The sequence below is a fragment of the Jiella soli genome, assembly GCF_020615385.1.
GTDB lineage: Bacteria > Pseudomonadota > Alphaproteobacteria > Rhizobiales > Rhizobiaceae > VKMB-3413.
Map to the genome: position 1 here is coordinate 141,542 of NZ_JAJAVB010000025.1, position 56,218 is coordinate 197,759.

General features: G+C 67.8%; 53 protein-coding genes and 2 riboswitches (2 of these 55 cut by a window edge). Of the genes, 28 read left to right on the forward strand and 25 right to left on the reverse strand.

The features are described 5' to 3' along the window. The 8 genes from LH400_RS15140 to LH400_RS15175 form a co-directional block, all read left to right on the forward strand. Positions 1 to 129, forward strand: partial view of a tRNA1(Val) (adenine(37)-N6)-methyltransferase gene (locus LH400_RS15140; RefSeq protein ID WP_229153575.1) — the 3' end only. It extends 651 nt beyond the left edge of the window; only the last 129 of its 780 coding nucleotides appear in the window; its start codon lies beyond the left edge, outside the window; it ends in the stop codon at positions 127 to 129. Between the two features lie 88 nt (positions 130 to 217). After that, positions 218 to 1,090: a S49 family peptidase gene (locus LH400_RS15145; RefSeq protein ID WP_370638418.1), complete on the forward strand. Its 873-nt coding sequence runs from the start codon at positions 218 to 220 to the stop codon at positions 1,088 to 1,090. Positions 1,091 to 1,217: 127 nt separating this feature from the next. Continuing rightward, a complete protein-coding gene (locus LH400_RS15150; RefSeq protein ID WP_229153577.1) occupies positions 1,218 to 1,412 on the forward strand; it encodes a hypothetical protein in 195 nt (64 codons plus the stop codon). Positions 1,413 to 1,680: 268 nt separating this feature from the next. Beyond that, positions 1,681 to 2,850, forward strand: a complete 1,170-nt coding sequence (locus tag LH400_RS15155; RefSeq protein ID WP_229153578.1) for a zinc-dependent alcohol dehydrogenase — start codon at positions 1,681 to 1,683, stop codon at positions 2,848 to 2,850. Positions 2,851 to 3,122: 272 nt separating this feature from the next. After that, positions 3,123 to 3,809: a DUF998 domain-containing protein gene (locus LH400_RS15160; protein WP_229153579.1), complete on the forward strand. Its 687-nt coding sequence runs from the start codon at positions 3,123 to 3,125 to the stop codon at positions 3,807 to 3,809. Between the two features lie 101 nt (positions 3,810 to 3,910). Next, positions 3,911 to 4,837: a class I SAM-dependent methyltransferase gene (locus LH400_RS15165; protein WP_229153580.1), complete on the forward strand. Its 927-nt coding sequence runs from the start codon at positions 3,911 to 3,913 to the stop codon at positions 4,835 to 4,837. Further along, entirely contained in the window at positions 4,834 to 5,589 is a 756-nt protein-coding gene (locus tag LH400_RS15170) for a pseudouridine synthase (RefSeq protein WP_229153581.1), read from the forward strand. The genes LH400_RS15165 and LH400_RS15170 overlap by 4 nt, the downstream gene beginning before the upstream one ends. Positions 5,590 to 5,944: 355 nt before the next feature. Further along, positions 5,945 to 7,021, forward strand: a complete 1,077-nt coding sequence (locus LH400_RS15175) for an HWE histidine kinase domain-containing protein (RefSeq protein WP_229153582.1) — start codon at positions 5,945 to 5,947, stop codon at positions 7,019 to 7,021. A 36-nt stretch (positions 7,022 to 7,057) separates the two neighbouring features. Here LH400_RS15175 and LH400_RS15180 read toward each other — a convergent pair whose 3' ends face one another. Beyond that, positions 7,058 to 7,405: a response regulator gene (locus tag LH400_RS15180; RefSeq protein WP_370638419.1), complete on the reverse strand. Its 348-nt coding sequence runs from the start codon at positions 7,403 to 7,405 to the stop codon at positions 7,058 to 7,060. Between the two features lie 384 nt (positions 7,406 to 7,789). Here LH400_RS15180 and LH400_RS15185 point away from each other — a divergent pair, with 384 nt between their 5' ends. From LH400_RS15185 to LH400_RS15200, 4 genes are all read left to right on the forward strand, one after another. Next, positions 7,790 to 8,737 (forward strand): glycine--tRNA ligase subunit alpha, encoded by a 948-nt coding sequence (locus tag LH400_RS15185; RefSeq protein ID WP_229153583.1) that lies wholly within the window; start codon positions 7,790 to 7,792, stop codon positions 8,735 to 8,737. 265 nt (positions 8,738 to 9,002) lie between these two features. Then, a complete protein-coding gene (locus LH400_RS15190) occupies positions 9,003 to 9,692 on the forward strand; it encodes a glutathione S-transferase family protein (protein ID WP_229153584.1) in 690 nt (229 codons plus the stop codon). A 167-nt stretch (positions 9,693 to 9,859) separates the two neighbouring features. Next, the gene (ypfJ, locus tag LH400_RS15195) at positions 9,860 to 10,738 is read left to right on the forward strand and encodes a KPN_02809 family neutral zinc metallopeptidase (RefSeq protein ID WP_229153585.1); all 879 of its coding nucleotides are present in this window, start codon (positions 9,860 to 9,862) and stop codon (positions 10,736 to 10,738) included. A 115-nt stretch (positions 10,739 to 10,853) separates the two neighbouring features. Continuing rightward, positions 10,854 to 11,402 carry a P-loop NTPase family protein gene (locus tag LH400_RS15200; RefSeq protein WP_229153586.1) on the forward strand — a complete coding sequence of 183 codons (549 nt, stop codon included), beginning with the start codon at positions 10,854 to 10,856 and terminating at the stop codon, positions 11,400 to 11,402. Between the two features lie 81 nt (positions 11,403 to 11,483). Here LH400_RS15200 and LH400_RS15205 read toward each other — a convergent pair whose 3' ends face one another. Then, positions 11,484 to 12,893, reverse strand: a complete 1,410-nt coding sequence (locus LH400_RS15205; protein ID WP_229154405.1) for an MATE family efflux transporter — start codon at positions 12,891 to 12,893, stop codon at positions 11,484 to 11,486. Positions 12,894 to 13,108: 215 nt separating this feature from the next. Here LH400_RS15205 and LH400_RS15210 point away from each other — a divergent pair, with 215 nt between their 5' ends. From LH400_RS15210 to LH400_RS15220, 3 genes are all read left to right on the forward strand, one after another. After that, positions 13,109 to 13,429 carry a GIY-YIG nuclease family protein gene (locus LH400_RS15210; protein ID WP_370638420.1) on the forward strand — a complete coding sequence of 107 codons (321 nt, stop codon included), beginning with the start codon at positions 13,109 to 13,111 and terminating at the stop codon, positions 13,427 to 13,429. 286 nt (positions 13,430 to 13,715) lie between these two features. Beyond that, the gene (betC, locus tag LH400_RS15215; protein WP_229153588.1) at positions 13,716 to 15,230 is read left to right on the forward strand and encodes a choline-sulfatase; all 1,515 of its coding nucleotides are present in this window, start codon (positions 13,716 to 13,718) and stop codon (positions 15,228 to 15,230) included. Between the two features lie 2 nt (positions 15,231 to 15,232). Then, on the forward strand, positions 15,233 to 15,874 hold the full coding sequence (locus tag LH400_RS15220; RefSeq protein ID WP_229153589.1) for a glutathione S-transferase family protein: 642 nt from the start codon (positions 15,233 to 15,235) through the stop codon (positions 15,872 to 15,874). 46 nt (positions 15,875 to 15,920) lie between these two features. Here LH400_RS15220 and LH400_RS15225 read toward each other — a convergent pair whose 3' ends face one another. Beyond that, a complete protein-coding gene (locus tag LH400_RS15225; RefSeq protein ID WP_229153590.1) occupies positions 15,921 to 18,242 on the reverse strand; it encodes a methyl-accepting chemotaxis protein in 2,322 nt (773 codons plus the stop codon). A gap of 237 nt (positions 18,243 to 18,479) precedes the next feature. Further along, positions 18,480 to 18,569: riboswitch (glycine riboswitch) on the forward strand. Between the two features lies 1 nt (position 18,570). Next, a riboswitch (glycine riboswitch) is annotated at positions 18,571 to 18,680 on the forward strand. 40 nt (positions 18,681 to 18,720) lie between these two features. Between LH400_RS15225 and LH400_RS15230 the strand changes: the two genes are divergently transcribed. From LH400_RS15230 to LH400_RS15245, 4 genes are all read left to right on the forward strand, one after another. Beyond that, positions 18,721 to 20,010: a D-amino acid dehydrogenase gene (locus tag LH400_RS15230; protein WP_229153591.1), complete on the forward strand. Its 1,290-nt coding sequence runs from the start codon at positions 18,721 to 18,723 to the stop codon at positions 20,008 to 20,010. Positions 20,011 to 20,109: 99 nt separating this feature from the next. Continuing rightward, positions 20,110 to 20,925, forward strand: a complete 816-nt coding sequence (locus tag LH400_RS15235) for an N-acetylmuramidase domain-containing protein (protein WP_229153592.1) — start codon at positions 20,110 to 20,112, stop codon at positions 20,923 to 20,925. A 74-nt stretch (positions 20,926 to 20,999) separates the two neighbouring features. Beyond that, positions 21,000 to 21,725, forward strand: a complete 726-nt coding sequence (otsB, locus tag LH400_RS15240; RefSeq protein ID WP_229153593.1) for a trehalose-phosphatase — start codon at positions 21,000 to 21,002, stop codon at positions 21,723 to 21,725. A gap of 81 nt (positions 21,726 to 21,806) precedes the next feature. Continuing rightward, a complete protein-coding gene (locus LH400_RS15245) occupies positions 21,807 to 23,216 on the forward strand; it encodes an alpha,alpha-trehalose-phosphate synthase (UDP-forming) (protein WP_370638421.1) in 1,410 nt (469 codons plus the stop codon). A 24-nt stretch (positions 23,217 to 23,240) separates the two neighbouring features. Here LH400_RS15245 and LH400_RS15250 read toward each other — a convergent pair whose 3' ends face one another. After that, entirely contained in the window at positions 23,241 to 24,401 is a 1,161-nt protein-coding gene (locus tag LH400_RS15250) for a YbfB/YjiJ family MFS transporter (protein ID WP_229153595.1), read from the reverse strand. A gap of 298 nt (positions 24,402 to 24,699) precedes the next feature. Between LH400_RS15250 and LH400_RS15255 the strand changes: the two genes are divergently transcribed. After that, positions 24,700 to 25,494 (forward strand): polyphosphate kinase 2 family protein, encoded by a 795-nt coding sequence (locus LH400_RS15255; RefSeq protein ID WP_229153596.1) that lies wholly within the window; start codon positions 24,700 to 24,702, stop codon positions 25,492 to 25,494. A gap of 126 nt (positions 25,495 to 25,620) precedes the next feature. Then, a complete protein-coding gene (locus LH400_RS15260; protein WP_229153597.1) occupies positions 25,621 to 26,418 on the forward strand; it encodes a hypothetical protein in 798 nt (265 codons plus the stop codon). 37 nt (positions 26,419 to 26,455) lie between these two features. Here LH400_RS15260 and LH400_RS15265 read toward each other — a convergent pair whose 3' ends face one another. The 3 genes from LH400_RS15265 to LH400_RS15275 form a co-directional block, all read right to left on the reverse strand. Next, positions 26,456 to 27,178, reverse strand: coding sequence for an intradiol ring-cleavage dioxygenase (locus tag LH400_RS15265; RefSeq protein ID WP_229153598.1), 723 nt, complete (start codon positions 27,176 to 27,178; stop codon positions 26,456 to 26,458). A gap of 122 nt (positions 27,179 to 27,300) precedes the next feature. Beyond that, entirely contained in the window at positions 27,301 to 28,563 is a 1,263-nt protein-coding gene (locus tag LH400_RS15270) for an ATP-binding protein (RefSeq protein WP_229153599.1), read from the reverse strand. Further along, a complete protein-coding gene (locus tag LH400_RS15275; RefSeq protein ID WP_229153600.1) occupies positions 28,560 to 29,294 on the reverse strand; it encodes a response regulator in 735 nt (244 codons plus the stop codon). The genes LH400_RS15270 and LH400_RS15275 overlap by 4 nt, the downstream gene beginning before the upstream one ends. Before the next feature lie 221 nt (positions 29,295 to 29,515). On the opposite strand from LH400_RS15275, the gene LH400_RS15280 reads away from it, so the two are divergent. Then, the gene (locus LH400_RS15280; protein ID WP_229153601.1) at positions 29,516 to 30,484 is read left to right on the forward strand and encodes a hypothetical protein; all 969 of its coding nucleotides are present in this window, start codon (positions 29,516 to 29,518) and stop codon (positions 30,482 to 30,484) included. A 198-nt stretch (positions 30,485 to 30,682) separates the two neighbouring features. Here the strand turns inward: LH400_RS15280 and LH400_RS15285 are convergent, their stop codons facing one another. Together LH400_RS15285 and purU are read right to left on the reverse strand one after the other, a co-directional pair. After that, complete coding sequence (locus LH400_RS15285; RefSeq protein ID WP_229153602.1) at positions 30,683 to 31,438, reverse strand: DUF1045 domain-containing protein; 756 nt, start codon at positions 31,436 to 31,438, stop codon at positions 30,683 to 30,685. Positions 31,439 to 31,519: 81 nt separating this feature from the next. Beyond that, complete coding sequence (purU, locus tag LH400_RS15290; protein WP_229153603.1) at positions 31,520 to 32,374, reverse strand: formyltetrahydrofolate deformylase; 855 nt, start codon at positions 32,372 to 32,374, stop codon at positions 31,520 to 31,522. A gap of 247 nt (positions 32,375 to 32,621) precedes the next feature. On the opposite strand from purU, the gene LH400_RS15295 reads away from it, so the two are divergent. Next, positions 32,622 to 33,605 carry a D-alanyl-D-alanine carboxypeptidase family protein gene (locus LH400_RS15295; RefSeq protein WP_229153604.1) on the forward strand — a complete coding sequence of 328 codons (984 nt, stop codon included), beginning with the start codon at positions 32,622 to 32,624 and terminating at the stop codon, positions 33,603 to 33,605. Positions 33,606 to 33,669: 64 nt separating this feature from the next. On the opposite strand, the gene LH400_RS15300 is transcribed toward LH400_RS15295, so the two are convergent. The 10 genes from LH400_RS15300 to LH400_RS15345 form a co-directional block, all read right to left on the reverse strand. After that, entirely contained in the window at positions 33,670 to 34,920 is a 1,251-nt protein-coding gene (locus tag LH400_RS15300; RefSeq protein ID WP_229153605.1) for an MFS transporter, read from the reverse strand. Between the two features lie 111 nt (positions 34,921 to 35,031). Further along, entirely contained in the window at positions 35,032 to 37,047 is a 2,016-nt protein-coding gene (locus tag LH400_RS15305) for an alpha-glucosidase (protein ID WP_229153606.1), read from the reverse strand. A 10-nt stretch (positions 37,048 to 37,057) separates the two neighbouring features. Beyond that, a complete protein-coding gene (locus LH400_RS15310; RefSeq protein ID WP_229153607.1) occupies positions 37,058 to 37,825 on the reverse strand; it encodes an SDR family NAD(P)-dependent oxidoreductase in 768 nt (255 codons plus the stop codon). 4 nt (positions 37,826 to 37,829) lie between these two features. Beyond that, positions 37,830 to 38,720 carry an SMP-30/gluconolactonase/LRE family protein gene (locus tag LH400_RS15315; RefSeq protein ID WP_229153608.1) on the reverse strand — a complete coding sequence of 297 codons (891 nt, stop codon included), beginning with the start codon at positions 38,718 to 38,720 and terminating at the stop codon, positions 37,830 to 37,832. Next, entirely contained in the window at positions 38,717 to 39,619 is a 903-nt protein-coding gene (locus tag LH400_RS15320) for an aldose 1-epimerase (RefSeq protein WP_229153609.1), read from the reverse strand. The genes LH400_RS15315 and LH400_RS15320 overlap by 4 nt, the downstream gene beginning before the upstream one ends. 103 nt (positions 39,620 to 39,722) lie before the next feature. Continuing rightward, a complete protein-coding gene (locus LH400_RS15325; RefSeq protein WP_229153610.1) occupies positions 39,723 to 42,068 on the reverse strand; it encodes a glycoside hydrolase family 31 protein in 2,346 nt (781 codons plus the stop codon). Positions 42,069 to 42,405: 337 nt separating this feature from the next. Further along, entirely contained in the window at positions 42,406 to 43,506 is a 1,101-nt protein-coding gene (locus LH400_RS15330; RefSeq protein WP_229153611.1) for an ABC transporter ATP-binding protein, read from the reverse strand. Positions 43,507 to 43,516: 10 nt separating this feature from the next. Next, the gene (locus LH400_RS15335) at positions 43,517 to 44,563 is read right to left on the reverse strand and encodes a carbohydrate ABC transporter permease (RefSeq protein ID WP_229153612.1); all 1,047 of its coding nucleotides are present in this window, start codon (positions 44,561 to 44,563) and stop codon (positions 43,517 to 43,519) included. Between the two features lie 4 nt (positions 44,564 to 44,567). After that, the gene (locus LH400_RS15340; RefSeq protein ID WP_229153613.1) at positions 44,568 to 45,560 is read right to left on the reverse strand and encodes a carbohydrate ABC transporter permease; all 993 of its coding nucleotides are present in this window, start codon (positions 45,558 to 45,560) and stop codon (positions 44,568 to 44,570) included. 110 nt (positions 45,561 to 45,670) lie between these two features. Next, positions 45,671 to 46,957 (reverse strand): ABC transporter substrate-binding protein, encoded by a 1,287-nt coding sequence (locus tag LH400_RS15345; RefSeq protein ID WP_229153614.1) that lies wholly within the window; start codon positions 46,955 to 46,957, stop codon positions 45,671 to 45,673. A 418-nt stretch (positions 46,958 to 47,375) separates the two neighbouring features. Between LH400_RS15345 and LH400_RS15350 the strand changes: the two genes are divergently transcribed. Together LH400_RS15350 and LH400_RS15355 are read left to right on the forward strand one after the other, a co-directional pair. Then, the gene (locus LH400_RS15350) at positions 47,376 to 47,816 is read left to right on the forward strand and encodes an RbsD/FucU family protein (protein ID WP_229153615.1); all 441 of its coding nucleotides are present in this window, start codon (positions 47,376 to 47,378) and stop codon (positions 47,814 to 47,816) included. 140 nt (positions 47,817 to 47,956) lie between these two features. Then, positions 47,957 to 48,844: an amidohydrolase family protein gene (locus tag LH400_RS15355; RefSeq protein WP_229153616.1), complete on the forward strand. Its 888-nt coding sequence runs from the start codon at positions 47,957 to 47,959 to the stop codon at positions 48,842 to 48,844. A 41-nt stretch (positions 48,845 to 48,885) separates the two neighbouring features. Here the strand turns inward: LH400_RS15355 and LH400_RS15360 are convergent, their stop codons facing one another. Together LH400_RS15360 and LH400_RS15365 are read right to left on the reverse strand one after the other, a co-directional pair. Beyond that, positions 48,886 to 49,350: a BLUF domain-containing protein gene (locus tag LH400_RS15360; protein WP_229153617.1), complete on the reverse strand. Its 465-nt coding sequence runs from the start codon at positions 49,348 to 49,350 to the stop codon at positions 48,886 to 48,888. After that, positions 49,347 to 50,987, reverse strand: coding sequence for a putative bifunctional diguanylate cyclase/phosphodiesterase (locus tag LH400_RS15365; RefSeq protein WP_229153618.1), 1,641 nt, complete (start codon positions 50,985 to 50,987; stop codon positions 49,347 to 49,349). The genes LH400_RS15360 and LH400_RS15365 overlap by 4 nt, the downstream gene beginning before the upstream one ends. Before the next feature lie 345 nt (positions 50,988 to 51,332). Here LH400_RS15365 and LH400_RS15370 point away from each other — a divergent pair, with 345 nt between their 5' ends. After that, complete coding sequence (locus LH400_RS15370) at positions 51,333 to 51,476, forward strand: hypothetical protein (protein WP_229153619.1); 144 nt, start codon at positions 51,333 to 51,335, stop codon at positions 51,474 to 51,476. Between the two features lie 31 nt (positions 51,477 to 51,507). On the opposite strand, the gene LH400_RS15375 is transcribed toward LH400_RS15370, so the two are convergent. Then, entirely contained in the window at positions 51,508 to 52,248 is a 741-nt protein-coding gene (locus LH400_RS15375) for a sulfite exporter TauE/SafE family protein (protein WP_229153620.1), read from the reverse strand. A gap of 173 nt (positions 52,249 to 52,421) precedes the next feature. Between LH400_RS15375 and LH400_RS15380 the strand changes: the two genes are divergently transcribed. After that, the gene (locus LH400_RS15380; RefSeq protein WP_229153621.1) at positions 52,422 to 52,958 is read left to right on the forward strand and encodes a metallophosphoesterase family protein; all 537 of its coding nucleotides are present in this window, start codon (positions 52,422 to 52,424) and stop codon (positions 52,956 to 52,958) included. 7 nt (positions 52,959 to 52,965) lie between these two features. Here the strand turns inward: LH400_RS15380 and LH400_RS15385 are convergent, their stop codons facing one another. Further along, entirely contained in the window at positions 52,966 to 53,712 is a 747-nt protein-coding gene (locus LH400_RS15385) for a DUF3750 domain-containing protein (protein ID WP_229153622.1), read from the reverse strand. Between the two features lie 82 nt (positions 53,713 to 53,794). Here LH400_RS15385 and LH400_RS15390 point away from each other — a divergent pair, with 82 nt between their 5' ends. Next, a complete protein-coding gene (locus LH400_RS15390) occupies positions 53,795 to 54,799 on the forward strand; it encodes an asparaginase (protein WP_229153623.1) in 1,005 nt (334 codons plus the stop codon). Between the two features lie 351 nt (positions 54,800 to 55,150). On the opposite strand, the gene LH400_RS15395 is transcribed toward LH400_RS15390, so the two are convergent. Both LH400_RS15395 and LH400_RS15400 read right to left on the reverse strand, forming a co-directional pair. After that, the gene (locus LH400_RS15395) at positions 55,151 to 55,948 is read right to left on the reverse strand and encodes an NYN domain-containing protein (protein WP_229153624.1); all 798 of its coding nucleotides are present in this window, start codon (positions 55,946 to 55,948) and stop codon (positions 55,151 to 55,153) included. Between the two features lie 192 nt (positions 55,949 to 56,140). After that, positions 56,141 to 56,218: the 3' portion of a pyridoxamine 5'-phosphate oxidase family protein gene (locus tag LH400_RS15400; protein ID WP_229153625.1), read on the reverse strand. Its footprint extends 555 nt past the window's final position; the window shows 78 of its 633 coding nt (coding positions 556-633); the start codon falls outside the window, past its right edge; its stop codon occupies positions 56,141 to 56,143.

Sequence of the window (56,218 nt, forward strand, 5' to 3'; positions counted from 1 at the left end):
GGCCGCAAGGGTTCGCGCGCGCCGCTCGAGCTCCTGCCGGGACGCTGCCTTCACCGCGAGGACGGAAGCCTCGATCCCTTCGCCGAGAAGGTTGCGGCGGGGGAAGAGACGATCGACCTCGACCGCTGAGGCTGACGCAATTTCCCACGCGCTTTGCGAAACGCAGGCGGGCACTTACATGCCCGCCACCAGAGTTCCGATCCATAGAGGCGACACGGTGGCCAACTCCCTGACCCGATTCATTCCCCGGCGCTTTCGCTCCGATGCCCCGGTCATCCCGGTCGTGCGACTGTCGGGCGCGATCATGAACGCCTCGTCCGTCATGCGTCAGACGCTCTCCCTCGCCAGCGCCGCGCCGCTCCTGAAGAAGGCGTTCGAGCAGAAGAAGTCGCCGGCCGTCGCCATTGTCGTCAACTCGCCGGGCGGTTCGCCCGTCCAGTCCCGGCTGATCTATCAGCGCATCCGCGATCTCGCCGAGGAGAAGGAGAAGACCGTCCTCGTCTTCGTCGAGGACGTCGCGGCCTCCGGCGGCTACATGATCGCCTGCGCCGGCGACGAGATCATCGCCGATCCCTCCTCGATCGTCGGCTCGATCGGCGTCGTCTCCGGTTCGTTCGGCTTCGTCGAGGCGATCCAGAAGCTCGGCATCGAGCGCCGCGTCCACACCGCCGGCCGCAACAAGGCGACGCTCGACCCGTTCCGGCCGGAGCGCCCGGAGGACGTCGAGCATCTGAAGACGCTGCAGCTCGAAGTGCACGACACCTTCATCGACCTCGTGAAGAACAGCCGCGGCGCGAAGCTCGTCCCGGACGACGATCTCTTCACCGGCCTGTTCTGGTCCGGCAAGCGCGGACTGTCGCTCGGCCTCGTCGACGCGCTCGGTGATCTCCGCGGCACGCTGAGGGCCCGCTATGGCGAAAAGGTGAAGCTGGAACTCGTGCAGGCCGGTCGCAGCTTCTTCGGCCGCCGGCCGAGCGGGGTCTTCGCCTCGGGGCTCGGCGGCGGGATCGAGGCGGCGGGCGCGGGCTTTGCCCGCGAGCTGATCGGCGCGGCGGAAGAGCGCGCGCTCTGGGCGCGGTTCGGGCTGTAACCGGACCGTCGCTGCCAAGGGCTCCCGCGCTCCCGGGGCTGCAGGGCCGGGGCGCGGAAATCCGGCGCATCTGTCCAGTTGCCGCCGCAAAGTTCGAGGAGCATAGTCGCGAAGGATAGCTGGAACGATGGTCGAGCACATGCCGCAGTTTTTTCTCCTCAGCCTTGTCGGGGCGGCGGCCTGGTATGGCTATAAGCAGATGACGCGCGATGCCGAGCGCGTCGCCGAGCGCAGCCGCGAATCGGAGGCGGAGATGCGCACCGGCGCGCAGGGCACGCTCGTGCGGGGTCCGGACGGGATCTATCGCATCCGCAAGGACTGACGCATCGATCGTCACGCCTGCCCGCTGACGCGCGAGCCAGTGCGGCAATGGAGCGCACCTCGGCCATCGCTGGATTGTCCGGTGCCGCTGCGCAGCAGGGAAATAGGCGCTGACGATACAGGATTGCGGACCTGGCGCGAGCGACGTCTCGCCCGACCGCTTTCGATAGGCGCCTGCCTATTCGGGCGGATGGCCGCAGGAACGATGACTTTCAACTGCGGTTACCGGCGCATCCACTAGCGACGATGCGAACTTCCGGAGCACCGCCATGAAGGCCATCACCTGGCACGGCAAGCACGACATGCGCTGCGAGAGCGTTCCCGATCCGAAGATCGAGGAAGGCCGCGATGCGATCATCAAGACCACGGCCTGCGCGATCTGCGGCTCTGACCTGCACTTCTACGACGGCTTCATGCCGGGCATGGAATCCGGCGACATCGTCGGCCACGAATTCATGGGCGAGGTGGTCGAGGTCGGCAAGGACAACAAGAAGCTCAAGGTCGGCGACCGGGTCGTCGTCCCCTTCACCATCGTCTGCGGCGAATGCGACCAGTGCAAGCGCGGCAATTTCTCCGTCTGCGAGCGCTCGAACCGCAACGCCGACCTCGCCGCCAAGATGTTCGGCCACACGACGGCCGGGCTCTACGGCTACTCGCACCTGACCGGCGGCTATTCTGGCGGCCAGGCCGAGTATGTCCGACTGCCCTTCGCCGATGTCGGGCCGGTGAAGGTGCCGAGCAGCCTTACCGACGAGCAGGTCCTCTTCCTCGGCGACATTCTGCCGACCGGCTGGCAGGGCGCCAAGAACTGCGACATCAAGCCCACCGACACGGTGGCGATCTGGGGCGCCGGTCCGGTCGGCCTGTTCGCGCTGCAGAGCGCGATCATCCAGGGCGCAAAACAGGTCATCGTCATCGACGAAGTTCCCGAGCGGCTGGCGATCGCCCAGCGCATGGGCGCGATCACCATCGACTTCAAGAACGAGAGCACGGTCGAGCGGCTGAACGAGCTGACCGACAACAAGGGACCGGACTGCTGCATCGACTGCGTCGGCATGGAGGCGCATGCGCCCTACGGCATCGAACATGCCTATGACCGGGCCAAGCAGGCGGTCATGGCCGAGACCGGGCGCCCGCACGTGCTGCGCGAGATGATGTATGTCTGCCGTCCCGCCGGCACGATCTCGATCCCCGGCGTCTATGGCGGGCTTCTCGACAAGCTGCCGCTGGGCGCGGCGATGAACAAGGCACTGACCTTCAAGATGGGCCAGACCCATGTGAACAAATGGGCCGACGACCTCCTGAAGCGCATCGAGGAGGGCCAGTTCGACACGACCTCCTTCATCTCGCATCGCGGCAGCCTCGAAGACGGGCCGGAACTTTACAAGACCTTCCGGGACAAGAAGGACGGCTGCACCAAAGTGGTGCTGACGCCGTAAACCGGTCGGCCCGAGAAGGGCGTAGATCCCGAGTTGGTGGCCGCGGCGGCAAACGCCGCGGCCTCGTCACGTCTCGTCCCATGGCGTTTCCGGATCGAGGCTGCCAGGCGCGGCCAGACCCGCCGGAATTATCGGGGCGACGATGAGCTTGCCACCGTCGACGCACTGCCCGACCATCCCTTCCAGTGGGGCGGATGGCTCCTCCGACACTCTGGGCGGGCATGGGGAGCCTGCGCGGACGACAGGCAACGGCCGAAGATAAGGGCGCGATCATGTTCGATATCGATGCCAGCGCCGGCAAGGAAACCGATGGCGAGGCGAGCCACCCGAAGCTCTTCTTCTTTTGCGGCGTCGTCGGCGTTCTCGGCTGCGTCGTCGTCGTCCTCGCCAATGTCGTCGGCGTCATCGTCCAGCCGAAGGACGGGCTCGTCGCCGATACGATCAGCGACCTCGCGGCCGGGGACTACGCCATCATCATGGATGTCGGCCTCTATGCCTTCGCGGCGGGCATCCTCGCCGCGGCGGCGGGGTTGCGCCGGCTGCATTGGGGCAATTGGAGCTGGACCGTCGGCTCCTGGCTGCTGACCCTCGTGGCGATCATGATCGTCGTCATCGGCGCCTATGGCGAATATGGCGACAACGACGTCGGGGGCCTCGTCATCCATCTGCCCCTGGTCCTCGCCATGGCGCTGACCTTCACCGCCTCGGCGCTCCTGACCGCCGCCGGCTTCTACCGCCATCGCCGCCGCTGGTTCTGGTTCAACATCGTTTGTGCGGTGCTCTGGGTCGCCGGCGCGGCGGCCTTCTGGTTCTCTCCCACCGCGATCGACGGTCTGGTCGAACGCCTGGTCGGCGGGGTGATGGTCGTCTGGCTGTTCGCGCTTTCCAAGCTTTTGATCGACCGGTCGAAGGGACGGACGACGCCGCTTCCGCGGGTGTGGGAATCGGATAAGGCCTGAGGTCTCGGGTCTCGTTCCCGCGCGGCGGGGCGCGGCCGATTGCGGCCCGAGAGTTCTTGAGGCGCTGTTTGCATCCCGGTCAAAGCTGCTATGGCACCGATGTGACCGATATCGACACCACTTCCATTCGCCGCAGCGCCGTCTATGGCGCGCCCCCCGCCGACCTCGTGGAGGTGCCCGCAGGCGCCGTCCAGCTGTCGCCGCTGCGTCCCGGCGCCGAAGCGGTTGAGAGCCTGCCCGACGCCGTTTTCGACGAGATCGTCGTCGCAGCGCCCCCCGGTTCGATCGAGCGCCGTTTCGTGCTCGCCCATGCGCTGCGGATCCTCCTGCCCGACGGCCTGCTGACGGTGTCGGCGGCCAAGGACAAGGGCGGGCAACGCCTGCGCGGCGAACTGGAAGCCTTCGGATGCGACGTCGCCGAGCGCTTCAAGTCGCGCCAGCGCATCTGCAGCGTCCGGCGGCCGGATGCGCCGCACGGGCTGGCCGACGCCATCGAAGCAGGCGCGCCCGTCACGCTCGAGGTCAGCGGCCTTCGCTCGCAGCCCGGAATCTTCTCGTGGAACCGGGTGGATCCGGGAACGTCGATGCTGTGCCGCCATCTCCCGAAACTTGCCGGGAAGGGCGCCGATCTCGGCGCCGGGCTCGGCATCCTGTCGATCGCGGCCCTCGCGTCGCCATCCGTCGAGGCCCTGACGCTCGTCGAAATCGATCGCCGCGCGATCGAGGCCGCACGGGTGAACGTCGCAGATCCTCGGGCGCATTTCCTGTGGGCCGACGCGCGTCAGACGGCGCTGAGCGATCTCGACTTCGTCGTGTCGAATCCGCCCTTCCACGCGGAGGGCATCGAGGATCGCGGGCTCGGCCAGGCGTTCATCCTTGCGGCAGGACGGATGCTGCGCCGGTCCGGCTTGCTGTGCCTCGTCGCCAACCGCCACATGCCTTATGAGGATGAGCTGCGCGCGACGTTCCGGAGCGTGACGACGGTGGCGGACGAGGCCGGCTACAAGATCTTCGAGGCGCGCAAATGACGAAGACGCCGACCTCCCGCCTCGACAAGCTCCTCGCCAATCTCGGCTACGCGTCGCGGCGCGAGATCCAGTCGCTTGCCGCAAACGGGCGCATCCGGCTCGACGGCGTCCCTGTTCCCAAAGCCGATACGCGGATCGCACTGACGCCCGACCTCGAGGAACGGCTGGTGGTCGATGATGAGGCGCTCGATCCGCTGCCCGGCTTCGCCCTGATGCTCAACAAGCCGCTCGGCGTCACCTGCTCGCGCAAGGAGGCGGGGCCGCTGGTCTACGATCTCCTGCCAGCGCGCTGGCGGCGGCGCGACCCGGCCCTCTCGACGGTCGGCCGGCTCGACAAGGAGACCTCGGGCCTCCTGCTGATGACGGACGACGGCGCGCTGCTCCATCGCATCATCTCGCCGAAGCGCCATGTCGCCAAGCGCTACAGGGCCAAGCTCGCGCGGCCGATGACCGGCGGCGAGGCCGAGCTCTTCGCCTCGGGCACGCTGATGCTGGAGGGAGAGGAAAAGCCGCTCGCCCCGGCGGAGCTGGAGATCGTCGGGCCGCAGGAAGCGATCCTCAAGGTCCACGAGGGCCGCTACCATCAGGTGCGCCGGATGTTCGCGGCGGCCGGCAACCATGTCGAGGCGCTGCATCGCGAATCCATCGGCGGCCTCGCTTTGCCGGCCGACCTTCCGCCGGGCGAAATCCGCCGCCTCACCGACGCCGATCTAGCCGCGATCTTCGAAGCGGGGAACGGGCACGGTGGCTGATGGCCGTCCCGGAAAGCGGGGCCGCCGGAGAGACATTGAGAGCGGATAGGATTCTCGACCGCCGCAGCCCCGGAAAGCAGGCGTGATCCGGCGCCTCGTTCAAGTCGTCGCGGAATGCGCGCGGCCGAGGATCTCTGCCGGATGACCCACCGCCTGCAAGGGAGGGTGCCTACCCCGTCAGCCGAGCCCGCGCATAAATCGACAGGGCGCTTCGTTGCGGTTAGATTGACGGGTGCGAGTTTCGATAGAAGGCATCACTGTGCGGTCGACGGAAGCGACGGATCAAGGCGGCGAGCGTCGCGGTCGTCATCAGGACAAAACGGATGTCGAGTTCCTGCAGGAGGAGAACTCGGCATTGAAGGCCGAGCTCGCGGCCCTGCGGAGTTCAAACGATTCGGTCACATCCGGCGCGCAGCGTGACGAGGCCGTCCGGCGAGCCGTGGCCGACGAGGTGGAACGACGGGAGCGGGATCTCGCCAAGCTGACCGCCCAGCTCGATGCGCTCGTGCGCTCGTCCTCGGAAGTCCGCTACCTGATCAATGCGGACTGGAGCGAGCTTGCCCAGCTTTCGGGCGGCGGTTTCATACCGGACACCTCCGAGGGCAACGCGAACTGGCTCGACGAATACATCCCGCAAGAGCATCGGGACCTGGTCCGGGCGGAGATCGCCCGTGCGATCGGGGAGAAGGACACCTATCACATCGAGCACAAGGTGAACCGCGTGAACGGGACGGTGGGTTGGGCGCTGTCGCGCGCGGTGCCGCTCTTCGACGAGAGCGGCGAGATCATGAGCTGGATGGGCGCGGCATCCGACATCACCGATCGCAAGTCCGCCGAGGAGGCGCAGCGTATCCTCAACGAGGAGCTTGCGCATCGCATGAAGAATATGCTCGCCCTGGTTCAGGCGATCACCACGCAAACGCTTCGGCAGGCTTCCAGCCTTGAAGAGGGACGCGTGGCGATAAGCGAACGCCTCGGCGCTCTGGCCCGGGCGCAGGACATACTGACCCAGGCGAACTTCGCCGAGACAGGAATCCGGACCGTGGTCGCCGCGGCGCTCGCGCCGCATCAGGATGTGGGGGAGCGCATCGTGGCGGAGGGTCCCTCCATCAACCTGGCCTCACAACGGGCCCTCGGCCTGTCCCTCGCGATCCACGAACTGGCGACCAACGCCGTCAAATACGGGTCATTGTCGAACGAGGAGGGCCGGGTCTCTGTCAGGTGGGATGTGGTCGACGGCGTCTTTTCCTTCGACTGGATCGAAACGGGCGGACCGGTCGTCGTCGACCCCCCGCGTCGCGGATTCGGCTCTCGCCTGATCGAGCAGATCGTCGGATCCTATTTCGACGGTAACGGACGGATCGACTTCGACGCCAGCGGTATCCAATTCCATCTGACGGGCACGGCGAGCAGCCTGGAACTGCAGGCTTGACGCGGCACTCTCATCGCCCGGGCTGGATCGGACGCTTCAACTCTCCGTTTTCTCCATCGTATCGCGAAGTGCGGTAAGGACTGCTTCGCGGACATAGGGCTTGGGAACGAACCCACCGTCCTTCGGCATCTCCGCCCGCATCGGCGTCTTCTGTCCGGACACGACGACGATGGCGATATGAGGAAAGCGATTGCGGACCGTCCGTGCGAGGCACAGCCCATCCATCGAGCCGGGCATATCGATATCCGTGAACAGGACGCCGATCTCGGTATGGGTCTCTAGAACCTGAAGCGCCGTATCGGCATCTTTGGCCTCGTAGGCCGTGAAGCCGGCATCCTCCATCATGTCGACGGCATCCAGGCGAAGTAGCGGCTCGTCCTCCACGACAAGTATGGTATTTTGGGAGATCGGTTCGGTCCTTATTGGGGCGCTGCCAGGACAAGGGCTCGGGGACCATGTTCGTTGCCTGGAAACCGCCGTCATGGGCGAATGTCCCGGCGGGGCCCTCCGCCCCCGGATGATCGCCATCCATGGCCTGTGATCGAGGCCGGCGGGCGCGATCCCCTGCCGGTTCCGGTCGCCGCAACCAGCCCGAGGCCTCCGCGGCGCGCGTAATGTGGGACCGCCACCTGGCCCTCGGCCCTCGGCCCTCGGCCCCGGGCCGCGGCCTTGGCCTTGACCGCGCTCCTGCCCGCGTGGCAACTCGCGGCCGACCCTTCCGCCCCGCAGGCGCGTTCGCGCCGGGGCCCATGCCGGACAGCTCTTCTCATGTCAGACATCGCCCCTCACATGGATCCGCGCCGCTCCTTCCAGGCACTGATCCTGACGCTGCACCGCTATTGGGCCGACTATGGCTGCGTCGTCCTCCAGCCCTACGACATGGAGGTCGGCGCGGGCACCTTCCATCCGGCGACGACGCTGCGGGCGCTCGGGCCCCGGCCGTGGAATGCGGCCTATGTCCAGCCGTCGCGCCGGCCGAAGGATGGGCGCTACGGCGAGAACCCCAATCGGCTGCAGCATTACTACCAATATCAGGTGATCCTGAAGCCGAACCCGTCCAACCTGCAGGAGCTCTATCTCGGCTCGCTGGAAGCGATCGGCATCGATCCGCTCCTCCACGACATCCGCTTCGTCGAGGACGACTGGGAGAGCCCGACGCTCGGCGCCTGGGGCCTTGGCTGGGAATGCTGGTGCGACGGGATGGAGGTCTCGCAGTTCACCTATTTCCAGCAGGTCTGCGGCATCGAATGCGCGCCGGTGGCGGGCGAGCTGACCTACGGGCTGGAACGCCTGGCGATGTACGTCCAGAACGTCGACAATGTCTACGACCTCAACTTCAACGGCCGCGAGGGCGACGAAAAGGTCACCTATGGCGACGTCTTCCTGCAGGCCGAGCAGGAATATTCCCGCTACAATTTCGAATTCGCCGATACGGCGATCCTGCACCGGCATTTCGACGAGGCGGAAAAGCAGTGCGCCGACATCCTGGCCGCCGGCGCTCCCGGCGGGTCCGCGAACCAGGCCCTGCACAAATGCGTGCTGCCCGCCTATGACCAGTGCATCAAGGCGAGCCACGCCTTCAACCTGCTCGACGCGCGCGGCGTCATCTCGGTCACCGAGCGCCAGAGCTATATCCTGCGCGTGCGCAACCTCGCCAAGGCCTGCGGCGAGGCATTTCTCATGACGGACGCCGGCGGGGCGCGGGCTCTCGGCTAGCCTGGTATTGCGCGGCATCGCCGCGCTGCGTTGAGATGAAGCCCGGCATCGTCGGCGAAGGCGACGGGGCATCGCCGAATTCTGGCAAAGATCAAGCGGAAACCGTCGCTCGAAGAGTGCCGGACCGTCGCCGCTTGCCGTTTGGCCGACGCTGCCGATAACCCGGCTGCCCGAGCCGGCATCCGTTGGAAGTCCGGCAGATCGACCCGCTGCGATGCGCCCGCCGATCCAGGCCGACATGCACCCGAAAACATAGGACTGCTCCATGATCAAGTTCTACTACCATCCGTCGCCGAACCCGGCGAAGGTCGCGCTCTTCCTCGAAGAGGCCGGCCTCGAATACGAGGTCGTGCCTGTCGACACCCGCAAGGGCGAGCAGCACGAACCGGCATTTCTGGCCATCAACCCCAATGCCAAGACGCCGGCGCTGACCGACGGCGACGCGGTGTTGTTCGATTCGACCGCGATCCTGATGTATCTTGCCCGCAAGACCGGCAAGTTCGGCTTCGAGGGAACCGCTCCGACCGACGCCGAGGCGCTGTCCTGGCTGATGTTCGTCGCGACCGGAATCGGCCCCTATTCCGGCCAGGCCGTGCATTTCAAGCATTTTGCGCCTGAGCCCAAGGACTACGCGGTCAACCGCTACCTGTTCGAGGCCGAGCGCCACTGGAAGCTGATCGATACGAAGCTCTCCGAGGGTCAGTACATGGCGGGAGACCGCTATTCGATCGTCGACATGTCGGTCTGGGGCTGGGCCCGTGCCGTGCCGTTCATTCTCGGCGAGGACGCGTGGAACACGCTGCCGAACCTCAAGCGGTTCATGGACGAAATCAACGCACGCCCGGCGGCGGCTGCGGTCAACGCCCTGGCGAAGCGGTTCACGTTCAAGCAGGACATGGACGACCAGGCCCGTGACAGCCTCTTTCCGCAGAACCGGCGCCTCGCGGCCGGCTGACCCGAGCGCGGCTTCGCCGAGGCAATAACGGGGGCGGCGGCCGAAAGATCGGCCGCCCTCCATCCCTCGCCGGACGTAACGGCCCGCATTCTTTGCTTGCGCGAGAGGGCACGAAAGCCCCTCTGGCGCGTTAGTTGTGCGACCAAATGTCGAGGGAGGGCAGGCCGATGGAATGGCGTGGGCGCAGGCAGTCGAACAATGTCGAATATTCCAGCGGTAGCGGTGGCTCTCGCGGCGGCGGCATGCGGATCCCGATCCGCGCCGGCGGAGGCGGGATCGGCGTCATCGTCATTGCCCTCGTCCTCTGGCTGGTCTTCGGCGTCAACCCGCTGCAACTGCTCGGCATGGTCGACACCGGCGACTACCAGACGACGCAGTCGCAGACGACGACGCGGCCCAAGGGCGCCCGCAGCGAGACCGAACAGTTCGTCGCCACCGTCCTCGCCGACACCGAGGACGCCTGGGGCAAGCGATTCCAGACGGCCGGAGAGAGCTACGCCAAGCCGACGCTGGTCTTCTTCGATGGGCGGGTGGGCTCGGCCTGCGGTTCGGCGAGCGCCGCCATGGGGCCGTTCTACTGCCCGAACGACCAGAAGGTCTATCTCGACACCAGCTTCTTCGACCAGCTGCGCCAGCAGCTGAACGCGCCGGGCGATTTCGCCGAGGCCTATGTGGTGGCGCATGAGGTCGGCCATCACGTCCAGAACCTTCTCGGCATCCTGCCGCGCTACCACGAGGCGATCCGGGGCATGAGCCGGGCCGATGCCAATGCCCTGTCGGTGCGGATCGAGCTGCAGGCGGACTGCTTTGCCGGCATCTTCGCCCATGACGAAAGCTCCGCCGGCTATCTCCAGTCCGGCGACATCGGCGAGGCGACCAACGCCGCCGAGCAGATCGGCGACGACACGCTGCAGCGGCGCGGCCAGGGCACGGTCGTCCCGGATAGCTTCACCCACGGCACTTCGGCGCAGCGCCAGCAATGGTTCGAAGCCGGCTATCGCAGCGGCGACGTTGAAGCCTGCGATACGCTGAAGGGCGCGATCTGAGGGAGATCTCGCAGCTCCGCACGGACCTTTGGCGGCACGGTTGACCAGTCGCTAACCCTGCCGGTTGATTCCCGGCCGGCTTTGGCCTTCGATCGGACGAGAAGTTCTCAGCCGGATGCGGGAGGCGCCGCTGACAAGGCCCGTCATCGGCCGCAACGTTATGGTGATCGGCTCGCCCGGCAGCGGCAAGTCGACGCTGACGCGCGCGCTGGCCTCGCGCTACCAGCTGCGGCCGATCCATATGGACCAGCTCTACTGGATGCCCGGCTGGCGGGTGCGGCATGGCGAGCAGCTGCTGGCGCTGGTGGAGGAGGCGATCCTCGCCGATGGCTGGGTGTTCGACGGCAATTATTCGCGCAGCTTCGCGATCCGGGGCGAAAGAGCCGACACGCTGATCTGGCTCGACATGTCCCGCAGCCTCTGCCTCGCCCGGGTGGTCCGGCGGATCGCCACCGGCTACGGCAGCGTGCGACCGGACATGGCGCATGGCTGCCCGGAGCGCTTCGACCTCGGCTTCCTGCGCTATGTCTGGACCTTCCCGCGGCATTCCGCACCGGGCCTGGCCCGGTTCTACGACGGCTTCTCGCGTTCGAAATACCGCCTCACGAGCCCGGCGGAAGTTGCCGGGTTTCTCGACCATGCCGGCATGGCGGCTCTCCGTTGATCTTTCGGTCCTCCGCGGCTTTGCTCTTGATGGCAAAGATGCCGCCCTTCGCCGGGGGGAGTTCCGGCAAGCCGAGGGATGTCAGCGGGCGGCGACGAGACCGTGCCGCTCGCGCCGGATATACCGCCAGTTCAACAGGACGGCCGCGACGGCCAGGCCGGAGGCGAGGCCCCACCAGATGCCCGGCCCGCCCCATCCGGCGAAAAAGGCGAGGAGATAGGCGACCGGCATGCCGACCGCCCAGTAGCTGATCAGCGCGATCAGCATCGGCATGCGCGTGTCCTTCAGCCCGCGCAGGATGCCCGAGGCGACCGCCTGCAGGGAATCGGCGATCTGGAACATCGCCGCCACGAGGACCAGGGGAATGGCGGTCGCCAGCACCTCGACCGCGTTGGGATTGGCGTCGTCGAGATAAAGCGAGATCAGCCGCTCGGGAACGAGCCAGAAGATCGTGGCGGCGAGGAGCGCGATCGTCCCGCCGATGAGGACGGCGATCGTGCCGGCCCGGCCGATGGCGATCCGGTCGTTCTGACCATGGGCGTAGCCGACCCTGACCGTCGCGGCGCTGGCGATTCCGAGCGGGATCATGAAGGAGATCGAGCCGATCTGCAGCGCGATGCCGTGCGCGGCGAGCGGGATCGTGCCGAGCCAGCCCATCATCACCGAGGAGGTGGCGAAGAGGCCGACCTCGGCGATGATCGTCGCGCCGATCGGCCAGCCGAGGCGCAGGACCTCGCCGAAGGCCGGCCAGTCCGGACGCCAGAACCGCGCGTGGAGTTCGTAGTGCGCGAGGCCCGGCGAAAGCGCGGTATAGGCGAGGATCAGCCCGGCCATCAGGAGATTGGCGAGAAGCGTGGCCAGTGCCGAGCCGACGATGCCGAGCGCCGGGGCGCCGAGATGGCCGAAGATGAAGACGTAGTTCAGCCCGGCATTCGCCAGCGCCCCGGCGATGATGATCGCCAGCATCAGATAGGCCCGCCCGACCACGGTCAGGTAGGATCTCAGCCCCATGACGAGGAGCGCCGGGAAGATCGACCACTGCGCGACGCTCATGTAGCTGCCGGCGAGCCGGGCCGTCTCCTTCTCCTGGCCGAGCGCCAGGAGGATCGCTTCGAGATGCGACAGCGGCACGAGGGTCAGGAGGCCGTAGAGCATCAGCACCCACAGGCTCATGCGGATCGAGCGGCGCACGCCGCGCGCATCGCCCCGTCCCTTGGCGCCCGCGGCGAGCGGCAGCGAGGCCTGGGCGAAGCCGGCGCCGAAGATGTAGAACAGGAAGAAGGCCTGTGTCGCCAGCACCGCGGCCGCGAGTTGTTCGGCGCCGAGCCAGCCGACCATCACCGTGTCGGTCACGTTCATCGTCATCTGCGCGAGCTGCGCGCCGATGAGCGGCAACGCCAGGACGACTGTCGCGCCGGCATGGCTCGCCCAAGACTGCGGCGCGGGCGGCGCCCCGGCTGACGGCGCCCGGCCGGCGACGTCCGCCGTCATCTGATTCCCTTCCAGCATCATTCCGCATCCTTTCGGCGCGGCTGTAGGCGCGGCAGCGAGAAGAGTGAACCCCCAACGGCCAAGGAAACGAATTGTCGTTCTGCGTCCGCTGGGCTCCTCCGTGGCAAGCAGATGCCTCTGTCGAGAGATTGCGGCGCCCATCCTCTTCCCTCATCCTGAGCTTGTCGAAGGATCGGGAAGAAGTTCCCCTCATGCTGGAGGCAACCGTCTACATCCTGCGCTGTGTCGATTCCTCCTACTATACGGGTCTGACAAAGCAGCCGATCGAAGCCCGGGTTTGGGAGCACAACGAAGGGATCTGCGAGGGCTACACCAAACGGCGCCGACCGGTCGAACTTGTCTTTACAGAGACCTACGACCGAATGCTCGACGCTATCGCTCGCGAGAAGCAGATAAAGGGCTGGTCACGGGCAAAGAAGGAAGCGCTCATCGCCAGGCACTACCACCGCTTGCCTCAGCTCTCATGCAACCGCGCCGGCCATGATACGAGGCGATGGGTAGATAAAGGCGACTGATCGGCGACAGGGGCTGTCGCTGAACTCCGCGGGAGCGGCCCCTCGCCCCTCGCCCTTCGACAGGCTCAGGGTGAGGGACAACTCAGGCGTTGCGACTTTGCGACAGTCTTTCGGTGAGCGTGGTGCGGGACCATTGGACGATCTGCCTCGCCATCGCGAACCGAGGCGGGCCGCTCCTTCGATCGACAACCTTCCACCCCCATTGTCGCGCCCCTTCTTCCCGCGTTATGCCGCAGTCGCCGGTATCGAAAATTCCCCGCCAACCCCCGAGAGGTCAGACAGCGCCATGTCCCGTCCGAATTTTCTCATCATCATGGTCGACCAGGCCAATGGGACCCTGTTCCCGGACGGGCCGGCGGACTTCCTGCACATGCCGCATCTGAAAGCGCTGGCGGCGCGCTCGACCAGGTTCCAGAACAGCTATACGGCGAGCCCGCTCTGCGCGCCGGGGCGGGCCTCCTTCATGTCGGGCCAGCTGCCCTCGCGCACCCGGGTCTACGACAACGCCGCGGAATTCCAGTCGGCGATCCCGACCTATGCGCATCATCTGCGCCGCGCCGGCTATCACACCTGCCTGTCCGGCAAGATGCATTTCGTCGGCCCGGACCAGCTCCACGGCTTCGAGCAGCGGCTGACGACCGATGTCTACCCGGCCGATTTCGGCTGGACGCCGGACTATCGCAAGCCCGGCGAGCGGATCGACTGGTGGTACCACAATCTCGGCTCGGTCACCGGGGCGGGCTGTGCCGAGATCACCAACCAGATGGAATATGACGACGAGGTCGCCTTCTTCGCCGAGCAGAAGCTGTTCGACCTGTCGCGCGGCCAGGACGGCCGGCCCTGGGCGCTGACCGTCTCCTTCACCCATCCGCACGACCCCTATGTCGCGCGGAAGAAGTTCTGGGACCTCTACGAGGATTGCGCGCATCTCCAGCCCGAGGTCGCCGCCATCCCGTTCGAGGAGCAGGACGCGCATTCGCGGCGCCTCTATCTCGCCAACGACTACAAGAAGTTCGACATTCTCGACGAGAACGTCCGCAAGGCGCGGCGCGGCTATTTCGCCAACCTCTCCTATATCGACGAGAAGATCGGCGCGCTCCTCGACGTCCTCAAGCGCACGCGCATGGACGAGAACACCGTGGTCGCCTTCGTCTCCGACCATGGCGACATGCTGGGCGAGCGCGGCCTGTGGTTCAAGATGAGCTTCTTCGAGGGCTCCGCCCGCGTGCCGCTGATGATCGCCGCGCCCGGGCTCGAGCAGCGGCTGGTCGAGGCGCCGGTCTCGACCATCGACATGACGCCGACGCTCTGCGACCTAGCCGGCATCGACATGGGCGCGATCAAGCCCTGGACCGACGGCCATTCGCTGGTGCCGATGGTGAACGGCGCAGCCCGCCCGGAGCCGGTCTACATGGAATATGCCGCCGAGGGATCCTACGCGCCGCTGGTCTCGATCCGTGAGGGCCGCTGGAAGTTCAATCACTGCGAACTCGACCCGCCGCAACTTTTCGATCTCGACGTCGACCCGAGGGAGCTGACGAACCTCGCCAACGATCCGGCGCATGCCGGGACGGTCGAGCGCTTCCAGACGATCGTGCGGGAAAAGTGGGACATGGCGCGCTTCGACGCCGAGGTGCGCGAGAGCCAGGCGCGGCGCTGGGTGGTCTACGAGGCCCTGCGCAACGGCGCCTATTACCCCTGGGACTATCAGCCGCTGCAAAGGGCGTCGGAGCGCTACATGCGCAACCACATGGACCTCAACGTGCTCGAAGAGCAGAAGCGGTTTCCGAGGGGAGAATGACGATGATCACGGTCTGGGGCCGCGCCAATTCCTCAAACGTCCAGGCGGTGATGTGGGCGATCGGTGAACTCGGCCTCGCCTATGAGCGGCACGATGTCGGCCACAGACATGGCGGCAACGACACGGCCGAGTTCCTCGCCATGAACCCCAACGGCACGGTGCCTGTCGTGCGCGATGCCGATGGCGAGCCGCTGTGGGAATCGGCCGCGATCCTGCGCTATCTCGCATGGCGCTATGGCGAGCCGCCGTTCTGGCCTGCCGAGCTCGCGGCGCGCTCGCATATCGACAAATGGGCGGAGTGGGCAAAGCTCAACATCGCCGGGGGCTTCACCGCGCCGATCTTCTGGCGCGTCGTGCGCACACCGGCCAAGGAGCGGGACGAGGCGGCGATCGCCGCGGCTCTCGCGAGCCTCGGCAGGAAGCTCGACATCGCCGAGGTCCAGCTTCGAAACCACGCCTTCCTCGCGGGCCATGACTTTACCCTGGCCGACATCCAGTTCGGCCACATTCTGCACCGCTATTTCGATATCGAGATCGAGCGCCCATCGCATCCGGCGATCGAGAGCTACTATGACAGGCTGGCCGAGCGGCCGGCCTATCGCGAGCATGTGATGATCTCATACGAGGATCTCAAGGTCGGCTGACGGGCGAGGCGCCCGGCCAGACGATTGCGGGGCGCCGCCGCGGCCCTCAGAACTCCTCCCAGCCGTCTTCCTGCATCGTCGCCTTGCGCATCGCGCCGCCGACGCTTCTCAGCTGGCGGATCTTCGAGGCCTTTCTCGGCGGATCGATGGGCGCGGGCGGCGTCCATTTCACCGCGCCCTTGATGGCGGGCGCCGGGGTGGCCTGCGCAGGAGCCCTGCGCTGAGGACGTACTGGCACTTCGGCGGCCGGCTCGCGCAGATGGGCGCGGAAGCGCTTGACGAGGCTCGACAGCCGCTCGATCTCCGCCTGCAGCGTCGTGGCGGCCGCGGTGGTCTCCTCCACCATCGCCGCGTTCTGCTGGGTGGCGATGTCCATCTGGTCGGCGGCGACCGAGACCTCGCGCAGATTGTTTGCCTGGTCCTGCGCCCCGCGCGCGATCTCGGCGACGAAGCGGCTGGTCTCGGCGACGTCCACGACGATCTCCTCGAGCGACTTGCCCGACTGCGAAACCAGCGCGACGCCTTCCTTGACCTGGTCGTGCGAGGCGAGGATCAGCGCCTTGATCTCGCGGGCCGAGCCGGCCGAGCGCTGGGCGAGGCTGCGCACTTCCTGGGCGACGACGGCGAAGCCGCGCCCGGCCTCGCCCGCGCGCGCCGCCTCGACGCCGGCATTGAGGGCGAGGAGGTTCGTCTGGAAGGCGATCTCGTCGATGACGCCGAGGATCTTGCCGATCTTTTCCGACGATTGCTGGATCGTTGCCATGGCCGCCACGGCCTTGCCGACGATCTCGCCGCCGCGCTCGGCCTTCTCCTTGGCGGTCAAGGCGGCCGTGTCGGCGCGGTTGGCGCCGCGTGCGGTCTCGCCGATCCGGCCGGTGACCTCGCCGAGGGCCGCGACGGTCTGTTCGAGATTGGCCGCCTGCTGCTCGGTGCGCCGCGACAAATCGTCGGTGGCGACCGCGATCTCGGAGATCCCGGACCGGATCGTTCCGAGCGAGGGGATGATGGTGCCGAGGGCTTCGTCGAGGCCGTCGACCGCGTTGTTGAAGCGCTCGCCGAGCCCGTGCGGGTCGGCCTCGCCCGCGTCGATCCGCACGGTGAGGTCGCCGCTCGCGAGCCGGTCGAGCGCTTCCGACAGCCGCTCGGCGATCTGCTGGTCGCGGCGCGAGGCTTCGGCCTGTTCGGCCTGCCTCGAAGCCTCGGCGCGTGCCGCGGCGGCGCGGGCGCTGTCGGCTTCGCTCTGCGCCTCTCGCTCGGCGCGGCGGGTCGTCTCGCCGAGCTTCGCAACGGCTCGGGCGATCGCGCCGAACTCGTTGCGTCGCGCCCTGTCCTCCTCGCGGATCGCGTCCGCTTCGCCCTCGGCGCTCGCCTCGATGGCGGCCGCCATGCGGCGAACCGTTCCAGCGATCGACCGACCGACGAACTGCGCCGAAAGGAAGCCGGTGAGGATCAGGATGATCGCACCCGCGAGCGCGGCGATCTCGATCGTCGTTGCGAGCCCGTCGGCTTGCGGCAGGAGACCCGACTGACGCTGGGCAACGGCTGCGGAAAGCCCGTCCAGCTGCTTCGACAGGGCGAGCGGAAGCACCGCGAGAACGGCCTCGCGCCGGTTCCCGATGGTCGCATCCGCCCGGACTGCCTCGGCGACCGCCGATCCGAACGCCTCGGTCGCCGCCAGGGCGGCGCGCGCCCGTTCGAGCTGCGGCTCGTCGGTCATGATCTTGACCATGGCGTCGTAGCGGCCGCGGGTCTCGGCGAGCTTCGCCTCGACGTCCTTCGCCGCCGCCGCATTCCTCGCCACCAGCGCCTGCTGGCTGACATAGAGGCCCTCGGTAAGCGACTGGAAGGTCTGAGTCGCCTGATAGAGGGCCTCTATGTCGAAGGCCCGCCATGCGGTCTGCATCACGTCCGCCATGGCAAGGCTCGCCAGCGGCCCGGCCTGGTCGGCTCGGCCGATCGCAGCCTGGTGCGCCGCATGGAGCCCGGCATAGTCGCGGAAGGCGGCGGCATAGCCGTCGAGGCCGGTTCGCAGGCTTTTCAGCCCGTTCTCCAGCGTCTCGTCTCCCGCGGCCGAAGCCCCGGCCGTCTCGGTGGCCGCACTCGCGGCATCGCTTGCCGCGGCGAACGCGTTCACGGCCTCCTCGGACGGCGCGAGGTCGTAGTCGAGCGCCGCGAGGCGCAGGTCCGCGACGCGCTCGCGCAGCGTGCCAAGCGCGATGCTCTGCCGGATCGCCTGTCCATCCTCGGCCATGAGCCGCGAGAAACCGCCAAGGCCGGCGATCAGGCCGATGCACAGCACGGCCGCGAGAAGGGCGACGGGGACGAATCCGATGGTGATACGGCTGATGGCGCCGAGTTTGTTTCGCATTTCCTTCCCTCGCGGCCGCCCGGACGACATGCCTGGGCCCGGCCTTGGATCGGCGCGACCCTAGTGGGCTTGGATGGAGCGACGCTTGCCGCGGCGCACGCGCCGCCGCCGGCTGTCGGCTGGGAGGGCGCAGGCGGCGCCTGCCGCGGCTATGAGCCGCACGCATGGCTCTCCGGCGAGCCGTGACTGTGGCGACGGCTTGCGCGGCGGGCCGCGATGCCCTAGGTCGGAGAGATCACGACGCATGCGGGAGAGACCGGCCTCAAGGCCGGCGCCGAAGGAGCAACCGCCCCGGAAACTCTCAGGCAGAAGGACCGCTTGGCGTCGCAAAAGTCCGAAGAGAGACGGCGCTTGAACCGCCGTCCGCCGTAGGAGAAAACGCCGCGCGGAATTCTTCCGCGGTCGTGAAGCTCTCAGGCTCATGACGGAAGGGGCATGACCGACACCCCCGCCTCGCTGGCGGGAGGAAGGGATTGTCATGGCTTCCATCGCCGTCATCGGCGCCGGCATCACCGGCATCACCACCGCCTACAAGCTCCTGAAGCACGGCTTCGACGTCACGGTCTTCGACCGCAACGCCTATGCCGCGATGGAGACCTCCTTCGCCAATGGCGGCCAGCTCTCGGCCTCGAATGCCGAGGTCTGGAACCAGCCGGCGACCTTCCTGAAGGGCGTCAAATGGATGCTGAGGAAGGATGCGCCGCTGCTCGTCCACCCGGCGCCCTCCTGGCACAAGCTCTCCTGGATGGCCGAGTTCGTGCTCGCCGCCAGGGACTACGAGACCAACACGATCGCGACGACCAGGCTCGCCATCGAGGCGCGCCGGCACCTCCTCGAGATGGCCGAGACCGAGGGCTTCGCCTTCGATGCCGAGAGGCGCGGCATCCTGCATGTCTATGAATCCCGGAAGGAATTTACCCACGCCGCGGGCGTCAACCGGCTCCTGGAGGAGGGCGGGCTCGTCCGGCGCGCGGTGACGCCGCAGGAGATCGCCGCCATCGAGCCGCGGATAAACGGCCGCTTCGTCGGCGGCTTCTTCACCGAATCCGATTTCACCGGCGACATCCACAAATTCACCCGCCGCCTGGCCGAGGCCTGCGTGCGGCACGGGGCGACCCTGCGGTTCGACGCCGACGTCCGCGTGCTCGCCGCCGCCGAGACCGGCGGCGCCAGCGTGACCTACGCCGACCGGCGCGATCCGGCCGCCGAGCCGCGGACCGAGCGCTTCGACGCCGTCGTCGTCTGCGCCGGGACGGCCAGCCGGAAGCTTGCGCGCCAGCTCGGCGACCGGGTGAACATCTATCCGGTCAAGGGCTATTCGCTGACGGTCAATCTCGACGACGCGGAGAGCCGCGCGGCCGCGCCCTACGTCTCCATCCTCGACGACCATGCCAAGATCGTCACCTCGCGGCTGGGGGCGGACCGGCTTCGGCTCGCCGGGACGGCGGAGTTCGCCGGGGAGAACCGCGACATCAAGGCGGCGCGCATCAGGCCGCTGGTCGACTGGTGCCGAATGCGCTTTCCGGGCGTCTCGACCGACTCGGTCGTGCCCTGGGCCGGGCTTCGGCCGATGATGCCGAACATGATGCCGCGGGTCGGCCGCGGCCGCCGTCCGGCGGTGTTCTACAATACCGGCCACGGCCATCTCGGCTGGACCCTCGCCGGCGCGACCGCCGAGATGATCGCGGCGGAGATCGCCGGGAGTTTCCGGAACGAACCGCTTGCCGGCTCTTCCGGCTCTCGCCGTCAGGAGGCCCTCGCCGCCTGAGCGCCGGCGTCCGGCGCGCAATTCGCCGAAGAGTTGTCCCCATCTCCCGTCCACGCGTCGACACTCGCACTCGTGTCGAACGAGCGACGGGAGTGGGTGATGCAGGTGGGACGCGATGTTCTGGAGGCGGCGCGCCGCGTCGGCGCGGCCGAGGGGGTCGAGCCGGCGGCACTGGTCGCGGTCGCCATCGCCGAGACGCGGGCCGTGCCGCTCGCCCATTTCGACGGGCGGTCCGAGCCGCTGATCCGCTTCGAGGGGCATTATTTCGATCGGCTGCTGCCAAAGGCGGAACGAGCGCGGGCGCGCGCGCTCGGCCTTGCCAGCCCGAAGGCGGGCGCCGTGCGCAATCCCGCCTCGCAGCCGGGCCGCTGGCGCCTGTTCGACCGGGCCGCGGCGATCGATCCGGAGGCGGCGGCGGGCGCGGTCTCCTGGGGGCTCTGCCAGGTGATGGGCGCGCACTGGAAGCGTCTCGGATTCTCCGGGGCCGCCGATCTCGCCAAGGCCGCCCGCGCATCGCCGGACGGGCAGTTCCGGATCGGAGCGCGCTTCCTTGGGCTCGGCCGGCTCGCGGACCGGCTTTCCGCCGGCGACTTCGCCGGCTTTGCGCGCCGCTACAACGGCCCGGGCTTCGCGCGGAACCGCTACGACGCCAAGATCCGCACGGCCTACCGCGAGGCCTTGTCCATGCTGGCGGAGACGGCCGACGGCGGCGCCGTTTCGTCGAGGCTGAGGCGAGGCGAGCGGGGCGGTGCCATCGCGGAACTGCAGGCGAGCCTCAACCGGCATGGAGCTGACATCGCCGTGGACGGCATCTTCGGCCCGGCGACGCAGGCCGCGCTTTCGGCGTTCCAGCACAAGGCGGGACTGCCGGCGACCGGCACGGGTGACAGGGCGACGCTCGCGGCGCTCGGATGAGGTCGCTCCGCGAATGGACGCCGAAGCCTTTTTTGCTGGCATCGGCGTTCCCGCCCCCTATCTTGTCGCGCATTATGATGGAGCCTCCAGCGATCGACCCCGGGCGTCACGCCCTGTTCCTCGACTTCGACGGCACGCTCGTCGGTTTCGTCGACGATCCGGCCAAGGTCGCGATCCGGCCGGCCGCGCGCGACCGGCTTGAAGAGCTGGCCGAGGCGCTGTCGGGCGCCCTGGCGATCGTCAGCGGCCGCAGGATCGCCGATCTCGACCGCTTCCTGGCGCCGCTCGAATTCGCGGCGGCGGGGGTGCACGGGCTGGAACGCCGCGGCGCGCCCGGCGGCAAGATCGAGCGCCTCGCCGGCCCCGAACTTCTGGACGACACCCGCGAGCGTCTGTCGGAAACGCTCGCCGGGAATCCCCGGCTGCGGCTGGAGGACAAGGGCACGGCGCTCGTCCTTCACTACCGCAATGCCGCCGATCTCGAAGATATGGCGAGACGGGCCATGGACCAGGCGGTGGCGGGGCGTCACGACCTCGTCGTGATGAATGGCGACAACATCGTCGAAGTCCATCCGGCGGGCATGGACAAGGGTGTCGCCCTGGCGGCGATCATGGAGGCACCACCCTTTGCCGGCCGGCTGCCGGTCTATGTCGGCGACGACACCACCGACGAGTACGCGCTGAAGACGGCCCGCGAGGCCGGCGGCGTGTCGATCAAGGTCGGAAGCAAGGATTCCGTCGCCGAATACCGGCTGAAGGACGTGGCCGCAGTGCATCGCTGGCTCGGCGTTCCGGACTGAGACGGGCGGGCGGCACGGAGCAGATCAATACGACGAGACGGCGCGGCGGCAGGCCGCCCGCAGGACATGGGAAGGGAGATGATGGCTGAAGGGCAGCGGCGGCTGGTCTGCGTATCCAACCGCGTGGGACCGCTCAGCGACGAGGGCAAGGCGGGAGGACTGGCGGTCGGCCTGTCCGACGCCTTGAAGCGGCGAGGCGGCCTGTGGTTCGGCTGGAGCGGCAACACATCGGAAGAGGGGACCTTCTCGGAGGCGGTCACCGAGGTTCAGGACGACGTGGCGATGACCACGATCGACATGAACAAGGAGGAACTCGAAGGCTTCTATCTGCATTACGCCAACCGGTCGCTCTGGCCGCTCCTGCATTACCGGCTCGATCTCGCCGAATTCGACCGCCAGTCGGACCGCATCTATCGGTCGGTCAACCAGCGCTTCGCGGCGCGGCTTGCGCCGCTGCTCCATGAGGACGACCTCGTCTGGGTGCACGACTACCACTTCTTCTATCTCGGCTCGGAGCTGCGGCAATGCGGGTTCAAGGGCCGGATCGGCTTCTTCCTGCATATCCCGTTCTGCCCGCCGGAAATCTTCACCGCCCTCCCGGCGAGCCACGACATCGTGCGGGCGATGCTCGCCTATGACGTGATCGGCTTCCAGACCGATACCGACCGGCGCAATTTCGTCGGCTTCTGCGTCCGCGAGCTCGGCGGCGAGAAGCTGCCCGGCCACCGCGTGCGGGTCGGCGACCGCGAGGTCGTGGCCAAGGCGTTCCCGATCGGCATCGACGCGCCGGGCTATGCCCGCTTCGCCGTCTCGCCCGAGGCCGGCGAGCACGAGGAAATGCTGCGCGACATGGCCGGGGAGCGGCTGCAGATCGTCGGCGTCGACCGCATGGATTATTCCAAGGGCCTGGTCGAGCGCTTCAAGGGCTTCGAGCGTCTGCTCGAGGACTATCCGGAAAACCGCGGCAAGGTGCAGTTCCTGCAGGTGGCGCCGCTGTCGCGCTCCGAGCTCGACGCTTATGTCGAGCTCAGGCGTGAGTTGGAAGAGCTCGCCGGCCATATCAACGGCCGCTTCGCGACGCTCGACTGGACCCCGATCCAGATCATGACGCGCGGCTTCACCCGCCGCGCGCTCGCCGGGATCTACCGCGCCGCGCGCGTGTGCCTGGTGACGCCGCTGAGAGACGGGATGAACCTCGTCGCCAAGGAGTTCGTCGCGGCGCAGGACCCGGACGATCCCGGCGTCCTCGTCCTGTCGCGCTTTGCCGGCGCGCGGGCGGAGCTCGAAGATTACGCGCTGGTGGTCAATCCCTATTCGACCGACGACGTCGCCCGCGCGCTGCAGCGGGCGCTGACCATGCCCTTCGACGAGCGCAGCCGCCGCTGGGAGGGCATGCGCGAGGCCGTCTTCGCCGGGACCTCGGATATCTGGTGCAACACCTTCATCGCGGAACTCGAGGGCACGGCCGCTCCCGATCCGGCGCCGGCCTGAGGCTGCCGGCGCTACGGGCCCGGCTCAGGCCGGCGCCGGATCGGGCCGGGTTCTGATCGAGACGGCGAGCAGGCAGAGGCCGAGCGCCAGGACGCCCGCCGAGGCGGCGAGCGCGGTGGCATAATCCGCCGCGCCCGAGACGAGATAGCCTGCGCCGAGCGGACCGAGCATCTGGCCGAGGCCGAAGCCGGCGGTGAGGATCGCGAAGCCGCGGCCGCCGAGGCCGTGCCGGCCGAGCGGCATGGTCAGAAGCGTGATCGCCATGAAGGTGCCCCCGAACAGCACCGCACCGAGAAGCGCAGCCGACCCGCTCAGGCTTACCGCCGGCAGCAGGACGCCGACGATCTGCGCGACATAGGCGGCGGCGAGCGCCGTGGAAAAGCCGATCCGTTCGGCGATCCGCGACCAGACGAGGCAGCTCGGCAGCCCCGCGAGTCCGACGATGATCCACACCCAGTCGCCCATCGCCTCAAGGCCCGGCCGCGCCTTGACCATGGCAACGATGAAGGTCGCGAAGACGGAATAGCCGAGGCCTTCGCAGGTATAGGCGGCAAAGAGCGGCCAGAAGGGCAGCGGCCGCGGGATCCGCCGCCGCGTGTCGATCGGGCGCGGCGAGACTGGCAGATCGCGCGGACCCACGGCATGGATGATGAATGGAAGGGTGAGGCCGGAGGCGAGGCCGACGCCGATCCACAATCCGGCGGAGGAGAGAAACGGCGCGGCGAGGTGAACGAGGAGGCCGGAGGCGGCGATGCCGCAGCCGACGCCGCCGAACACCCAGCTGAGCCGCGCCTCGGCATCGACCTTCGCGAGCGACTCGGCGACCATTCCGGCAGCCGAGATCATCGCGAAGGCGCTGGCGAGGCCGGAGACCGTCCGCAGCGCCAGCCAAGCGGCGAAGTCGCCGGTGAGACCCATCGCGATGGTGGACAGGACGCTCGCCGCGACCGCGATCCGGAAGGCGAAGAGCCGCGCCCGGCCAGCCGGCACCAGCGAGGTCAGGAGTGAACCGGCGAGATAGCCGGCAAAGTTCGCCGAGGCGAGAAGGCCGGCGGTGCCGGGCCCGAAGCCGTAGTCGCGCTGCATCAGCGGCAGGAGCGGCGTGTAGACGAAGCGGCCGACGCCCATCACCAGCGCCAGCGTCAGGAAGCCGCCGAGAAGAAGCCGTGCGGTTGGTGTCATCATCTTTCGGAAATTCCGGGCCGGCGTGCCGCGCCGGCGGAAGAACTCCCGCGACGCCTTGATGGATTCGGGGGCGGCGATGCTGGTGCGCCACCTTCGCCACCGTCCTTACCCAATGCGCTGCTGCTTGAACATTCGCCGCCCGGAACGATCCGAACGGGGCGTCGCCATGCCAAGACCGGTAAAACTCGCAAAGCCCCTCCAGGCCCGCGTGCCGGCGGGCTTCGGCCGGCCATCGAGGTGCATGGCGCCGGCCGGTCCGCCGCCCTATCTTGGAGGATCGATCGAAAGGGACCAGCCCGTGAACAAGCCGACCGGCTCCTCGCAACAGCTTTCGAAGCTCGACCTGACGGCGCGCGTCTCGTCGAAGGACTACCAGGCCGGCATTGCCGATCTCCAGACGCGCTTCATCAAGATCCAGCAAGCCTATCTGAAGACCGGCGATGCCGGCGCCGTCGTCTTCGAAGGCTGGGACGCGGCCGGCAAGGGCGGGGCGATCCGGCGCATGGCGAGCGTCATGGATCCGCGCGGCTTCCGCGTCTGGCCGATCGGCGCGCCGACGCCCGAGGATGCCAGGAAGCACTATCTGGCGAGATTCTGGGAGCGTCTGCCGAAGACGGGAGAGATCGCCGTCTTCGATCGGTCCTGGTACGGGCGGGTGTTGGTCGAGCGGGTCGAGGGGCTGGCCGACGAGGCCGCATGGCGCCGAGCCTACGACGAGATCAATATGTTCGAGAAGATGCTCGTCGACAAGGGCATGCACATCGCCAAGGTCTTCCTCTACATCGACCGGGACGAACAGCTGAAGCGCTTCGAAAAGCGCCTGCACGACCCGTTGAAACGCTGGAAGCTCTCCTTCGAGGACTTTCGCAACCGCGCCAAATGGGACGAGTACGAGGCGGCCGTCGACGAGATGCTGGCGCGGACCGATACGGCCCATGCGCCCTGGCATCTCGTTCCCGCCAACCAGAAGGACTTTGCCCGGCTGTCCGCGCTCGGCGAAGTCGCGGGCCGGCTGGCGGCCGGTGTCGACCTCGCGCCGAGGCCGCTCGATCCCGAGCTCGAGGCGCGCTTCAAGGCCGAGATAACGGGCTGACATCCGCCCGCCGCCCTGTCCCGCTGCTGGCGACCCGCGCGAAGGTTTTCACAAATCGTAACCTCCCCGTCCGAATTCGGCCGGGATGTGGCGGAATTGTCTGCCCCGATCGAGAGGGGACGGATCATGCGGAACAGGTTGAAGAGCGTCGGCGCCGGAATGACGCGCCTTTCGCGGCGTCTTGCGATGGAAATCACCGTCTCGGCGATCGTCATGGTCGGCCTCCAGGCGAGCGGCGGGGCGGCGAGCCTCGCGCACTGGTTCTCCGGCGGGGCGAAGACGGCCGAGGCTCCCGCAAGGCCCGCGGCCGAGCCGCATGCGGCACCGGCCGCCGGCAGGGGCGGCCGGGTCGACCTGCAGCCGGAGACGATCGCGGTCGCTGACCCGCTTCCGGCGGCGGACGATCGCAAGCGGCTCGCCCATCGGCCGACCGGTCCCGATGCGGAGGCGGATGGTACGGCGAACCGCTCGCAGGGCGTTTCCGCGCGCGAAGCCGGGAGCAGCGTGCCGGGCGAGCCGACCGGCGGTGCGGGCCAGGCGCGGAGTCCGGATATGACCGTACCGGCGGGCGTCGTCCTGTTCACCGACTGCCTCAAGGCGTGCGAATCGCATGATCCGCTGCTGGCGGACGGGGCGACATCGCAAGAGCCGATGGTGGCGGCGCCTGTTGTCTCCGGACCGCGCCGAGAGCTGGAACATGAGCTGTCCCCCGCGCCGGTCCGCCTCGCCGGATTGAAGCCGGAGCCGGCGGCGGTCGAGCCGTCCCCGACTTCGTCCGGGCAGGAGGCCGAGACAGGGGGCGGGCCGACGGGCTGGCTCCCGAGCGGCCTGGGCATCGGGCAGGACATCGATGCGATCGGCAGCGGGGTCGGCTCTGCCGTGCGCGGAGTGGGATCGCTCGTCGCGAGCGTGACGCCCTGGTGACGTGAGGCGGCCCTCGCGGCCGCCGCCGGTTCTCCGTCTACGCCGCCGGGTCGATGCCGATGATCAGCGCCACCTCATAGGCCCGGCCGGCCTCCTTGACGAAGGCGAAGGAGGGATCCCCGGCGCGCCTGGCGATCCAGTCGTTGCCGTTGAAGGTGTCGCGCATGGCCGGCCGCTCGGAGTAGGGCGCGACGTTCGCATAGATGTCGGAGGAGAGGGCGTCCGGGAAGAAGACCTGGCCGGTGAGCCGGGTCTTGGCGTCCGTGAATACCTTGAAATGGATATGGGTCGTGCGGCCGGGGTACCAGCCGGGATAGATCGTCCGGAAGCTTACGATGCCGTCGCGGCCGGCGACTTGCGTGCCGCGCAGGAACGTCTCGCCCTCGGTCGAGGCGGGATGCGCGGGATCGTCGCCCTGTCCGGCATAGTTGGAATAGAGGCCGCTCGCATCGCAATGCCAGACGTCGACACGGGCGCCCCTGATCGGCGCGCAGGCGCGGTCGACGACCTGGAGCAGGAGCCGCACCGGCACGCCGCGCCGGTCCTCGGTGATATCTTCGCGCACGAGCTTCGGGTCGAAATAGAATGGGCCAGCGGTGACTTCGGGCGTCAATCGGCAGACGTCGGTGCCGGGCAGCAGCCTGCTGGCGGCGGCGGGCGAGGCCGCGGCGAGGACGGCTCGCGGCAGCATGGCGGCGCCGAGGACCGTTGCGCCTGTGAGGGCCAGAAGCTCGCGCCGGCCGATATCGAAGCTCGTCATCGCTCATCCTCCCTTGCCGCCCGGCGGCTTCGGCGATGCCAGCCTGGCCTCGCTCGCGCCGGTCGTGTCGTGCCCCGATGTTCTCCGGCGCGGCCGGGCCGCACCTCACGCCATATCCGACGTCAGCGGGCGGCCTCGGCCAGCGGCAGGCGCACCGTCTGAGTGAGGCCGCCGCCATTGCGGTTGGCGATCCGGATCGACCCGCCGGCCTGGTCGATGATCTCCTTGGCGATCGCCATGCCGAGCCCTGCGCCGGGCTTCAGTTGACGCCGACCGGGATCGACGCGGAAGAAGGGCTCGAAGGCCCGCCCGATCAACTCTTCGGGAATGCCGGGTCCGTTGTCGGTGATGGTGATCACGGCCTCGCCGTCCGCCGCGGCGAGCGCGACCGAGGCCCCGCCGCCATGCACTGCGGCGTTGTCGATCAGGTTGCGCAGCGCCCGCTTCAGGGCGAGCGGGCGGGCGCTGGTGACCGGCGGCTCCGAACCGAGCTCGACGGTCTCGATCGGGTGGCCGATCTCCTCGAGCTCGCCGGTGATCTCGGTGATCAGCGGGCCGAGGTCGATCGGCTCGCGAGCCGTCGGATCGACCTCCTCGCGCACGAGGCGGATGGCGCTATCGGCGATGCGATCGAGTTCGGCAAGGTCCTTGAGCCAGGTTTCGCGCTCCTCCTCCGGCAGGAACTCGGCGCGCAGGCGCATCCGCGTCATCGGCGTCCTGAGATCGTGGCCGGCGGCCGCGACGAGGCGCATGCGGCCCTCGATCGTGGCGCGCACCCGCGCTGTCAGTCGGTTGAGCGCCGAAGCGGTCGCGCGCACCTCGGCCGGGCCGTCCTCCGGCACATGGGCCGGCAGGCCGTCCGGACCGACCGACGAGACGGCCTCGTCGAGGATCCTGAGGGGCCGGGTCATCTTGGTCGCGGCAAAGATCGACACCGCCGCCGCTCCCATCGCGATCAGCGCGAGATAGGCGATGAAACCCGCCCGGTTGCGCGGCGGAAAGCCCGGATAGGGCAGATAGGCCCAGCGGCCCGGCGCGAATTCGAAGGCGAGCTGTCGGGTGCGCGACTGCGCGTCGCCGACGATGCTGACGGGGATGTCGAGGCCGTCCTGTGCGAGGATATCCCGGATGCCGCCGCTCTCGCGAACCATGAAGCCGTGTTGCGGCATCGGCGCCGCACCGACGTCGATGCCGAGCCGCTGCGCGGCCTCGGGGTCGCCGGCCAGGACCGTCGCGATGATGCGGACCTCTTCGGCGAAGGTCGTTTGGAAACTTTCCCGGTCCGGACGCTCCAGAACCTGGACCGAGATCAGGCCGGCGATGGCGACCACGCCGAGGATCGCGGCGACCAGGAGGATCGCCAGCCGCGAGCGCAGCGATTTCATTCGGATTGGGTCCCCCGCTTGTCCACCCGCGCAGCGAACTGGTAGCCGCCGTTGCGCACCGTCTTGAACAGCCGGAACACGCCGCTGTCGTTGAACTTGCGGCGCAGCCGGCTCATCGTCACGTCGATCGAGCGGTCGAACGGATCGGCAGACCGCCCGTGCAGGAGATCCATCAGGACGTCGCGCGAGAGCACGCGGCCGGGCCTCTCCAGGAAGATCATCAGAAGGTCGAACTCGGCCCCGGTCAACGGCACCTCCGCGCCGTCGGGGCCGGTGACGGAGCGGCGCTCCGGCTCGACGGTGAAGTCTTCGAAGACATAGCTGCGGGGTGCCGCCTGGTCGCCCTGCGGCTCGCCGCTGGGCCCCCCGCGCCTCAGAACTGCGCGAATGCGGGCCGCAAGTTCGCGCGGGTTGAACGGCTTGCCGAGATAATCGTCGGCGCCGAGTTCGAGGCCGATGATCCGATCGACATCCTCCTTCAGCGCGGTGAGCAGGATGATGGCGATCTCCGGCCGGCGCTCCTTCAGGTCGCGGCAGATATCGAGGCCGGACCCGTCGGGCAGCATCACGTCGAGCACGACGAGGTCGATGCGGGAATCGGCGACCTTCTGTTCGCACTGCCGCCGGTTGGCCGCGATCGAACAGCGGAAGCCCTGGCCGTCGAGATATTTGCCGAGCAAGCGGCCGATTTCCGGATCGTCGTCGACGACGAGAATGTTGGGTGGATTCATGGAACGCGGACCTTTGACGCGAGTGGCGACGCTCATCTCTGAGACGCTGCGCCGCCGCCCGCGAGCCGAGAATTGTTTCGACGTGTTGCTGAGCGCCGCCTGGCAAGTTTTCGTAACAAGTTTCGGGCGTCCGAACGACATTTCGTTACAGCCGGCCGCATCCTCGCAACATCCGGCACCTAGCTTGTGCGCATCACACATCGAACGAGAGGAGATCGACGATGATCCGTGATCGTACCATCGCAAATCGCACGAGAGCCAGCCGCCCGCGCCGGATCGGGGCGCTGTTCGCCGCAGCGCTCATGGCTTCGACCGGTGTCGCCATGGCGCAGCAGTCGGCGGACCAGTCGGCGCCGCCGCCTCCGCCCGCGACCAAGGGGGCCGATGGCGGCCCGCAACTGGCGCAGCCGCGCCAGGGGCCGAGATTCATGGCCGATGGCGAGTGGGGTGGCCGCCGCGGTCATCACCGCGGACCCGGATGGCGCCACCGTCAGGGCCCCGGCATGATGTCGCCGGCCAAGATCGCCGGGGCGCTGTCGGTCGTCGAGACCGGGATCGGCATCAAGCCGGACCAGATGGACGCATGGCGCAGCTTCACCGGCGCGATGATCGCCTTCGCCGAAGCCTCGCAGCCGCCGTTCATGGACCGGCCGGGTCGCGACGGCGTGCGGATGATGCCGAATGCCGACGGCTCGCGCGCAGGAAGCTCGCCGGCTCAGGATGATGATCCGTCTGCTTCGGATGAGGCCGGAGAGCCGCCGATGGCGACCGAGGCGCGTCCGGGCGCCGCGACGCCGGGCGACGTCAAGGACCGGGCCTTCCGCTTCCTCGATCGCATGGCCGACCGCGCCATCGAGCGCGGGGAGAAGGCGAAGGCTCTGAAGAGCGCGATCGACGGGCTGAAGGGCGTCCTCACCGACGAGCAGGTGACGACCGCAAGAGGGCTCGTCCGGTCGATGATGATGGAAGCCCATCAGCGCCATCACGGTGACCGCGGTCGGCATGGCGGCTGGCGCCATCACGGCTGGGATCGGGGCGATCGCGGCGACGACATGGGACGCCGCCATATGGGGCGTGACCAGATGGGGCCCGGCGACGGAATGGGCTGGGGCAATCCGCGACATCACGGCATGGGCTCCGGGCCGCAGGACCCCGATGATGGGAACGATTCCGGCCCCGACAATGGCTGACCAGCGCTGATCCGGCAGACGCCGGACAGTCGCCACTCGATGCGGCCGGGGCCCGAAAGGGTGCCGGCCGTTATTTCGTGGCGCCGACCGGCGCCGCGGCGCGCCGATCCGGCCGCGCCCCTTCCGGTCGAAAATCCGCTCGGGAAGTTCTTTCGCGAGGTCCGGTCGGTCCCGGCGACGGTGCCCGCCAGCCCCGGCTTAGACGTCCGGCCGGAACGGATGGACCGAATAGGTGCGGAAGGGTTCGCCGGGCTCGGGCTCGAGGAAGAGCGCGAGCTGCGAGATCGTCAGCGGCTGGCCGTCGAGATCGCCGAAATGTGCCGCGATCCTCTCGCGCACCGCCGCGAGTTCCCGCTCCTCGACCGGTCCGGTGAGCGTCATGTGGAAGCGGAATGCGTCGAAGACATGGGGATAGCCCCAGGCCTGCAGATTGTCGCGCTCCTTGTCGGAGAGCCGCTCGGGGCGCCGGCGGGCGTATTCGGCCTCGCTCAGCGGCGCCCGCAACGGCTCGAAGTCGCGCACGACCGCCTCTTCCAGCTCGCCGAGCGCGGCCGGTGCCGCGTCCGGCACGAAGGCGAAGAACGGGCCGAGCTGGCTGACGACGAGGCTTTGAATGCGGACCGGTTCGCGCGAGGCGCAGAACGCCGCGAGCCGCTCGTCGAGTTCGGCGAGGTCGGCGCCCTCGGCGAGCCGGAACGGCGCCTTGATCGTCGCGTGGAAGCCGTAGCGGGCGGGCTCGGCGACGACGGCGTCGAGCGCTTCGTCCGGTGCCCGGGTCGGCTCGTTGTCGAACGGGCTGCGCCCCAGCCATTCGCCGGCCCGGCGGGTGAGCTCGGCGCCGGCGGGCGGGGTGAAGTATATCGCGACGCGCATGGCTAGGCGGCGCCCGGATGGTCGGCCCGGCAGCCGGGTGTCGAAGTCGTCATGACGGTCCTCGGTCTTTTCGAAACGCATGGGACGGCGCCGCAGCGTGCAGGCCGGCTCATCCTTCACGGGCGCAGATGACACCCGGATGTCATCCGTGGCGCTCCGGCCTTACAGGAAGACCACCGTCTTCGAGCCGTTGAGCATGATGCGGTTTTCCAGATGATACTTCACCGCGCGCGCGAGGACCCGGCTCTCGATGTCGCGCCCGACCGCGACGAGATCGTCCGCCGAGAGCTGATGGGTCACGCGCTCCGTCTCCTGCTCGATGATCGGCCCCTCGTCGAGATCGGCGGTGACGTAATGCGCCGTCGCGCCGATCAGCTTCACGCCGCGCTCATGCGCCTGATGATAGGGCTTGGCGCCCTTGAAGCTCGGCAGGAAGGAGTGGTGGATGTTGATCACCTTGCCGGCGAGCCGCCGCGAGAGATTGTCGGAGAGCACCTGCATGTAGCGGGCGAGGACGACGAGATCGACGTCGTTCTCGCGCACGAGCTTCAGGATCGCCTCCTCCTGGGCCGCCTTGGTCTCCTTCGTCACCGGAAGATGGCGGAAGGGAATGCCGTGGTCTTCGGCCGTCTTGCGGCTCTCCTCGTGATTGGAGACGATGGCGACGACCGCGGCCCGCAGCCAGCCGACCTTGATCTGGTAGAGGAGGTGAAGGAGCGCATGGTCGAATTTCGAGACCATGATGACGATCCGCGGGACGCGGGCGAGATCGGTGATGGCGATCTTCAGCTCGAATCGCTGGGCAGCGGGGGCGAGCTGGCGCTCCAGCGCGTCGCGGCTGGCGCCTTCGGGGGCGGTGAAGGCGATGCGCATGAAGAAGCGGCCGGTCTGCCGGTCCCAGAACTGCGCGCTCTCGGCGATGTTGGCGCCGGCTTCAAACAGCTCGGTCGTCACCGCGGCGACGATGCCCGGGCGGTCCTGGGCCGAGAGGGTGAGGATGAAGGTCTGATCGCTCATGGGGAAGACTTTGCGGCGCGAGGACGTGACGGCGCCGCATAGGCCGCACTGCAGCATCGGATGTCAAATCGGCCCGGTGAAAATCGCCGGGGATAGCGCGAAGCGGCGGCCGCCGCTGCGGAGAGCGCGTCGCAACCCGTGACCGTTCCGCCACGGGCGCAGGACAACCCGCCGGAACGGCAAGCCGTTCAATTGACAGGCGAAGTCCCACCCTCCTAGCTGCGGCCAGTCAGCCCGAGAGCCGCCCTTGCCGACCCTACCGATCGCCCGCCGGCCTCTGGCCGTATCCCTGAAGGCCCTCGTCTCGGGCCTCATGGTTCTCCTGCTGGTCGGTTGCCAGTCGGCGCAGCTGACCTCGGCGGGCCTCACGCCGCTCGGGGGTGCATCGAGCGTATCCGTCGATCTCGGCCCGGCCGAGGTGCGCGCCCCGGCGACGCTGGTGATGGACTATGCGAGCGGCCGCACGCTCTACGAGGACCAGGCGGACGGGTTGCGCTATCCTGCCTCGCTGACCAAGATGATGACGCTCTACCTCCTGTTCGAGACGATCGAACGGGGAAAGCTGTCGCCGGATTCCGGGCTCGTCGTCAGCGAGAACGCCGCGTCGAAGCCGCCTTCGAAGCTCGGCGTGAAGCCGGGCGAGACGCTGCCCGTGCGCATCGCCATGCAGGCGTTGGCGGTGAAGTCGGCCAACGACGTCGCCACAGTCGTCGCGGAGAATCTCGCAGGTTCGGAAGCCGCCTTCGCCAATGCGATGACGGCGAAGGCGATCCAGCTCGGCATGCGGCATACGCGGTTCACGACGCCCTCCGGCCTGCCGGACCCGCGCAACGTCTCCACGGCGCGCGATCTGGCATTGCTCGCCCGGGCGCTGTTCTCGCGGTTTCCGCAATACCATTATCTCTACGGGATGACCGAGTACCAGTATGGCGGGCGCACCTATCGGGCGACCAACCATCTTCTCGGCAAGGTGCCCGGCGTCGACGGGCTGAAGACCGGCTACATCAACGATTCCGGCTCCAATCTCGCGGCGACCTGCATCAGGGACGGCAAGCGGATCATCGTCGTCGTGCTCGGCGGGCGCACGGCGCGCGAGCGCGACGCCAAGGTGACGGCGCTGATCGACCAGTATCTCGGCCCCGCGCCGCAGCCGCTCGGCGAGGGCGTCGCGATGACCTTCTCGCCCGTCGGCGGCCCCGTCGGCGGCTATGACACGGGCGACGGCGAGTAGCCGGGATTTCTCCAGCAGGCTTCTGCGACTTGGGGCGTGAGATCGCCGGGCTCCTGGCTTGGGATCAGGTGGGATTTTCCTCGGCCTGTTCGGCCGCCCAGACGCTGGCGGCCTCCACGGCGACGGGCGATGTCGTCGGCACGACGCCGATATAGCTTTCGGTCTGGCTCGCCGGCAGGGCCGAGCGCTGCGTCATCCGGTAGAGCGCATAGGCGGCGATCCCCGTAAAGGTGACGGCCAGAACCAGCCAGAACGCGATCGGGCTCGACCGTTCCATGGCCCAGCCGGTGACGAGCGGGCCGATGATGGCGCCGATTCCGAAGGTGAACACCAGCCCGCCCGAGGCCGCCGGCATGTCTTCCGGGGGGAGAAAGTCGTTCGTATGCGCCAGGAGCAGCGCATAGAGGGGCGTCGTGATTCCGCCGACGAAGAAGGCTGAGATCATCAGCGGCCAGAGCCCGCCCCCGGTCATCCATCCGAGCAGCGAGGAGGCCGCGCCGATCACGGATGCGGCGAAGATGATCTGGCGCCGGTCGATCCGGTCCGACAGCCACCCGATCGGATACTGGAACAGGAGCGCGCCGGTGAACAGCATCGCGACGAAGAGTGCGATCTGGGACTTGGTCATCCCGATCAGCGTGCCGAAGACGGCGCCCATGCCGGACTGGGTGGCATAGGCGCTGCCGAGAAGGATCATGCCGACGGTGCCGAGGGGAGACCCGACAAAGAGCTCCTTCAACGGCATCGGCCGCGCCAGTTCCGTCTCGGGAGTCCGCGAGGCCGTCAGCAGGATCGGCGCGAACGAGACCGAGACGAGGATCGAAGCGCCGATGAACAGCACCGATGTCCCGGCGTCGCCGAGCGTCAGGAGCGCCTGCGCGCCGATGATGCCGAGGGTCTGGGCGATCATGTAGGCGGAGAGCACCTTGCCGCGCGTCTCGTTGGTGGAGGCATCGTTGAGCCAGCTCTCGGCGGTCACATAGATCCCCGACATGCAGAAGCCGACGAGCAGCCGCAGCAGCGTCCAGGCCCAGGGCTCGGTCAAAAGCGGGAAGGCGATGAGCCCGGCCGACATGAAGCTGCCGAGCGCGGCGAAGACGCGGACATGCCCGACATTGCGGATGAGCGAGGGCGTGTAGCGGGCACCGGAGAGGAAGCCGACGAAATAGCCTGAGGTGACGATGGAGAGTTCGGTCGCCGAGAACCCCTCGATCCCGCCGCGCAGGCCGATCAGGGTGAAATGCATGCCATTGCCGAGCATGATCAGGACGATGCCGACGAGCAGGGCCCAGATGCTGGTTAAGACTCGAAACATGGCCCGCCTTCCCGCCTTGTATACATCGACTACAATGCGGGCTTGCGCAGGGTCAAATGTCGTCGTTGCCGCAACCGCCGGGCGCTGTTCTTGACGCAGCGGTCGCGGCGCTCACATCCCTCGCAGCCCCGCGAACACCTCCGAAAACTCCGAACCCTCCCGGTAGAACACCGGCGGCTCGCCGAACGGCGCCTCGACCGACGCGTCCGTCCCGCCGGCGAAGCGCTCGCCGCTCCACAGATGCACCCAGTCCGTGTCGGAAGGCAGGTAGGTCGTCCAGCGTGTCTCTCCGGCGCGCCAGACCGGGGCGACGAGAAGGTCGGGGCCGAGGAGGTAGGCGTCCCAGACGGCAAAGGCGCGCGGGTCGTCCTCGTGATGGAGGAAGAGCGGGCGCTGCAGCGGCAGGCCGGTCGCCGCGGCCTCGTCGGCGAGTGCGCCGAGATAGGGGGCGAGGGCCGCGTGGATGCGGGTCATCCGGGCGAAATGGGTAAGAACCTCCGCGTTCTGGTCGATCTGCAGGTTCTCGCCCGGCCGGTTGCCCTCATGCGTGCGCATCACCGAGGTGAAGGCCGCCATCTCCGCCCAGCGCTTCAGGAGTTCGGCGCTGCGGACATTGCCGAAAAGGCTCGTATAGCCGCCGATGTCGGAGTGGTGATAGGCGTTGCCGAGAAGGCCGCAGGAGAGCGCCCCGACGATGACGGTGACGAGCCCGTCATGCCGGGAGAAGTCGACCGACTGGTCGCCGGCCCAGATCAGCGGGCAGTGCTCCTGGATGCCGGAATAGCCGGCGCGCATGAAGAAGACGATGTCGCCGGTTCGGCCCTTTCGCTCGACCGCCCGGGCGTTCACCTCGCCCCAGAGGACCGGCCAGCGATTGTGCATCAGCCTGGCGTCGGCGTCGCTCTTCAGCTTCAGGTCGATCGGCAGATACTCGCCGAAATCGGCCATCCAGCCAGAAAGGCCATGGTCGATCATGTTCTCGCCGATTACCCGATCCTCGAACCAGCGGCAGGCTGCCTCGTCGGTGAAATCGACGACGCCGCAGTCGAACTCGCCGAAGTCGACGAGATAGGTTGCGCCGGCGGCGTCGGTGGCGAGAAACCCCTTCGCCTCGGCTTCGGGAAACAGCGAGCCGTCGTTGCAGAGATAGGGGTTCACATAGCCGAGGAAGCGGATGCCGCGCTCGTTCAGCTCGGCGATCCGGCGCTTGAGGTCCGGATAGCGCGTGTCGCTGGCCTTCCAGTCCCAGAACAGGCGCTTGCCGAAGGAGGTCTCGCGCAGGCCGACCCAGTCCTCGCACCACAGCGCCGAGACGCGGGCGCCGGCCTCGATGTAGCGCTCCAGCCGGGCAAAGGAGTTGGCGCCGTCCTTCAACCCGACGATCGCGCCGGTGAGCGCCCAGTCGGGCAGGCGCGGCTGGCGGCCGAAGCGCTCCGAGAGGGCGGTGACGAGGTTGGTGAAGCGGTCCCGCGCGAAGAGTTCGATCCGCTCCGGCATCGCCCAGGCCTCGATCTCGTGAAAGCCGTCGTGCCGGAAGTCGAAGACGGAATAGGCCGTCGTCTCGAGATGCAGGGCGTAGCGGCGCGAGGAGAGATAGGTCGGCTGGGGATAGTTGGTGTTGTAGTAGTCGCCGCCGGCCCGCCCCGTGCGGTCGGCCTCGAAGGTGATGGCGCTCGTCTTGTCGCGGCCGACGCCCGGCTCGGAGGTCCATAGCGGGAAGCGCCGGCCGGCGAGGTCGAAATAGGACATCTGCTCGCCGCCGCCGAAGACGTGCTCGCCGGCTTCCGCGACGATCCGCAGCCAGAAGCGGTTGAGCGAGGGGTCGTGCGCCGCGACCGCGAGCTGTCCGCCGCGGGCGTCGCCCGTGACGGTCAGCGACAGGAGCGGCTTTTGTCCCGGCCCGGCGGCGAAGGCGATCCGCCAGCCCTCGCCAATCTCGGCCACTTCCGCATGGGTCAGGGGGATGCGCGCGGTGACATAGTCCTCGATGTCGAAATTGCCCCGGTACATCTCCATCCGCTCCTCGCCGCGGCCGACGAAGAGAAAGGGCGCGTCCGACCGGTGCGAGAGGATCGGGCGGCCGCCGAGGATGAGGTCGAAGCCGCCGTCGCGGGAAAGGATCTGCATGGGATGGCGCTCAGTGATGGGTGAGACCGGCATCGACGACGAAATTGGCGCCGGTGCAGCCGGCGCTCTCGTCGGAGCCGAGGAAGAGGGCGAGCTTGGCCACATGGCTCGCATCCAGCCGGAACTTCAGTGCCTGGAGCGCGATGAATTCGGCATCCACCTCCGGCGTCAGCCATAGCGCCTTCTGGCGCTCGGTGAGGATCGCGCCGGGAACGAGCGCGTTGACGCGGATGCCGCCGGGACCGAGCTCGCGCGCCAGCGTGCGGGTCATGCCGTTGATCGCCGCCTTGGCGGTCGTATAGCCGACCATGCCGGGCCGGCCGCGCATCCAGGAGATCGAGCCGAGCATGATCACCGAGCCGCCGCCCCGCTCGGCCATGCCCTTGGCGACGGCCTGGGTGGCGAAGAACTGGTGGTCGAGATTGAGCGCCAGCATGCGCCGCCAATAGTCCGGCTCGACCTCGCTCATGGCGTGCCGGTCGTCCCTGCCGGCATTGTTGACGAGGACGTCGATGCCGCCGGCCGCCGTCTCGACATCGGCGATCGCCGCGCGAAGGGCCGCGATGTCGGTGACGTCGCAGGCGAGGAAGCGCGCGCCCGTGGCGGCGGCGACGCGGCCGCCGGCCGCCGCGTCGATGTCGACGAAGGCGACCTTCGCGCCCTGGCCGGCATAGGCGGTGACGATCGCCTCGCCGATCCCGGACGCGCCGCCGGTCACGAAGACTGACCGCCCTTCGAGCGAAGCATAGCGGACGCTGTCAAAAGGCGTGATCGTCATGGCGTCAGCTTTCGAAGTCGAACATGGGTTCGGGCAGGCCGGGCGTCTCGACGCGCATGGCGAAGAGGCTGCCGGAATGCGGCAGGGCGGCGAGTTCGCCGTCCGGCCGGCCGCCGCGCGCTGTGGTGACGTAGAGGGTGCGGAGATCCTCGCCGCCGAATGAGACCATGGTCGGGCACATCGCCGGCACGCGGTATTCGGCGAGCACGGCGCCGTCCGGCGAGTAGCGGCGCACCCGTCCGCCCTCGTAGAGCGCGCTCCAATAGCAGCCCTCGGCGTCGACCGTTCCGCCGTCGGGCCGGCCGAGATCGTCGGCGCTCGCCTCCCACTGCGCGAAGACCCGGCGATTGGTCGGCTCGCCGGTCGCCACGTCGTAGTCGTAGCAATAGATCGTGCGGCGCGGCGTGTCGGAATGGTACATGCGCCGCCCGTCCGGCGAAAAGGCGACGCCGTTCGACGTGATCAGGCCGCCCGCGATCAGGGCGAGTCCCCGGCTGTCATAGCGATAGAGGCCGGCATCGCTCGCCTCTTTGGTCTCGTCGAGCGTTCCGAGGAAGAAGCGGCCCGCCGGATCGACGCGGCCATCGTTGAACCGATGGTCGGCAGGGTTCTCGGGGTTTTCGACCATCATGGCGGCACACTGGCCGGCCTCGTCGAGCCGCCAGATGCCGGAGCGCAGGCCGGCCACGAAACCGCCATCCTTGGCGAGGGCGACGCAGCCGATCTCTTCCGGCAGGCCGAAGGCATTGTGCTGCTCGCTCGCCGGCTCGAACCGGTGGAGCCGTCGTCGCTTGATGTCAACGAAATAGAGCGCCTGCTCGGCCGCCGACCAGATCGGGCATTCGCCGAGTTCGCAGCGTGTATCGAGGACGAGTTCGAAGGAAAATTCGGTCATCTCAAGGTCCCAATCTCAAAACGCACGGTACCGACCAGACAAGCGCCGGGCTCGAGGATAGTCAGACCATGGTCCGCGACGCTGTCCATCCGGTTGATAGCATCGACCATGTGCGTGGCTGGCTCGATCGCGAAGAAATTTCGTTCATCCGCGCGAAAGACGATGAGCCGAGAAAGGATCGGGTCGGCGGCGATGCGGATGACAAGACCGCGTTCGGGATAGGCGATCTCGGCCGTTCCGCCCCAGCCCTCGAACAGATGATCGACCGCGGCGACATCCTCTATCCGTTTGGAACTGCAACAGTTCCACTTTTCGGGGACAGGGGTGCTCCGGGTCGGCAAAAGCCTGTCGTCGCTCTGCCAGACCGCCTCGGCACGGAAGGTCAATGTCGCTCCCGCCCGGTCGAAATAGGGGTGGAGGCCGAAGCCTGCCGGCATCGCGCGGCGGTCGCGGTTCGTGAGACGGATCGTGACGGCGAGCGAATCGGGCGTCAGGACGAATCGCTGTTCGGCACGATAGGCGAAGGGCCATTCCCGGGCGCGGCCCGCCTCAGCGGGGTCATGATCGAGCGACAGGAGCGCTTCGGACGGCTGTGCGTCCTCGACCGTCCAGTCGCGCTGCCAGGCATTGCCGTGGATCGCGTGCGGGCTCGTCCCGAAGTTCCGGTCGAGTTCGAAACTCTCGCCGCCGAAGGCGAAGCGCGCATCGGCGATCCGGTTGGAAAACGGGATCATCGGATAGGAGCCGGCGAGCGTCGGCTTCTTCTCGGACAGCGCCGTCGGCGGCGTCTCGCGCAGGATGCGCGCCGACCCCCGGGTGAAGGCGACGATCGAACCGCCGAGATGGGGCGCGACATCGACGGCGAGATCGCCGGCGCGGAGCGGGACGAGTTCGGCCATGGTCAGCAGCGCGCGCCGGAGGAGCCGGGCGCCGGCGCCTCGATTTCCGATCGGCCCTCGATGGCCAGCGCCTTTGGGAGTGGCGCGTTGCAGAACTCGAAAGTCACGGCAGGTCGTGCTCCCCGGTCCGGTCAACCAGCCCGCGCATCTCGACGAAGAACTCGGGCCGGCCGCGACCGGTGCCCTTTTCGGCGACGGCGAGGCGAACATTGTCGGCGCTGGCGGTCAGTTCGCAGTCGAGGAAGGAGGCGTCGCCGTCGAGATAGCGCCAGCTGGTGCCGTCGTCGAAGAAAATCGACCGGCGGCTCGTGCCGGCCTCGGCGCCGGCGAAGGCGGTCAGCGCCACGGCCTCCGCCTCGTGCGGGCTCGTCGCCGGCCAGACGATCGCAAGCGGCAGGACCGCGCCAGAGCGCACGAAGATCGGCAGGCGGTCGAGCGGTGCGGGGACGGTGACGCGCGTTCCCCCGGCGTGGACCGCCTCGTCCCAATAGTCGTGCCAGCCGCCGGGAACCTCCGGCAGGTCGATCGAGACGGTGTCGGTGCCCTCGGTGACGTTCGGGACGACGAGGACATCCGGGCCGAGCATGAAGGCATCTGGATCGGCGCGCGAGGACGCATCGGGGAAGTGGTAGAGCAGCGGTGCGACGATCGGCTCGCCGGTCCGGTGGCAGTCATGCGCGAGGCTGTAGAGGAGCGGCAGGAAGCGGTAGCGCAGGCGCAGCGCCGCCTTCACGTGTTCTGTCACCTCCGGATGCATCCAGGGCAGGTTGACCGGCTCGTCCAGCTGCGGCTTCCAGGAGTTCATCACCGCGCGCGGGTGGAGCGCCATCAACTGCACGAAGCGCGTAAAGAGTTCCGGCCCCGGCTTCGGCCCGGCGAAGCCGCCGATGTCGTGGCCGATGAAGGGCATGCCGGAAAGGCTCATGGACAGGCCGTTCCGGATGTTCCACTTCAGCGAGTGCCAGGAGGTGAAGTTGTCGCCGGTCCAGGTCTCGCCGTAGCGGGCGATGCCGATCGGGCCGGCGCGGCTGATCGTATAGGGGCGCTCGTCCGGCTTCTTCGCCTTCGTCGCCTCGAAGGTCGCGCGGGTCATCAGGAGCGCCTGCAGCGGCTTCACCTCGATGGCCGGAAGCGGCGAGCCGACCCCGTCGACGACCGCCGTCTCGTCCCAGAGCTCGGCCTCGTTGTTGTCGTTCCAGGCCGCGTCGAAGCCTTCGCCGAGCACCTGCGTCCTGATGCCGTCCTGCCACCAGGCGACGGTCTCGGGATTGGAGAGGTCGAGGCTCGCGCCCTCGCCGCCCCAGAACATCTCGACGGCCGGCGCCCCGTCCTGCCGCTTGACGAACAGGCCCTTCTCGGCGGCTTGCGGATAGGCGGGATGCTCCTTCAGGAGCACCGGCTTGACGTTGGCGCAGGTGTGGTAGCCGAGCTCCTTCAGGCGCGCGAAGAACGCCTTGCGGTCCGGGAACTTCCTCTCGTTCCAGGTGAAGACGTAGCGGCGCCCGTCTTCCCGCGTCGTATAACCCGAGCCCGAATGGATGGCGCTGATCGGAATGTCGTCCCGCCGGCAGCGCTCGGCGAAGTCCGTCATCACCGCCTGCGCGTCCGGCGCGTCGGCATGGTGCATGGTGGTGAAGGCGAAGCCCATCGACCAGCGCGGCGGCAGATGCGGCCGGCCCGTGAGCTGCGCGAGGCGCGGCACGATGTCGGAAAGGCGCGGGCCGGCGATCACATAGAGGACGAGGCCCTTTTCCAAAATGTCGACATGCCGGTAGGGGTCGTAATAGTTCGAATGCTCGGCGCCGAGATCGACGGCCATTTCCGACAAGGTGTCGTAGAGGAGGCCGGTCGCCGTCCCGTCCTCCGCCTCGACCATGACGAAGGGCGCATGCTTGTAGAGCGGGTCCGACAGCTCCGCGTCATAGCCCATGGAATCGATCTGCAGGCAGCGGAAGCGCCGCCCGGTGCGGTCGAGCGGGCCGGTCTTGTCGCCGAGGCCGTAATGCCGGTCGGTCTGCGGACGGGTCTGGTAGTGGCGGAACGAGCCGCGCCGTTCCAGCCAGTAATAGGCGCTGCGCTCGCGGTCCTTCAGCACCGTGCGCCAGGCCTCGCCCTCGCGGCGCTCGACGGCAAGGCGCAGCGGCGCGGTCTCGATCCGGATGCGGGCGTCGCCGCAGGTGACCGTCTCGGTGCCGTCCGTCGTCTCGCGGGCGATGTCCGGCAGCGAGAACCCGTCGACGGACAGGCGGTCGCGCCCTTCCCAGGGCGTGTCGCCCTTGGGCGCGATCATCCAGGTCCGGTCGACGCCGAAGCCGCCGTCCGGGACGATGGCGATCCGGGTCAGCCAGGACTCCAGCACCTCGACCTTGAGGGTGAAGCCGGCATTCAGCTTCAGGTCGAGGCCGTGCGGCGTGGAATGGGCCGGGCCGGTCGCGGAGAGGATGGTCATGGGTGGGTTCCTCGTGAAGGCGGGATGCGCGGCAGGGCGCGGGTGGCGATCAAGTCGACGGGCGCAGCGGCAGGTCGCCGCGTGTGGCCGGGCATCGACGATGGTGCCGAGGCACCCCCCTCTGGGCTGCCGCCCATCTCCCCCACAAGGGGGGAGATCAGCAGTTTCGCTGCTTGCGCGAAGCTCTTTGGCGATTGCGCCAGCCACCACGACGGACGTTGGGCGTGACGTAGGAGCGAGATCGATCTCCCCCCTTGTGGGGGAGATGTCCGGCAGGACAGAGGGGGGTACACAGCCGCCATCGTTTCAATCGCCCGGAATGCAGTGAATCCCGGACCTAAACGTCCTCGCCGATCCGCAGCCGTTCCAGCGCCACGCCGTCCTTGCGGAAGACGTGGATTGCCTCGGCCGGCAGGAACACCTCGGCCGTCTCGCCGGCCTTGATCCGGGTCTGGCCGGGCTTGTGGACGGTGATGGAATTGCCGGCCTCGTCGGTGCAGTAGAGATAGGATTCGCCGCCGAGCTGCTCGATTGTTTCGACGGTGACCGGACGGCCGCGCTGCGAGCCGATCTCCAGATGTTCGGGCCTGACGCCGATGGTTACGGTCTCGCCGGGCTCGATCCCCTCCGGCGACACCGCCGCCTCGAAGCGGCGGTCGCGGCCGTCCTTCACGACGATGCCGTCATTGCGGGTCTCGGCGACGCTCGCCTCGAAGAAGTTCATCCGCGGCGAGCCGATGAAGCCGGCGACGAAGTGGTTGGCCGGCCGGTTGTAGAGGTCGAGCGGCGAGCCGACCTGCTGGATCAGCCCCTTCTTCAGGACCACGATCTTGTCGGCCATGGTCATCGCCTCGACCTGGTCGTGGGTGACGTAGATCATCGTGTTGCCGAGCCGGCGGTGGAGGCCGGAGATCTCGCCGCGCATGACGACGCGCAGCTCGGCGTCGAGGTTCGAGAGCGGCTCGTCGAAGAGGAAGACCTTGGGTTCGCGCACCACCGCGCGGCCGATCGCGACGCGCTGGCGCTGACCGCCGGAGAGCTGTTTCGGCCGGCGCTCCAGATGTTCGGTGATCTGCAGCATGCGCGCGGCGTTCTCGACGCGCTCGCGGATCTCGGCCTTCGGCGTCTTGATGTTCTCGAGGCCGAAGGCGAGGTTCTCGCGCACGGTCATGTGCGGATAGAGCGCATAGGTCTGGAACACCATGGCGAGGCCGCGCTCGGCGGCGCGCTGCTCGTTCACCCGCTGCCCGTCGATCCGAAGCTCGCCGCCGGAAATGTCCTCCAGCCCTGCGATCATCCTCAGAAGGGTCGACTTGCCGCAGCCCGACGGGCCGACGAAGACGCAGAACTCGCCATCCTCGATCGTCAGGTCCACGCCGTGGATCGCGCGGAAGCCGGCATAGTCCTTGACGAGCTTTTCCAGTTCGACGACGGCCATTCCGCCCTCCCTACTTGACGCCGCTCTGGGCGATGCCGGCGGTGATGTTCTTCTGCAGGAGCGCGAAGATGACGGTGATCGGGATCAGCGTCAGCATGGTCATGGCGAGGAGCCCGCTCCACGAGGTCTGGAGATCGCCCTGGAAGGCGTTGAGCGCCAATTGCAGCGTGAACTCTTCCGACCGGGTAAGGACGATCAGCGGCCAGAGGAACTCGTTCCAGCGCCACATCACCGAGAAGATGACGAGGACGGCGATGGCGGGGGCGGCGAGCGGCAGGACGATCCGCCAGTAGACCCGCCATTCCGAGGCATGGTCCATGCGCGCCGCGTCGAGGAGGTCGTCGGGGATCGTCAGCATGTATTGCCTGAGGAGGAACACGCCCGTCGGCGTCGCCACCGCCGGCCAGATCACCGCCCAGGGCGTGTTGACGAGCCCGAGTTCGTTGACGACGAGATAGATCGGCACGAGGTTGATCGTCGGCGGGATCATCAGCGTCGCGATGATCAGGAGGAAGACCGCGGTTCTCCCGCGGAACTTGTATTTTGCCAGCGCGAAGGCCGCCATCGAGTTGAAGACGACGGTGATGACGGTGGCGACGACGGTGATGAAGACGCTGTTCCAGAAATAGCGCATGAAGTTGAAGCGCTCGAAGAGCTGGGTGTAGTTGCCCCAGGCGATCGCGAAGGTGCGCTTGGGCTCGCGGTCGCCGATCTTCACGTTGATCTTCTGGCCCGGATTGGCGGGATCCACCATCTGGGCGTTGAGGCCGATGCGCCGGACCTGCGCCAGCACCTCGCCCTGGTGCTCGCCGCCGGTGACCTCGTAGAGCGGCAGCGGCTTGTCGTAGCCGTCGACCACCGCCGTCTGGGTGGTCAGCGGCAGGAAGCTTGGCGGATATTCGGACAGCGCCGCGTCGGTCTTGAACGAGCTCATCGCGACCCACAGCACCGGCCCGAACATCAGGACCATGCCGAAGATCAGATAGCCCCAGGTCATCCAGTCGGTGACGTCGAACCGGCCGCGGCCCCTGGTGCGGGAAATGAAGGACCACACCATCGTCTCAGCCCTCCGCCTGGCTGCGCGTCGCGCGCAGCTGCAACAATGTCAGGACGAGCAGCACCACCGCCATCAGGATCGAGGCCGCGGCGGCGAGCCCGAAGAGCTGCGGCCGCGAGGCAAAGCCGGTCTCGTAGATATATTGCAGGATCAGCGTCGTCGCCGAGCCGGGTCCGCCGCCGGTGAGGACGAAGATCTCGTCGAAGGCCTGCACGGCCCGGATCAGGCTGAGGACCAGGACGACGACCATGGTCGGCATCAACAGCGGCATGGTGATCTTGGCGAAGACCCGCCAGCGCGAGGCGCCGTCCATCTCCGCCGCCTCGTAGACGTCGGAGGGGATCGACTGCAGGCCTGCGAGCAGGATCAGCGTGTAGAACCCCATATGCGCCCAGATCGAGACGAAGATCACCCAGAAGAAGGCCCAGTTCGCGTCGATCAGCCAGTTCACGGTCGACAGGCCGAGGCCCTCGAGCCCGGCATTGAGGACGCCGTATCGCTGCAGGATCCATTTCCAGATCAGCGCGACGACGACGGGCGAGAGCAGGACGGGATAGAAGAAGACGCCGCGGAAGAAGCCCTTGAGCGGGATGTCGCGGTTGAGGACCAGCGCCGTGATCAGCGAGATGACGACCATGAAGCCGACCTGCAGGACCACGAACCAGCCGGTATTGTAGACGGCGCGCCAGAACACGTCGCGCCGGCAGGTGTTCGGGTCGAGATAGTTGGTGCAGGACAGGAGCGAGGAGAAGTTCTCCGCGCCGACATAGGGCCGCTGGGACAGGAGGATCGCGTCCGAGCCGGTGGTCGCATAGAAGAAGTTCAAAATGATCGGCAGGAAGGTGAAGAGGCCGAAGATCAGGAGGTTCGGCAGCAGGAACACCCAGGCGATCCGGCTTATCCCGACGAGGCGCTGGGTTCCTGCCATCGGCAGCTCGAACAGGCCGAACGCCGTACGGTAGCCGAACTGGGCGGCGCTGTTGAGTGGCTTCCACATGAGATCGTTCCGAAGCTTTGGCCGGTCGACGAAAGAGGCCGCCTGCCGCCTGCCGCCCGAGGTGACGCCGGCCCGCGCCCCGCTGGAGGGGGACGGGCCGGCCCGGCGCCTTACTTGGCGTCGCCGGACGCCTTCACCGCTTCGTTCACGTCGGCGTCGATGCGCTGCAGCGCCTGGTCCAGGGTCGATTCCCCGACGATCGCCTGGGTCAGCCGAGCGACCGTGGCGTTCATGATCGCGCGGTTGTTCTTGTACCCCTGGAATTCGAAGGCGGTCGGGGTGAGGTTCCTGGCCGCCTGGGTAAAGGCGGCGAGCGCCTTCTTCACGTTCTCGGTCGCGCCGGGATAGTCGACGCCCTTCTCCTGCAGGCCCTTATGGGCGGGAATGGCGCGGGTCTTGCCGATGAAGTCGGCATAGACGTCTTCCTGCGCCATGAAGTCGAGAAGCTTGGCGACTTCCTCGGGATGCTCCGTATGCTTGAACCCGACCACCGAGGCGCCGCCCGGAATGCCGGTGCAGCCGCCCTCGCCGCAGGGAGGCGAGACCACTTCCCAGTCGAAGGCGTCGGCGATCTCCTTGCCGAAGCGCGCGACCTGCCAGGAGCCGGACATGTAGAAGACGAGGCTCGCATTGATGAATTCCTGCGAGGCGTCCTGATAGGTGGCGCCGCCCGAGCCCGCCCAGACGTCCTTCGCCATCACGCCGGTCTCGTTCCAGTCGACGAATTTCTTGGCGAAGTCGGCAAAGCCCTTGTCGACGGTGATCGGCTTGCCGCTCTCGTCGAAATACTTCGCGCCGTAGGAGATCGCCGGGCCGGCGAAGCGGTGGCCGGAGCGGTCCATCGCCATCGGGTAGGGGGTCTGGGTCGCATCGGCGACCTTCTTGGACGCCTCGGCCCATTCGTCCCAGGTCGCCTTGTCGCCGGGAATCTCGACGCCGGCCTGGTCGAACAGCGTCTTGTTGATGAAGGGCCCGGTGACCGTCAGCTGGTCGGGCAGGTTGTAGATGCCGTTGTCGCCGTCGCCGTTGACGCGGGTCCATTTCAGCTCGTCGCCGAAGTTCTTTTCCCAATAGTCGGCGTCGTCGACATATTGCCGGATGTCGAGCATGTACCGCGCGAGGCCACCGAGGTCGCTGACGCGGGCAAGGTCCGGACCGCTACCGCCGGCGAGCTGCACGGGGAGGCTCTCGAGGATCGCCTTGTAGGGCACCTCGTCCACCGTGACCTTGATGTCGGGATTCTGCTTTTCGAACTTGGCGATTTCCTCGCGCCAGGTCTGGCATTCGGTGCCGTCCTGATAGCACTGGAACCGCAGTTCGACGGCATTGGCAAGGCTGGTCGAAACGGCAAGCGCGCCGAGTGCGGTGCAGCCTGCAAGAAGCATTCTCGTGACCATGAAATCCTCCCAGATCGGTCATCACAGTGCGAACGTCGTAAACCGGCCTCGCACGAGCCGCAATGGATGGCGGGCGCGCGCACTCCGTGGTTCGCGGAGCCTCGGCCCGGGCTTTTCATCCCGCCGCCGGCGCCGCGCCAGGCGGGTTCGATCCTTCGCGCTGCACATATCGCTTGCGATCGCGAACGAAGCGGACACTACCGCGAAAGAAAAGCGAGCGTCAAACGAAAATTATATCTTTTATAAGACTCGAATATCCACCTGTCGGTTTTCGGTCCCGCCGCTCGCCGTCCGGAGCCGCTAGCCGCCTTAGCCGGCGCGCTCGGAAAGGCCGGGGGACCTTGACAGGAGGCTTGCCCACGGCCCCATTTGACCTGCGGCTGCCGGTATCTGCGCCGCGACGGGTCGGGGAGGGACCATGCTCAAGGGAATCGACGCCATCATCTCGCCGGAGCTTCTCGGCGTCCTCGCCGCCATGGGCCATGGCGACGAAATCGTTCTGGCGGACGCGAACTTTCCCGCCGATTCCGTCGCGCGTCGGACAGCCCACGGCCGGGCGATCCGGATGGACTGCGACCTCAAGCGCGCGTCGCAGGCGGTCCTGTCGCTGATGCCAGTGGACGGTTTCGAGCCCGGCGCGGTCCGCTCGATGCAGGTTGTGGGCGAGCCCGATACCGTGCCGGAGGTGATCGCCGAGGTGCAGCCGCTCTTTGCCGCCGAGGGCGCGGAGATCGCGGCCGTCGAGCGCTTCGCCTTCTACGACCTTGCCGGCAAGGCCTATGCCGTGGTGCAGACCGGGGAGCGGCGCTTCTACGGCAATCTCATCATCCGCAAGGGCGTCATTCCGCCGGAGGCGTGAGGGAGGGCCGGGATGGACCGGGCCGACCCGGCAGCGAGCGATGTCGGCGGCGGACGGACGGCGACTTCTCGCTTCGCATGCCGAGCCGGGCCGCGACCGGCGGCGAGCGGACACCCAATTCTGACAATCGGGAGCCAAGCATGACCGGCCGCGTCGATGCCCATTGCCATCTCTGGCAGCTCGCCCGTGGCGATTATCACTGGCTGCAGGACAATGACGATCCTGCGCTGGCGCCGATCCGCCGCGATTTTTCGCCGGACGACCTCCGACCGTTGGCGAACCGCGCGGGGATCGAAGAGTTGGTCGTCGTCCAGGCGGCCGCGAGCGACGGCGAGACCGACTTCATGCTGTCGCTTCAGGCAGAGAACCCGGAGATTGCCGGCGTCGTCGGCTGGGTGGACCTGTCGTCTCCCGCGGCTTCGGAGCGGATCGCGGATCTCGCGCGCCGGCCGGCGCTGAAGGGCATCCGGCCGATGCTGCAGGACATCGCCGATCCCGACTGGCTCCTGACGGCGCCGACGAGCGCCGCGCTGGCGACGCTCGAGCGCTCCGGCCTTCGCTTCGACGCGCTGGTGCTGCCGGTGCATCTGTCCCGGCTGCTGCGTTTTTCCGCTGCCCATCCCGATCTGCCGATCATCGTCGACCATGCCGCCAAGCCCGCGCTGGCCGCAGGTCCGGACGATCCGCGCCACGGGCTCTGGGGCGAGGGCATGGCCAGGATCGCGCGCGAAACCTCCGCATGGTGCAAGCTGTCCGGCCTCCTCACCGAGATGCGGCCGGGCCAGTACGCGACCGATGCGGAGGCGCTCGCCGTCCTGCGGCCGGTGCTCGACAGGCTGCTCGACTGGTTCGGGCCGCATCGCCTCGTCTGGGGGTCGGACTGGCCGGTGCTGACTCTGGCTGCCGGGCACGAGCGCTGGGTCCGGTTGACCGACCATCTGCTCGATCCGCTGGGGTCCGAGGAGCGGAACGCCATTCTCGGCGGCAATGCCCGCCGCTTTTATGGTCTCGCCGGCGACGCGGCCTGAGGCCCTTTGCGCCGACAAGCGCCGGCCACGGCGGGCCTCTATCAGGCCACGGCGGACGGCGTTCTCGCGGTCGCGGGTTCCGCCTCGATTGCGAGATCGCGCAGGATTTCATGCAGGCGGTCGCCGGACAGGCGTGCCGGCTCGAATCCGCTCGAGCGGGCGACATCGGCGAAGCGTTCGGCGTCTTCCAGCGAGCCACCGACAAAGGCCATCGACCAGGTTCCGAAGCTGCGGAGCGCAACCGGCTCGAAGGCGAGCACCGAAACCTCGCCGTGGCGCTCGTCCCGCGAGATACGCTCGAAGGTTTCCTCGACGGCGTCCAACGGGCCTTCGAGCACCTGCGCGAAGCAGCCGGAATTGAACATCAGCGCTCCGGTGAGGCCGGCCTTCCGGTTGTTCTCCTGGCTGGCGGCGAGGATCCGGCGCACGGCCTCGCAGAGCGTCGCGCCGTCGGCCGCAATTCGGTTGCGGCTGTAATAGACGAGATGATGGAGATCGCGGGTCATGCCGTGACGTCGTCCCATGGATGGCGGTCGAGATAGTCCGATATCGTGTCGGCCGGCATCGGACGGCCGGTGAGATAGCCCTGCACCTGGGTGCAGCCCTCGCTGCGGATGCGCCGCAACTGCTCCTCGGTCTCGACGCCCTCGGCCGTGGTCTTCATGCCGAGGCTGGAGCCGATCCCGGTGATCGCCCTGAGGATCGCGCCGCTGCCGGCGCCGGCGCCGTCGCCGCGCACGAAGGACTGGTCGATCTTGAGCTTGTCGAAGGGGAATTTGTGCAGATAGCTGAGCGAGGAATAGCCGGTGCCGAAATCGTCCATCGAGATCTGGACGCCGAGCCCGCGCAGCCGGTTGAGCGTCGCGAGAACGGCTTCGGTGTCGTCCATGAGCGCGCTTTCGGTGATTTCGAGATCCAGCCGATACGGCGCGAGGCCGGACTGCGCCAGCGCCGAGACGACGGTTTCGACCAGCGATCCGGCGCGAAACTGCACCGCCGAGACATTCACCGAGACCGACAGGCCGGATGGCCAGGTCGAGGCCTGGCGGCAGGCGGTGCGGATCACCCATTCGCCGATCTGGGTGATCAGGCCGGTCTCCTCGGCGAGCGGGATGAAGGCGAGCGGCGAGACCCGGCCGCGCCGGGGGTGGTTCCAGCGCAGCAGCGCCTCAAAGCCGACCGGGCGGCTTTCGGCGAGGTCGAATTGCGGCTGGTAGACGAGTTCGAATTCCCGCAAGGCGAGGGCCCGCCTGAGATCGATCTCGAGCTGCCGGCGCTCCTGCATCACCGAGTCCATGCTCGGCTCGAAGACCGCGAAGCGGCCACGCCCGCCGCTCTTGGCCTGGTAGAGCGCGAGATCGCCCTGGCGCAGCAGCGCCTCCGGTGTCGCGTCGCCGTCGGACAGCGCGATGCCGATGCTGACCCCGATATTCACCGTATGCCCGTCGAGGAGGTAGGTGCGGCTCACGAGGTCCACGAGGCGTCGGCTCAGCGCCTCGGCTGCCTCCTGTCCATCGATTTCGGTCTGGAGGATGACGAATTCGTCGCCGCCGACGCGGGCCACGAGGTCGTCCTTGCGGCAGGCCCCGACGATGCGCTGCACGACCTTCTTCAGCAGGGCGTCGCCGATCGGGTGGCCGAGCGTGTCGTTGACGAACTTGAACCGGTCGAGATCGAGGCAGTGGACGGCGAGACGGGCATGTGAGCGGCGCGCATCGGCGAGCGCACCCTTCAGCCGCGCGATGAGTTCGCGCCGGCGCGGCAGGCCGGTCAGCTCGTCCGCCGGCTGCCGGTCGGCGGCATGTGCGACGGCCGCGCTCTCCCTGACGGTGATCAGATAGCCCTCGCCATCCAGCGCCTCGATGGTCGCGGGAACGACACCCGCCATCGCAGTACGCACCCATTGCGGCGCAGCACCAACGGTGTCGACGGTCGAGACGTCGAACATCGGGTCCGCCAGAAGCGCCGAGAGCGGCTCGTCGACGATGTGCCGGCCGAGCAGCTTCTCCGCCGGTCGATTGGCGAAGATGATGCGATCCTCGCGATCGGCGAGGATGACCGGCGTCTGAATGCGTGAGAGAGCCGTTCGGAAGAGATCGACCCGCGGCGGGAAATTTCGGGCGGGCTGGGCAGGCATCGGCATCTCGATCTCGTTGCAGAACCCGAGAAAAGCCTAAAGTTCCAAAGATTTGGTAAGGTGGCCCATTGGATTGTCCGCCGACCAACCAACTTCCTCAGAGAACCCGGATGGTCTCGGGATGCCGGGTAGGTGCGACGCGTCCGCCGCGCCTTGCGCGCGGGCTTCGGATCATCCGGATCCCTGCCTGCGACGATACGTCCGGCGGCCTCGAACTCCCCCTTCGACGACTGGTGCGGCCTCCCGCCTTTGGAATGTCAGCCATGCGCCCTCGGACCTGCCGCCGCTCGGTGCCATGCGCTATTGCTGCGGCGCAGCATGATGCCGACAGGAATTCAGGAGATCGCCAGTATGAGCCCCCTTGCCTCTTCGCCGACCAAAGCCTCGGGTCTTTCCCGCCTCGCCAACTATCTCCGCGAAACCGCCGAGATCTTCCGCGAAGCCGGCCGCCTGCGCGAGGAATTCCGGCGCCGCCATCCGAGCATCGTCGACTGAGCGCCGACCGTCTCCGGCGCGCAATCTGCCGTCAGACCAGCGCGTCGTAGAAGAGCTTGGCCGCGAGACCGGCCAGGAGGACGAGGATGACGCGATCGAAGATTCGCGGCGGCAGCCGTTCGGCGAGCTTCGATCCCACCGGCATGAAGGCGAGAAGGGGCACCAGCGCGGCCAGGCTGAACAGCAGGCTGTGCGCGGTGAGGATGCCGAGCGTCGCGAGCGCGGGGATCTGCGTCGCGGACATGCCGGCGAAGAAGATCGAGATCGTCGCGATGAAGGCCGACCGTTCCAGCGCAAGCGCGTTGAGGAACGAGATCGACACCGGCGCCGAAATGCCCGATGCGCCCTGCAGCATGCCGGCGAGGACGCCCGCGGGAACGCTCAGCACCTTGCCGAGAGCGAAGGGGATGCGCCAGTCGGGCCGGGCGAGGCGGAAGGCGACATAGCCGAGCACGGAACAGGCGACGACGAGCGACAGGACCTCTTGCGGCAGGGCCGCCAGGATCGCCGTGCCGAAGGTGACGCCGATCGCGCCGGCGATCGCGAAGCTCCAGACGAAGGCGCCCCGCGGCCGGAATTCACGGAACCGCCAGCCCTGCCAGAGATTGGTCAAAAGGTTCGGAACGACCATGACCACGACCGCGAACTTCACGTCGAAGATCGCCGCCATGGCCGGAACGGCGAGTACCGGGGCTCCGGCGCCGGTCGCACCCTTGAGGGTGCCGCCGGCGGCGAGGCAGGCCGCGACGACGAGGATTTCGGCAAGGGTCACGCGGGTTTCGTCTTTCTCTGCGGGAGGCCGGTATGGTCGTGCCGGGCCGAAGTCCGGCGAATCGTCAGTCTGGCTGATAGCGTAGCCGCGTCCATGGGGAAATGGCGGCCGGCGCATCCTCCAGGCAGCGATCGGCCGGACCGGTAACGCAACACCGCACGAAACGGGACGCCGTGGCGACTTCGATCTTCTTCACCGCCGACACGCATTTCGACGACCCGCGCATCCTGAGGATCGACCGGCGGCCCTTCGCCTCGCTCGAAGAGCATGACGCGGCACTGATCGAGCGGTGGAACGCGGTCGTCGGCGCGGACGACACCGTGTTCCATCTCGGCGATTTCGCCCGGGGCGACGGCGAAGCCAAGGAGGCGCTGCTCGCCCGCCTCAACGGCGAAAAGCATCTCGTCACCGGCAACAATGACGACCTTGCCACGATCGCGGCCAAAGGCTGGGCAAGCGTCGCCGCCTATCGCGAACTCGATATCGACGGGCGCCGCGTGGTCCTGTGCCACTATGCGTTTCGGACCTGGAACCAGATGGGCAAGGGCGCGGTGGATCTCCACGGCCATTCGCACGGCAAGCTGAAGCCGCTGCCGCGGCAATACGACGTCGGGGTCGATGTCTTCGACTTCAGGCCGGTCACCTTCCCCGAGATCCTCGCCTCGCGCAGAGTCCGGAAGCGGCGGAGCGAAGCTGCGGACGAAACCTAGCGCTTCGTTACGACTGCAGGAGACTGAAGGCGCCGAAGGCCGGAATCTTGATGCCGAGCCGGGCAGGGTCGATGCCGGCGACGAGCCCGAGGAGATTGAGCTCGAAGCCGGTCTTGGCGCCGACGGCGATTCCGGCATAGCCCCAAAACGAGACCCTGACGTCGCGTCCGTCAGGATCGATCGAGACGAGGCGTCCGCCCACCGGATAATCTCGCCCGACCGCGACCGGCGGCAGCGCCACGTCGATTTCCGGGACCTCCCGCATGACGAAGGCGGTGAAGGTGTTGGAGTTCGGTCCGGGAAAGATCTGGTAGCCGCCGGCCATGGCGAAGGGATAGGTGGCGATCGCGGCGCGCACCTTCGGCAGTATCGCGGCGGCCTCGCTCCCGCGGCGCGCGAAGACGATCCGCGGCTCGTTCGAATACCAGCGCCCGTCCGGCGGCTGGCTGTTCCGTCGCACGGGCATCCCCCAGCCGACGACGTCGAAGCGCTCGTAGCGGCTTTCGCCGGCAGATTTCATGACGATCCAGGAATGGTCGGCAACCGCTCCCTTCAGCCCGCCGGTGCGGGCCGCGAGGATGTAGAATGCGGCCTCCGCATCGGCCTGCGGCGGCGGAAGGAGAGCCGCCGAAGACCAGTCGGCCTGGTGCCAGGAGAGGGGACGGTCGGCGAGCCACCAGACCGCGCCCGACATGATCGCCGGCAGGAGGTAGACGCAGAGGAAAATCAGGAAGAAGAGCTTCAACACGCGCATCGGGCCGTTTCGTCGGTGGCAGAACGCGTCTTGCCTGCTAAATCGGGGCCTAGAAGTTTCCACAATAGGATCGAGACGACAGATGGAAAACCCGGTTCTCGTCGAAGTGACGCGCGGCCCTCTCGTCGAGAGCTTCCATCGCGGCGCCTTTGCGCTGGTGGCGGCCGACGGAAAGGTGATCGCCAGCCAGGGCGACATCGCCCGGCCGGTCTTTCCACGCTCGGCCATCAAGGTCTTCCAGGCGATCCCGCTGGTCGAGACCGGAGCCGCCGCGGCCTTCGGCTTCACGCCGGAAGATCTGTCGCTAGCCTGCGCCTCGCATGCCGGCGAACCCGCCCATGTGGCCCGGGCGGACGCGATCCTCAAGCGTGCCGGGCTTGGGGCGGATGCGCTCGAATGCGGCTGCCACTGGCCCTCGAGTCAGGCGGTCGCCTTCGACATGGTTCGGCGCGATCAGGAACCGACCCCCCTCCACAACAACTGCTCCGGAAAGCATGCCGGCTTCCTGTGCACTGCCGTTCACAGGGGCGAGGAGACCGCCGGCTATGTCGGCGTCAACCATCCGGTGCAGCTACGAACCAAGGCCGTGATGGAGGATCTCGTCGGGCAGAGCCTCAATCTCGACGTCTGCGGAACCGACGGCTGCTCGATCCCCACCTATGCCGCTCCGCTCCAGGGCTTTGCCCAGGGCTTCGCCAAGCTCGTCAGCGGGCAGGGCATTTCGCCGCAGCGGGCAGAGGCCGGCCAGAACCTGATTCAGGCCTGCATGGCGCATCCCTGGGAGATGTCCGGCACCGGACGTGCCTGCCAGACGCTCATGGAGACCGCGCCCGGTCGGGTCTTCGTCAAGACCGGCGCCGAGGGCGTCTTCTGCGGCGCGCTCCCCGAGCTCGGCCTCGGCTTCGCCCTCAAGATCGACGACGGCGCCCACCGCGCCAGCGAGACACTCGCCGCAGCGGTGATTTCGCGGGCCGTCCGCGACAGCGACAGGGATCTTGCCGAGCGGTTCGACGCGCTCGCGCAGCGAACGATCCACAATTGGGAAGAGATCGAGACCGGCGAGATCCGGGCGTATCAGCTGCTGTGACGCCGGCGCCCGGCTGCCCGATCACTTTTTGGCCGGCGCACCAAAAGCGGATTGACGATCGCAAGCATCGGCGTAACCTTCCTCTGGCGTGATGACGCAGAGGGAGGCACCCATGGAACCACCCCAGCAGGTTGCCGCAATGACGGCAGGGCTTGTTGTTCGGAGCTCTGTCCAGCGGCTTTTTGACTGACATCTCCCCGGGAGCGGCCTATGGGCCGCCGGAGTCGTGGAACAGGCTCAATCTGTCCGCCGCTCCCAGGGTTATTCATACGAGATACTTCGGCGTGCAATGCGTTGATGGGCAATGCTTCATGTTCTGAACCCTCGCGGTTGCGATGGTCCGGGTGCAATTCAGCTCGCGGCCGGCTTGCTGCGGGGCGAGCTGCGCCGCGCGGGTGCGCGTCGCCGACGCTGGGCCGGTCGCGGCTTCAGACGGATGCGCACGCTGCCGCCCTCCGGATCGTCCACCTCGAAGAGATCGGTCGAGCGCACGAGGTCGGACAGCTTCTTGTAGCCATAGGTGCGCGGGTCGAAATCCGACGACAGGTTCTGGATCTGCTTGCCGAACGTGCCGAGATTCACCCAGCCGTCCTCGGTATCCATCTGGTCGATCACCCGCTTGAACAGGTCCGCCGCCTCCTGCGGCTTGGCGAGCGGCGTCGAGCGCGCATCGTCCTCGCCGGCGGTGATCCGCTCCGGCAGCAAATTCTCCGTATAGATGAAACGCCGGCAGGCCTGGCGGAAGCTCTCCGGGGTCTTCTGTTCTCCGAAGCCATAGACGTCGACGCCCTGCTCGCGGATGCGGGCCGCGAGCCTTGTGAAGTCGCTGTCGGAGGAGACGAGGCAGAAGCCGTCGAACCGGCCGGAGTGCAGAAGGTCCATCGCGTCGATCACGAGGGTGATGTCGGAGGCGTTCTTGCCCTGCGTATAGGCGAATTGCTGCTGCGGGATGATCGCATGGCGCGCGAGGATGTCGGCCCAGCCCTTCGAGCGCTGGTTGGAAAAGTCGCCATAGATCCGCCTGACGCTCGCCTCGCCGATCTTGGCGATCTCCTCGAACAGGCCGTCGGCGATCTTCGACGAGGCGTTGTCGGCATCGATCAGCACCGCAAGCCTCGGCGTGCGGTCGGGGCGGGCGGTCGCGGACATGGCGGCTCCTCTTGTCGGTCGCGGTGGCAACTAAGGCGGCAGCGGCTCCGGCAAAGGTGATGGCGGCGCAATCTGGGTTTTGGGCTCGGACGATGCGCGGCGCAAGCCGATGTGTCGGGATTTTGCTGCGCCGACACTGCCCGGCCGAACAGCTTCGCCCGCGCCTGTCCGCGATTGCGCTCCGCTGCCGGTTCAGGCCGGGACGCCCTCACCGGCGAGGCGCGCCCGCAGGTCCGCGTTCTCGGCTTCGAGCCGGCTCACGCGATCGTT

Bases quoted from the DNA above. Each gene is read 5' to 3' on its own strand.
- LH400_RS15395 (WP_229153624.1), bottom strand. From the start codon at position 55,948: ATGTCCGCGACCGCCCGCCCCGACCGCACGCCGAGGCTTGCGGTGCTG.
- purU (WP_229153603.1), bottom strand. From the start codon at position 32,374: ATGAGCGATCAGACCTTCATCCTCACCCTCTCGGCCCAGGACCGCCCG.
- LH400_RS15200 (WP_229153586.1), top strand. From the start codon at position 10,854: ATGCGGGAGGCGCCGCTGACAAGGCCCGTCATCGGCCGCAACGTTATG.
- LH400_RS15150 (WP_229153577.1), top strand. From the start codon at position 1,218: ATGGTCGAGCACATGCCGCAGTTTTTTCTCCTCAGCCTTGTCGGGGCG.
- LH400_RS15315 (WP_229153608.1), bottom strand. From the start codon at position 38,720: ATGACCGAATTTTCCTTCGAACTCGTCCTCGATACACGCTGCGAACTC.
- LH400_RS15220 (WP_229153589.1), top strand. From the start codon at position 15,233: ATGATCACGGTCTGGGGCCGCGCCAATTCCTCAAACGTCCAGGCGGTG.
- LH400_RS15155 (WP_229153578.1), top strand. From the start codon at position 1,681: ATGAAGGCCATCACCTGGCACGGCAAGCACGACATGCGCTGCGAGAGC.
- LH400_RS15190 (WP_229153584.1), top strand. From the start codon at position 9,003: ATGATCAAGTTCTACTACCATCCGTCGCCGAACCCGGCGAAGGTCGCG.
- LH400_RS15360 (WP_229153617.1), bottom strand. From the start codon at position 49,350: ATGACCCGCGATCTCCATCATCTCGTCTATTACAGCCGCAACCGAATT.
- LH400_RS15225 (WP_229153590.1), bottom strand. From the start codon at position 18,242: ATGCGAAACAAACTCGGCGCCATCAGCCGTATCACCATCGGATTCGTC.
- LH400_RS15185 (WP_229153583.1), top strand. From the start codon at position 7,790: ATGTCAGACATCGCCCCTCACATGGATCCGCGCCGCTCCTTCCAGGCA.
- LH400_RS15260 (WP_229153597.1), top strand. From the start codon at position 25,621: ATGCGGAACAGGTTGAAGAGCGTCGGCGCCGGAATGACGCGCCTTTCG.
- LH400_RS15325 (WP_229153610.1), bottom strand. From the start codon at position 42,068: ATGACCATCCTCTCCGCGACCGGCCCGGCCCATTCCACGCCGCACGGC.
- LH400_RS15235 (WP_229153592.1), top strand. From the start codon at position 20,110: ATGCAGGTGGGACGCGATGTTCTGGAGGCGGCGCGCCGCGTCGGCGCG.
- LH400_RS15345 (WP_229153614.1), bottom strand. From the start codon at position 46,957: ATGGTCACGAGAATGCTTCTTGCAGGCTGCACCGCACTCGGCGCGCTT.
- LH400_RS15160 (WP_229153579.1), top strand. From the start codon at position 3,123: ATGTTCGATATCGATGCCAGCGCCGGCAAGGAAACCGATGGCGAGGCG.
- LH400_RS15285 (WP_229153602.1), bottom strand. From the start codon at position 31,438: ATGCGTTTCGAAAAGACCGAGGACCGTCATGACGACTTCGACACCCGG.
- LH400_RS15335 (WP_229153612.1), bottom strand. From the start codon at position 44,563: ATGGTGTGGTCCTTCATTTCCCGCACCAGGGGCCGCGGCCGGTTCGAC.
- LH400_RS15245 (WP_370638421.1), top strand. From the start codon at position 21,807: ATGGCTGAAGGGCAGCGGCGGCTGGTCTGCGTATCCAACCGCGTGGGA.
- LH400_RS15340 (WP_229153613.1), bottom strand. From the start codon at position 45,560: ATGTGGAAGCCACTCAACAGCGCCGCCCAGTTCGGCTACCGTACGGCG.
- LH400_RS15370 (WP_229153619.1), top strand. From the start codon at position 51,333: ATGAGCCCCCTTGCCTCTTCGCCGACCAAAGCCTCGGGTCTTTCCCGC.
- LH400_RS15170 (WP_229153581.1), top strand. From the start codon at position 4,834: ATGACGAAGACGCCGACCTCCCGCCTCGACAAGCTCCTCGCCAATCTC.
- LH400_RS15250 (WP_229153595.1), bottom strand. From the start codon at position 24,401: ATGATGACACCAACCGCACGGCTTCTTCTCGGCGGCTTCCTGACGCTG.
- LH400_RS15365 (WP_229153618.1), bottom strand. From the start codon at position 50,987: ATGCCGATGCCTGCCCAGCCCGCCCGAAATTTCCCGCCGCGGGTCGAT.
- LH400_RS15280 (WP_229153601.1), top strand. From the start codon at position 29,516: ATGATCCGTGATCGTACCATCGCAAATCGCACGAGAGCCAGCCGCCCG.
- otsB (WP_229153593.1), top strand. From the start codon at position 21,000: ATGATGGAGCCTCCAGCGATCGACCCCGGGCGTCACGCCCTGTTCCTC.
- LH400_RS15310 (WP_229153607.1), bottom strand. From the start codon at position 37,825: ATGACGATCACGCCTTTTGACAGCGTCCGCTATGCTTCGCTCGAAGGG.
- LH400_RS15300 (WP_229153605.1), bottom strand. From the start codon at position 34,920: ATGTTTCGAGTCTTAACCAGCATCTGGGCCCTGCTCGTCGGCATCGTC.
- LH400_RS15205 (WP_229154405.1), bottom strand. From the start codon at position 12,893: ATGACGGCGGACGTCGCCGGCCGGGCGCCGTCAGCCGGGGCGCCGCCC.
- ypfJ (WP_229153585.1), top strand. From the start codon at position 9,860: ATGGAATGGCGTGGGCGCAGGCAGTCGAACAATGTCGAATATTCCAGC.
- LH400_RS15385 (WP_229153622.1), bottom strand. From the start codon at position 53,712: ATGCGCGTGTTGAAGCTCTTCTTCCTGATTTTCCTCTGCGTCTACCTC.
- LH400_RS15270 (WP_229153599.1), bottom strand. From the start codon at position 28,563: ATGAAATCGCTGCGCTCGCGGCTGGCGATCCTCCTGGTCGCCGCGATC.
- LH400_RS15265 (WP_229153598.1), bottom strand. From the start codon at position 27,178: ATGACGAGCTTCGATATCGGCCGGCGCGAGCTTCTGGCCCTCACAGGC.
- LH400_RS15305 (WP_229153606.1), bottom strand. From the start codon at position 37,047: ATGCAGATCCTTTCCCGCGACGGCGGCTTCGACCTCATCCTCGGCGGC.
- LH400_RS15230 (WP_229153591.1), top strand. From the start codon at position 18,721: ATGGCTTCCATCGCCGTCATCGGCGCCGGCATCACCGGCATCACCACC.
- betC (WP_229153588.1), top strand. From the start codon at position 13,716: ATGTCCCGTCCGAATTTTCTCATCATCATGGTCGACCAGGCCAATGGG.
- LH400_RS15275 (WP_229153600.1), bottom strand. From the start codon at position 29,294: ATGAATCCACCCAACATTCTCGTCGTCGACGACGATCCGGAAATCGGC.
- LH400_RS15390 (WP_229153623.1), top strand. From the start codon at position 53,795: ATGGAAAACCCGGTTCTCGTCGAAGTGACGCGCGGCCCTCTCGTCGAG.
- LH400_RS15350 (WP_229153615.1), top strand. From the start codon at position 47,376: ATGCTCAAGGGAATCGACGCCATCATCTCGCCGGAGCTTCTCGGCGTC.
- LH400_RS15330 (WP_229153611.1), bottom strand. From the start codon at position 43,506: ATGGCCGTCGTCGAACTGGAAAAGCTCGTCAAGGACTATGCCGGCTTC.
- LH400_RS15320 (WP_229153609.1), bottom strand. From the start codon at position 39,619: ATGGCCGAACTCGTCCCGCTCCGCGCCGGCGATCTCGCCGTCGATGTC.
- LH400_RS15355 (WP_229153616.1), top strand. From the start codon at position 47,957: ATGACCGGCCGCGTCGATGCCCATTGCCATCTCTGGCAGCTCGCCCGT.